This is a genomic window from Bradyrhizobium sp. 137 (assembly GCF_023074095.1).
In the GTDB taxonomy this organism is placed as follows: Bacteria; Pseudomonadota; Alphaproteobacteria; order Rhizobiales; family Xanthobacteraceae; genus Bradyrhizobium.
On sequence record NZ_JADPKU010000018.1, the window covers coordinates 1 to 57,671 of the forward strand.

Genomic DNA, 57,671 nt, shown 5'->3' on the forward strand with positions numbered 1-57,671 from the left:
CGTCGATCTCATCCTACGGCAGCGATCGCAGCGATGCCCCTACTGCAGAAGACGTATCCGTGAAAAACTGCAGCACAAACCAATTCTGCCAAAGTAGTGCTAGGGTGCGTACTCATAAAATCTGCTGCTAAGAGTAGGCGCGCGTGATGTCCGCTGTCCTCCAACAGCGGCACGAAAGCGGACGTTGTCGGACTTCCGAGAATGGCAACTCCGGACTCATGCGCTGCAGAAGAGTACCGACATTTGATCGCCTTGTGGACATTGGAAGTTATTCGGGCAACCCCGCTTTGCGAAAGCCCTCAATCATCAGCTTCGCGGTTTTTGATAGCTGGCTCCTGTCGATCCACGCCGAAATCGTGAAACCAGGATCGATCTCAAGCATGCGAGCCACCGCCTCACGGGCCTCGGCGTCGCGTCCGAGATAGGCGAAAGCGGATATGAGGCAGCGATATGGTCCTGGATAGTAGGGGTTGAGACGTAAGGCTTTCTTCGCTGCAATGATGACCTCGTCAAAGCGACGAAGCTCGATAAGGGCAAACCCTATCCCGGTCAGCGCTATGAATGCTTGCGGGTCTACCGGGCTCATTCGCATGGAGTGTTCAAAGCTCCGGATCGCTTCCTCTGGCTGCCCCGCAATCTTATAGACCCAGCCTCTGCGGTGCCATGCGTAGTATGAATTCGGGTTGAGCTTGACCGCCCGGTCGGACATCTCGATCTCGCTCTCGCAATCGCCGACAAGGAGCGCCGAAATCAAGGCAACACCCGCTAACGTGTCGGGATCACCATCGTCGAGGCTCAATGCCAGGCGCATGAGCCGAACGGCTTCCATGCGTTCGAATTGAGGATCGATGGCATAATTCCTGACCACGTTCTCCGAATGACAGGCACCTGCCAGAGCGGCGGCACCAGCAAATCCGGGATCAAGTTCCAAGGCGCGCTTGACCAGTCGGAGCCCCTCGGCCAACCCTTCGCGGGTCGATGGGACCGTTTGCTGTATGGCCCGGAGATAGAGATCATACGCGGTGAGGTCTTCCGGTCGTCGCCGCGATGCCAGTGCAAGTTCGGCTTGAAACAACTTTGGCCGAATGGCTGAGACGACGGCGAGCGTGATGTCGTCCTGCAGCGCGAAAATGTCCGTCATGTCGCGCTCGAACCTGTCCGCCCAGATGTGGGTACCTGTAGCTGCTTCAATCAACCGGCCCGTTATGCGAACTTTCCCCGAGGCCTTGCGAACCTCACCCTCCAGGACATAACGCACGCCAAGCCGGCGCCCGACGTCCTTAATGTCGACCGCCTTGCCCTTGAAGGTGAAACTTGAATTGCGCGCGATCACGAACAACCCTTTGAACCGCGAAAGCGCGGTCGTGATCTCACCAACCATCCCGTCAGCGAAGTACTCTTGCTCGGGATCGCCAGACATGTTCGCGAACGGCAGCACGGCAATGGAGGGCCTGTCGGGTACTGCAGGAGCACTCACGGGCGAATCGACCGGATCTGGGCTCGCAACATCTTGCACCTCCCGCACCTGTCCCACGAAACGGAATCCCTTGCGCGGAAGCGTCCTGATGAGGCGCTGCTCCTCGCCAGTATCGCCGATGGCAGCGCGGGCAGCATTGAGGCGGGTCGTCAGCGCGGCATCGGACACAACGCGGCCGTGCCAGATGGCGCCGATGAGATCGTCCTTGCTGACGACGCGCTCCCGGTTCCGGATCAGGTATTCGAGCAAATCGAACACCTGTGGTGTAATGGAAACGACAGTTGCTCCGCGATGCAACTCGCGCCAGTCAGTGTCGAATACGTACTCTGCAAAGAGATAGCGCAAAATGCGAATCCCGTTGGATGAAGGCTCCCATGACGGGGTAGCGTTCTGGCCTCACCGGAAATCGCGAGAATAAGCCGCCGGTACGGAAAATGTAAGCTGCCGGTTAAGCGTCCGCGCCAATCCCGCGGCACTCTCCGGTCGGTGCAAAAACACCGTCCTGGAGACGCCGCAATGACCCGACGCATGGCACTACATGGCTGGAATGGACATCCGAATCGACCCGGCATGTCACCGGCTTCATCTGGAAATATTGGGCTGCCGTTCAGGAGCGCCGCAAGGGCCAAAAACTGCGCGCCACCTTGTCCAACTTGAGCGACACGGAGCTGATGGATATCGGCACCACGCGCGGCGAGATCGACTACGTCGCCTCGCACCAAGGTATTGACCCTCGAGGCATCCGATCCGGTGAATGGCTGCGATATCTGCCAACCGGGACGGCCAGATTGGGCCTACCGACTTCCGATAGGAGTCACGTGCGCCGTATTGCTGCGCCTGAAGTCCTTTCTGATCTTCCTCAGACACCACATTGGAACTGGTCGCGGTAAGGTCCAGAAGGGGCCATTTCCGGATGTAAGCACCGCAACAACAAAGAGACGAAGCCTCTTGCTTTAACGAAACTGCGCAACGGATCCCACTGGTGGACCAGACCATCGATCTTGGATCATGCGCGGGGTTCACTAGACGGTGAACGAGGTATCACGTCATGCTGCCCGGAATGAAACAGCGGACACGAGGATGTCCATCGATGTAGTGCTTCCAGACCATGGTCCGTCCGGCAAGATTTGGTTGCTTGATGACAGCGCCGTCTGGCACGAGCACCCATTCGTCGTCGATGCGAACGCGATATTGTCCGTGATCGGACTTCCAGTTCGGTTCGGAGACCACGTAGGCGTCGGAGTCCTCACAGCACTTCCCGAATTCGCTTTGCAGACTCTCGAACCAGGGCTTCAACGGGGAATTCGCATAGCGGCCGTCATCTCGCGCAAATGTCGCGGTCGACACCAGCAGCATGAGGCAAATTTGAGCTGCCAAGCGCTTCATCGCTCTGATCGCCAGCATTTCGTCACCTCGGCCATCTCGGAAAATCAGTTTCGATTCAGCGCAGCTGGCGTAATGGGCAAGGAGCGCAGGAATACGAAGCGGGAGGTCACTGGTATTTCCGCGTCGGCGCGACCATCCTGGCCGATGAGAATGAGACCAGCTCCCCCATTTGCGACGGTCAGGATGACCTCTTCACCAGTCCACGTCCGGATCGGGTTCATCCCGATGACGAGAAACTCACCTACGGGCTGGTCCAGATATTGAAGCCTGAGCTGCGGAGCGATTTCGGCCGGTGCAAGCTCGAAGCCCAGTTGCTGCGCGAGTTCGTAGATTTGCCGCAATGGCACCGTCTCACCTCTGAAGCCCAGATCGGCCGCGGTCACTGTCAAAAGTGTTACCGCCCTTCTGGTACCGCTGAGCGTAAACGCAGGTCGGGCAAGAGCCTCCGCAGCCGAGTTACCGACGCCGCAACCAATCGCACTCAGCGCGGTCAGGAGAGAAAACGTATCCGGGAACGTCCCGATACTGATTGTTTTCCCATTCGGCAACATCCGAAACGGACGTTACTGGACCCATGCGTGTCGGGGCAACGGGCGCCGCCTTGAGCACTAACTGCCTCTGCAACACATCGCGCGCCGAGCACTGAGCGTGAGCGCGGTTCGCAGAGGCGAGAGCGCATACGACGCAGATCAAGAGCCTCGCTGCAGTGGCAGCCCAAGTCAGTGCAGCCGTCCGCTTCATGGCATCCTCCCTCGTGACGCGAAATTCGCAAGCAGTTCATACTGTTGCCGCGCACGAGGATGCGCCAAGGTCATGAGAAGCGCTTTACAGGCGCCTTCCATTCTTCTTACCGTCTGCTTACATATCAGCTCCGCTGGGGTGCGATCGTACCGCAGGAGGATGCAATTGCTTTACTCCTTTTCGGATTTCACGCTGGATACGGAGCGACGCGAGCTGCGGCAAGGAGCCGAGATAATCTCTGTCGCGCCACAGGTATTCGATCTTCTGAACTATTTGATCCGGAACAGGGAACGCGTTGTCAGTAAGGACGAGCTCATCGCCGGCGTTTGGAATGGTCGCATCGTCTCGGATGCCGCTCTGACGACGCGCATCAATGGTGCGAGGTGTGCAATCGGCGACACTGGCGAGAAACAGGACCTCATCAAGACGCTCCCGCGCAAAGGTTTCCGTTTCGTGGGTGCAGTGCAGGAAGCCGGGAGCTCCGCAATAGAGACGGTTGGCTCAGTCGAGCGAACCGGCGACACGCCGCCGCGCCTATCCATCGTCGTGCTACCCTTCACGAACCTTAGCGCTGATCGTGAGCAGGACTATTTCGTGGATGGTGTAACCGAGAGTTTGACCACAGACTTGTCGCGCATCGCCGCTTCATTTGTAATCGCACGGAACAGCGCCGTCTCATACAAGGGTAGAGCAGTCGATGTACGGCAAGTCGGCCGCGAATTGAACGTTCGTTACGTGCTCGAAGGTTCAGTGCAACGCAGCGGCAAGCGGCTTCGCATGAACGTGCAGTTGATTGATGCTATCCGCGGCCAGCATCTTTGGGCCGAGCGCTTCGAGAAGGCTGTCGTTGACCTGTTCGACATGCAGGACGAAATCGTATCCAGGCTTGCCAATACGTTGGGTAGCCGGCTCATCGAGGCTGAGGCGCAACGAGCCGAACGTACGCTGAGTCCCGATGCAATGGACTTATACTTCCAGGGCCGGGCCTGGCTGATGACGGGGTTTAGCCTTGAATGCTTAACGCGAGCGCGGAGCTTCTTCGAACGCTCTCTAGCGTGCGACCCCGGCAACGTCGAAGCAATGATTGGCCTGGCAAATGTTGATACGGCAGTTGGAGCCAGCTTTACGACGGATGATGGGCCTGCGCGGTTTGAAGTGGCCGAGGCGATGGTGAATAAGGCATTGTCGATCAGGCCGAACCACACTTCAGCCCACTTGGCTCAGGGTCGGGTCCAGATCTTTACGAACCGGGCCGCCCAAGCCATCCGTGAATTCGAGCATGCGTTGGCGCTGGATTCGAACAGGGCCAACGCTCATGCTGCCCTTGGTTTTGCCAAATTCTATATGGGGCGCGCTGCCGAGACCGAAGGCCACATATTCGAGGCTTTACGTCTCTCCCCTCGCGACGTTGAGGCCTACCAATGGGCGTGTTTTGTAGGCGTGGCCAAGCTACAGCTGGGTTCGGACGTCGAAGCGGTCAGTTGGCTACGACGAAGCACTGAGGCGAACCGCAACTTTCCTCTCGCTCATTTGGCGCTCGCCGCTGCGTTAGGCCTGACCGGCGCCCTCGATGAGGCGCGAACTGCTGCAAGAACGGGACTTGCGCTCAACTCAGGTTTCACCATCCGTCGCTTCCGCACTGCTCAACCAAGCGACAATCCGACTTTTCTTGCTGGGCTGGAGCGCGCGTGTGAAGGCTTCCGCCTCGCTGGCGTGCCGGAAGGGTGATGGACGTTTCCGGTCAAAAACCGACTTTAGCGCGTTCCTGCGCTACGTCGGCTTCGGGTCATGAACGACAAAAAGTGAGCATAATAGGTCCGCTTTCGGGTGCATAGCGACCAGTTGAGCCTGCCAGCCGAGCCATGATTCAAGCCATCCATCGGAAGGGGTCGAATCATGCGCTACGAACTCACGGACTATGAGTGGTTTGCCATTAAGCCGATGCTGCCGAATAAGTCGCGCGGCGTGCCACGAGTGAATGACCGTCGTGTCCTCAATGGCATCTTCTGGGTCTTGCGATCCGGGGCACCGTGGCGCGACCTGCCGGAAAGCTTCGGTCCGTACACGACCTGCTACAATCGGTTCGTTCGCTGGCGACGGGCGCGCGCGTGGTCCAAGCTCATTGAGCGTACTGGCTGGTGCCCATGATGCTGCCGTGCAGCGATCTGGGGCTTTGCCGCGCTTGCTTCGGACCTTGCCGGCAGCCTTCCAAGCCTAATCGGCATCGGCGCAATGGCTGCATTCATGTTTTGGGCGGGCCGCCGGTCCTTCGCAACGGCACGCGCAGCTTGAATTCTACGACGGGCGAAGTGAGTGGCGGTCGGCCCGTTGGCCTCGTGGACGCCGCACGCAGCCCATCGGGCTCCTCCCAGCGAGTCCTTCGAATTGCGGTTCGCGCTCCCTCGTAGACTATAGGGAGACCGCTGAAACCAAGAAGCCCTCGCTAGTTTGGAGGGCTTTCAACTCTATCACTTCCGCGCGCCGCTCTTCTTTGTGGACTGGCCACCTGGAGTGCTGGTGCCTGAACTGTCGGTCGTGCTGGAAGACGTGCCCGTCGTCATCCCACCCTTCGATTTAGCCGTTTTCTTGGTGGTATCGCTTGTTCCGGCCACTCCGGCCTGCGCGCCCTGCTGGCTCTGACTCGGTTGCGCCAGTGCTGCGGTTCCCATCATCGAGGCGATCATCGTACTCACTAAGAGCTTCTTTATCATTGATCTATCTCCCGTCCTGATCGCGAACAACAAGCCGGCGCGCTCCGCGTTCCTCCGGCGCGGCGGTTCTAGGCCCGAACCGATTCCTCATCGCGGATGGGGCCCATTTTGAGAGTTCATCTAACTCGCATCGCATCAATTTAAGTCAACTGGCTGCGTTGGTCGCAAAGAAGCGTTTTCTGTTCCTGAAGACCGTCTTGACCGGATTTAGCTGCCCTTAATGTCTGGCGCTTCAACCTGCCACAAACGGGAGCACGAGCATGCGTCTGTTGGTATTCGGTTTGATCGCCGTCGGCATCGCCGGTTTTGCTGCCTACGACCAGTACGACAAGAAGGCGAATTTTCAACGCGTCGATGCGCGCGTCAGCGCCGTGACCGATCAGTGCTACCTGGAGAAGGTCGAGCGCGGCATTCTCTCCAAGACGACGTCGACCTCCGATCTGCTTCGCTGTGACCAGGCCGAAATCCTGACGCGCGAACACCCGAAATGGCAGGGCTACGAAATCAAGCACAAGATCGAGGTCAAGTTCGCCTATGTGTCTCCGGTCGACGGGACCACGCATTTTTCGAGCCTGAGGATGTCCGGCTTCCCCAACGGTCAGCCTTTGAGCATGGGGGACGTCCTTCCGGTTCTGGCATCGAAGACCAAGGCGGACAAGACACGCCAAGCCTGATTGGCCGGGCCGGCGCGCGGACCATCGCAGGCACCGACGCCTAACAAAAATCTGCAAAGCCGTGTCGGATCGGCAGCCTCCCCGTCGTCCTCGTGACATGAATGGGCCATAGACGCCAAACTCGGGCCCATTAATTCACTGAGGATAACAATCATGCCCAGCACTGTCCGTCTGCACCGCGTCTTGGCCACCAGCCCGGAGAAAGTCTATCGCGCCTTCCTGGAGGCCGACGCGATGGCGAAATGGCTTCCGCCGAACGGCTTCACCTGTACCGTGCATCATTTCGAGCCCAAGGTCGGGGGCACGTTCAAGATGTCGTTCCGGAATTTCACGACGGGCAACAGCCATTCGTTTGGCGGCGAATATATCGAGCTCGTCCCGGGCGAACGCCTCCGCTACACCGACAGGTTCGACGATCCTAACCTGCCGGGTGAGATCCAGGTCACCGTGATCCTGAAGAAGGTCTCGGTCGGCACCGAAGTCGACATCACGCAGGCCGGCATCCCCGACGTCATCCCGCCGGAGGCCTGTTATCTCGGCTGGCAGGAATCGCTGCGCAACCTGGCACGGCTCGTCGAGCCCGAGATCAACCAATAGCCGGTCCGCGTTTGACGCAGCGGGGCGATCTGTTCGACCAAATCCGCAGATTTCCCCGCATCGTCATTGCGAGCCAACGGGTCCGCGCGAAAGCGCGGCCCGACGACAGGCTCCGCGAAGCAATCCAGAATCGTTCTGCCGAGGGACTCTGGATTGCTTCGCTGCGCTCGCAATGACGTAGAATGAACTCTCCGAGAGAACAACTCAGATCGAGTCTGCAGATATCTACGGAGCCCAATTGAGCTGCGGCTGCCTGCGAGGCAGATCCGATCGATTGCGAATTACGCGCCCGCCCTCGATTCAAGGCCGCCGCCGGCGGTCCATCTGTCGGGGTTGGGGCTGTGTCCGATCAGCGCGAGACCATACGCGATCGACTCGAACTGGTCGCCCGACATCAGCCGTTCGTTACCGAAACGCTCGGCGAACAGCTTTCGGACAGCCGGCACGAAGGACGTGCCGCCGGTCAAAAATACCTTCTCCACCTCGCGCCCGGTAATGCCTGCCTCGCCCAGCACCTTGTCGACGGTGGCCCCTAACCGGGCGATATCGTCGGCAATCCAAGATTCGAAATTTTTCCGTGTGATGGCCGCGCCGATGTCGACCCCGCCGCCTCCAAAACGGAAGTCCACCTCGTCCTGCGCCGACAGCGCCACCTTGGCGTCGGACACCGCGCGGTACAGCGAAAAGCCGAGGTCGAGATCGACGATGATGATGAAATCCTCGAGCAGAGCCGGCTTCAGCGCGGTGCGCGCAAGCTCGCGCAGCTCGCGCAAATCGCCGTTGCTCTTCATCATCGCGAGCTGGTGCCAGCGAGCGAGGTTGGTGTAGTGGCCGCTGGGGACCGGCAGCACCTTGTCGAACGAGCGGAAGCTGGAACCTTTGCCGAGCCGCGGCGAGACGACATGGTCGACAATGCGATAGTCGAACGTGTCGCCCGCAATGCCGATGCCGGCGTGTCCCAGCGGCTCGGCGCGAAGGCTGCCGCCTTTGCGCGAGAAACGCATCACGGAAAAGTCGCTGGTGCCGCCGCCGAAATCCGCAACCAGCACGGTGGCATCCCGCTCCAGCCGGCGGGCGAAGGAGAACGCCGCGCCCACGGGCTCATAGACGTAGCGCGCGTGGCCGGCACCTAAGCGCTCGAACGCGGCGCGATAGCGCTGCATCGCCAGCGCCTCGTCGGGATTGCCGCCGGCAAAGCGGACGGGGCGGCCGACCGTGATGTTTGCGGCCTCGAAGCCGAACCGGTCCCCGCCGTGGCGCGCCAGCGTCCGCAGGAACGCCGCCAAAATATCCTCGAACTTGTAACGCTGGCGGAACACCTGGGTGGTGTTGAAGCTGGAGCTCGCCGCAAACGTCTTGAACGACTGGAGGAAGCGATAGACGTGGCGCCCTTCGAGAAACTGCTCGATCGCCCATGGACCGCCCTCGGCCTGGGCGCCGGCTCCCGGCCGATCCTCCCAGAAGCACAGCGCCGATACGTAGACGCTGTGGCGCTGTCCGCCATGGTCGAAGCGGATGGCCTCGACCCGGCGGTCGTCCGCCGCGAGCGCGACGACCGTATTGCTGGTTCCAAAATCGATGCCGATCGAGACGGCGGGCGAGGCGCTCGACATGAACCACTCTGACGGATGATTGGATAAGGGGGCGGACCTCTAACGGCTTTGCATGGCCGTGCCAAGACCCACCGTTGCAGTGCGGCCGGAACTTGGCGTCCCATCGCTGCAAGATCACGCGCGATCCGGGATGATTTAGCCAGCTTTTCGCACCTTCGGCACTGGAACGACCCATCTGCTCCGCCGCACCAGCAATTTTATTTCCGAAACGGCTCCGTTAATTCAGCATTTATGTTGCAATGCGAAAGGTTGCGTACTGCTATGCAACCAAGACCATAGACAGTGGTATTTGGTATACATAGATTGCCCTCAAATGAGACAGCAAGGCTGACTGTTCTCAAGAAAGGGATTTCCGATGTCCAAGACTGCTTCCGTTGCTCTGGCTCCCTCCTCCTCGCTGTTCGCCCGCCTGATGGCCGCAATCGACAGCCTCCTGATGGCGAGCGCCAAGATTTCGAATCACAACGGCGACCTGCCCCGTTTCGGCCTGTAAGAAGGCCCTGCCCGCCTGCCGAACGGCGGGATGGCAGACTTCGCAGACCCTACGTTTGATCAAATGGCCTCGCATGTCGGGGCCATTTTTTCGTTTTGCGCGCGCCCTGGCTCGCGACCACAACTGCGACGATTGGTCCGCCGGTGGGACCCGCCGATCAGATTGTTTGTCTACTGGCATCTCGCATACCATCGCCCGAACGATTGAGTAACAAAGGCCTAAGAGGGGAAACAGTCACCGCAGGGCGGGGCGGCCGAGGGGCACACCTGCCGCGAGCGTTGGCGGAGCCTTAGCCGAAAGGAGCGGATGCCGCGCGTTGTCCCTACTCATAGAGTTTCTACCGGACTGCCATGGGAGATCGACCGCAAGGGTGACCCCAGGCATCTGAATCGAGATGGGCTGACGCAAGCCGACAAAGATCGGCTGCGTTGAGGATTCGACAGGGAGAGAAACAAGATGAGGCCATTCGTTCTGAATGTCGCTTTGGCGGCAATCGCGATGTCGTGCGCCAACAGCACCGCAAGCCGTGCTGCCTGGGAGCCAGTCCGTCCGGTCGAATTCATCGTGCCCGCGGGCACCGGCGGCGGCGCCGATCAGATGGCACGCACCATCCAGGGCATCGTCACCAAGCACAGTCTGATGAAGCAGCCGCTCGTCGTCATCAACAAGGCCGGCGGCGCGGGTGGCGAGGGCTTCCTCGATGTGAAGACGTCGTCGGGCAATCCGCACAAGATCATCATCACGCTGTCGAACCTGTTCACGACGCCGCTGGCAACGGGGATTCCGTTCAACTGGAAGGATTTGACCCCGGTGGCGATGTTGGCGCTCGACGAATTCGTGCTGTGGGTGAATGCCGAGAAACCGTACAACACCGTCAAGGACTACGTCGACGCCGTGAAGAAAGCCCCGAGCGGCTCATTCAAGATGGGCGGCACCGGCTCCAAGCAGGAAGACCAGATCATCACCGTCGGCATCGAGAAGGCAATCGACGCAAAATTCACCTACATCCCCTACAAGGGCGGCGGCGAAGTCGCCGTTCAGCTCGTCGGCAATCACGTCGATTCGACGGTCAACAATCCGATCGAGGCGGTCGCGCAATGGCGCGGCGGCAAGCTCCGTCCGCTCTGCGTCTTCGACGCTCAGCCGATGGCCTATGACGAGCCGATCGCCGACGGCAAGGCCTGGAAGGATATTCCGACCTGCAAGTCGCAGGGCCTGGCGATGGAATATCTCATGCTGCGCGGCATCTTCATGTCGCCCAAGGCCACGAAGGATCAGATCGAATACTACGTCGAGCTGTTCAAGAAGGTCCGCGCCACGCCGGAATGGCAGGATTTCATGAAGAGCGGCGCCTTCAACACGACGTTCCTGACCGGAGCCGAATACGCGAAGTGGGTCGAGGCCGAGGAGAAGCGCCACGAAGGCTTGATGAAGGAAGCCGGCTTCCTCGCATCGGGGAACTGACCCGCGACATCGACGGCTGAGGACGCTGGGTCGTCCTCCATCTGCCGCGACCGCGCAAGACTGCGTCCGCCTGGAGGTCCCATGACTGAACGATCCGGATCCGAATCCGGCCCCGCACACAAGACGCTGGAAATCGGCATGGCGCTGTTGATCGGCGTCTTCGGGCTGGTCGTGATCTTCGGCAGCCTGAAGGCCGGCATCAACTGGGGCGCGGAGGGCCCGCGTGCCGGCTTCTTCCCCTTCTATGTCGGCGCCGCCATCGTCGGCGCAAGCGCCATCAATCTCTGGAGCGCGCAGCGCCACGACGACGGCCGGCTGTTTGCAGAATGGGGACAGCTTCGCCAGGTCATGAGCGTCGTCGTGCCCACGGCAATCTATGTCGGCTCGATGCCGTTCATCGGCCTCTACGTCGCCTCGATGATCTTCATCGCCTGGTTCATGCGCTGGCTCGGCGGTTATCGCTGGCTCACGACCATCGCGGTGGCGATCGGCATGCCGGTCGTGACCTATCTCGTTTTCGAGCGCTGGTTCCTGGTCCCGCTTCCCAAGGGCCCGCTCGAGGAATGGCTTGGTTTGTAAGAGCTGCGCCGTCACGCAATCATTGCTGCAGGACGTATCGATATGGAAGAGTTGGCCAACCTGTTTCACGGCTTCGCGGTCGCCCTGCAGCCCTACAATATGATGCTGATGATCATCGGCATCACGCTCGGAGTCATCATCGGCGTGCTGCCGGGGCTCGGCGGCGCCAATGGCGTTGCGATCCTCCTTCCCCTGACCTTCAGCATGCCGCCGACGTCGGCGATCATCATGCTGTCCTGTATCTATTGGGGCGCATTGTTCGGCGGCGCCATCACCTCGATCCTGTTCAACATACCCGGCGAGCCCTGGTCGGTGGCGACCACCTTCGACGGTTATCCGATGGCGCAACAGGGCAAACCCGGTGAGGCCCTGACCGCCGCCTTCACCTCCTCCTTCGTGGGCGCGCTGTTTGCGGTCATCATGATCACGCTGGTCGCGCCCCTCGTCGCGGGCTTCGCGCTGCGATTCGGTCCGGCGGAGAAGTTCGCGGTGTACTTCCTCGCCTTCTGCAGCTTCGTTGGCCTCAGCAAGGAGCCGCCGTTCAAGACCATCGCGGCGATGATGATGGGCTTTGCGCTCGCGGCGGTCGGCCTCGATTCGATCACGGGCCAGTTGCGGCTGACCTTCGGCGTCACCGAACTGCTCAACGGATTCGACTTCCTGATCGCCGTGATCGGCCTGTTCGGTATCGGCGAGATCCTGCTGACCATGGAGGAAGGACTGGCTTTCCGAGGCGGCAACGCCACCATCAATCTTCGGGTCGTGCTTCAGACCTGGCGGGAATTACCCGCCTATTGGATGACCTCGCTGCGCTCCTGCCTGATCGGGTGCTGGATGGGCGTCACGCCCGCCGGCGCAACGCCGGCCTCCTTCATGAGCTACGGCATCGCCAAGCGCCTGGCGCGACGCGGCAACAATTTCGGCAAGGGCGAGATCGAGGGCGTGATCGCGCCCGAGACGGCCGCCCATGCCGCGGGCACCTCGGCGCTGCTGCCGATGCTCTCGCTCGGCGTGCCGGGCTCCCCGACCGCCGCCGTCCTGCTCGGCGGATTGTTGATCTGGGGCCTGCAGCCCGGCCCCATGCTGTTCGTCGAGCAGAAGGAATTCGTCTGGGGCCTGATCGCCTCGATGTATCTCGGCAATCTCGCCGGCCTCATCGTCGTGCTCACCTGCGTGCCGATCTTCGCCGCGATCCTCCGCGTGCCCTTCGGCATCATCGCGCCGCTCATCCTGGTGCTCTGCGCGATCGGCGCCTATTCGGTGCACAACAGCACCTTCGACGTGATGCTGATGCTGGTGTTCGGCGTGCTGGGCTACCTCCTGAAGAAGTGCAACTACCCGCTCGCACCGCTGGTGCTCGCCATCGTGCTCGGCGACAAGGCAGAGGAAGCCTTCCGCCAATCGCTGTTGGGATCGCAAGGATCGCTCGGCGTGTTCTTCTCCAACGGCCTCGTCAGCACCATCATGGCGCTCGGTCTGGTCGCCCTGTTCTGGTCCGCGATCCAGGAAGGCTACAGCCGGCTGCGGACGTCGATGGTGTGACGCGCGATCTCCGCGCGCGGCCGTGCGAAGCCCTCCAGACCTTCTGGGATAAGCAATTCCACCATTTGCAGTCACCGACCCACCGGACGGCGCTGTGTGCGAACAGCGCACAAGTGGTCGTGTGCCGAGGGCACGGGCTTTTTCACAGCGTGCTTGCGGCTCGCCGCGTTGCAGAAATCGGCCGTTGAATCAATGGTTTGAATGGCACAACCGCTAGGCCCCCCGGCACGCCGGCAGCAATTCAGCCTTTACAATCCCGCAGCCAAGGCGCATGTGAGCAAGCCCGCGATATTTCGCCGCACCCTCAGTCCCTAGCTTGAATCTTGGCATAATGAATACCAGGATGCGAGCCAGCGCATGCATAAAAAATGATCGGCGCGTTCGGGAGGGTTTTAATGACGGACATGGTGCAGTCAGCAGCGGCCCCTAGTGTCACACGTGTAAGCGATGCTTTTCGCTGGGCGCAATTGGCCATCGGCGTAGGCGCGATGGTGATGATCGCCAACTATCAATACGGCTGGACGTTCTTCGTCCCCGACATCCAGAAGACGTTCGGCTGGGATCGCGCCTCGATCCAATGGGCGTTCACCCTCTTCGTTTTGTTCGAGACCTGGCTCGTGCCGGTCGAGGGATGGTTCGTCGACAAATACGGTCCGCGCATCGTCGTGCTGGTCGGCGGCGTGCTCTGTGCCATCGGCTGGGCAATCAACGCGCAGGCCACCACGCTCAACGGCTACTATCTCGGCATGATCATCGCGGGCATCGGCGCCGGCGGCGTCTACGGCACCTGCGTCGGCAACGCGCTGAAGTGGTTTCCGGACAAGCGTGGTCTTGCTGCGGGTATCACGGCCGCAGGCTTCGGTGCAGGCTCTGCGCTGACCGTCGCGCCGATCCAGGCCATGATCAAGGACAGTGGATTTCAGACCACCTTCCTCTATTTCGGCCTCGGGCAAGGCATCATCATCTGCATCCTCGCCTTCTTCCTGCTGGCGCCGAAAGCGGGCCAGGTGCCGAACGTGGTGGCGAACGCCAATCTGCTCCAGACCCGCCGCAACTATCAACCGACCGAGGTGCTGCGTCAGCCGCTGTTCTGGCTGATGTACTTCATGTTCGTGATCGTCGGCGCTGGCGGGTTGATGGTGACGGCGAACCTGAAGCCGATCGCAGCCGACTGGAAGGTCGACAACGTGCCGGTCACGCTGATGGCGGTGACGATGACGGCGGTGACGTTCGCGGCGACGATCGACCGCGTGCTCAACGGCCTGACGCGTCCGTTCTTCGGCTGGATCTCCGACATGATCGGCCGCGAGAACACGATGTTCATCGCCTTCGGCATGGAAGGGTTCGGCATCTGGATGCTCTACCTCTGGGGCCACGATCCGATCTGGTTCGTGCTGCTCTCGGGCTTCGTGTTCTTCGCCTGGGGTGAGATCTACTCGCTGTTCCCCTCGACCTGCACCGACACGTTCGGCGCCAAGTTCGCGACCACCAATGCCGGCCTGCTCTACACCGCGAAGGGCACCGCCGCGCTGCTGGTGCCGATCGCCAACTACATGCAGCAATCGTCGGGCACCTGGGACAGCGTGTTCATCATTGCGGCCGGCGCCAACATTCTGGCTTCATTGCTGGCAATCGCGGTGCTGAAACCCTGGCGCAAGGTCGTGGTCGCGAAATCGACCGTCTGACCCGCTCCGCTACAATTCACTCAGCAGGACGCCCGGCCTCACGGCCGGGCGTTTTCGTTTGGTGCGAAGGCCCCCGCGATGCCCCCCAGAAATCACGATGGAACCTCGCGCATTCTTCAATGTGGCGCCAAGTTAGGGCTTGCAATCTGGAATATCGTATACCAATGTTCGGCCCGCGCCTGCGACGATAAGCCACAATATTTGCGACATCAGGTCATCTTGCGATCCTGCGTCGCAGCCAATCAGGCGCCTTGGGAGGTTCTTGATGATTTCCAGCCCGGATGGCGCCGTCACGGCCGCGCCACTTCGCACCGGTTTCCGTTGGCTCCAGCTCGTGATGGGCATCGTCTGCATGGCGATGATCGCCAATCTGCAATACGGCTGGACGTTGTTCGTCGATCCGATCGATGCGGCCCACCATTGGGGGCGCGCCGCGATCCAGCTCGCGTTCACCATCTTCGTCGTCACCGAGACCTGGCTGGTGCCAGTCGAAGCCTGGTTCGTCGACAAATACGGTCCACGCATTGTCGTCATGTTCGGCGGCGCGATGATCGCGCTCTCGTGGATCCTCAACTCCTACGCCGATAGCCTTACCCTGCTCTATGCCGCCGCGATCATCGGCGGCATGGGCGCGGGCGCGGTGTACGGCACCTGTGTCGGCAACGCACTGAAATGGTTTCCCGACCGCCGCGGGCTCGCAGCCGGCGCGACCGCCGCCGGCTTCGGCGCCGGCGCCGCGCTTACCGTCGTGCCAATCGCGAGCATGATCGTCTCGAGCGGTTATCAGCACGCCTTCCTCACCTTCGGCATCGGCCAGGGTCTGATCGTGTTCGTGCTCGCCTTCTTCATCCAACCGCCGCGGATCTCGATTCCGCCAAAGAAGAAGCAGCTCAATCTGCCGCAGACCAAGATCGACTTCACCCCGCCGCAGGTGCTGCGGACCCCTGTTTTCTGGGTGATGTATCTCGTCTTCGTGATGGTCGCCTCCGGCGGCCTGATGACCGCGGCGCAGATCGCCCCGATCGCGCACGACTTCAAGATCGCCGACACGCCGGTCACGCTCGCCGGCTTCCAGATGGCGGCCTTGACTTTCGCGATTTCGCTCGACCGCATCTTCGACGGTTTCGGACGTCCCTTCTTCGGCTGGGTCTCCGATACGATCGGCCGTGAGCCCACCATGTTCATCGCCTTCGGCACCGCTGCTTTGATGCTGCTGGCGCTGTCGGCCTATGGCCATGTGCCCGTCGTGTTCGTGCTCGCCACCGCGGTCTATTTCGGCGTGTTCGGCGAGATCTACTCGCTGTTCCCTGCGACCTGCGGCGACACCTTCGGCGCGAAATTCGCGACCACCAACAACGGCATGCTGTACACCGCCAAGGGCACGGCATCCCTGCTCGTCCCGCTCGCGAGCGTGATCTCGACTGCCTATGGCTGGAAGGCCGTGTTCGTGGTGGCAGTGGCGCTGAATGCGACGGCGGCGCTGATGGCGCTGTTCGTGATCAAGCCGCTGCGTCGCTCCTTCATCCTCGGCAAGGAAGCCGAGAGCATTGAGGCCGCGACCGGCAATGCCAAGACCGAGACGGCATAAGCCACCATACGGCTTAGAGGCTGGAAAAGGGCGCAGCGATGCGCCCCTTTCTTTTTGGCGCCCTACAAACGTCAGCACTACTGCCGCAAGATTTTTCGGATCAGCCAAATCCAGCGCTTGACGATTGGCATTATGTATACCACACTTCACCTGGTCATTCACCCAGGGAGGTTGCAATGCTGGTCGGAGACATTCTGCGCAAGAAGATGCCGCGCGTTGTCACGGTGCGAATGAACGAAACGGTGGGTATCGCCGCCAAGCTGATGCGCGCCAACAATATCAGCGCACTGGTTGTGAAGGACGTGGTCCGCTCGGAAGGCAATACTGCGGTCGGCATGTTCACTGAGCGCGACGTGGTGCGCGCAGTCGCCGATCACGGCGCCAATGCTATCAACGTCAAGGTCTCGCAGCTGGTCTCGGTGCAGCAGCTCGTGTCCTGCACCTCCTCGGACACGATCGAGCACGTCCGCCATTTGATGAACCGGAATCACATCCGCCATCTGCCCGTCATCGACGACTACAGCCTCGTCTCGGTCATCAGCATGCGCGACATCGCCGCTGCCGTGGACGAGGCCACCAACTCTACGCCGCAAGCAGCCTAGAGCCCTCCACACACCCCCTGCGACTGCCGGCCCCGGCTCGGACCCTTCCGAGCCGGACCGGATCTTTCGTGCCAAATTCCGGCTTTCTGCTCCTCGCGAGGACTTCATGAAAATCTGCATCTACGGCGCCGGCGCGATCGGCGGTTATCTCGGGGTTCAGCTCGCGCGCGCGGGCGCCGACGTCAGCCTGGTCGCACGCGGCGCACACCTTGCCGCGATGCGCGAGCGCGGCCTGACGCTGCTCGCGGGCGAGGAGCAGCACACCGTGCATCCGCGCTGCACCGACGATCCCGCCGAGCTCGGCGTGCAGGACTACATCATCATCACGCTGAAGGCGCATTCGATCACCGGTGTGATCGAAAAGATGCAGCCGCTGCTCGGGCCTCACACCCGCATCGTCACCGCCGTCAACGGCATCCCTTACTGGTATTTCTACAAGCACGGCGGCCAATACGAGAACTCGACGCTAGAGAGCATCGATCCCGGCGGCCGGCAGTGGCGCGAGATCGGCGCCGAGCGCGCCATCGGCTGCATCGTCTATCCCGCCACCGAGATCGAGGCGCCCGGCGTGATCCGCCACATCTACGGCAACAATTTCCCGCTCGGCGAGCCCTCCGGCGAGATCACGCCGGACGTGCAGCGCCTCTCCGATCTCTTCGTCGCGGCCGGGCTGAAGGCGCCGGTGCTCGACCGCATCCGCGACGAGATCTGGCTCAAACTGTGGGGCAATGTCTGCTTCAATCCGATCAGCGCCCTGACCCATGCAACGCTCGACGTGATCTGCACCGATCCGGCGACGCGTGCATTGTCGCGCGCGATCATGGTGGAGACGCAAGCCATCGCCGAGACGTTCGGCGTCACGTTCCGCGTCGACGTCGAGCGCCGCATCGAGGGCGCCCGCAAGGTCGGCGCGCACAAGACCTCGATGCTCCAGGATCTGGAGCGCGGCCGCCCGATGGAGATCGACCCGCTCGTCACCGTGGTGCAGGAGATGGGCCGCCTCACCGGGGTTGCCACGCCCGTGCTCGATTCGGTGCTGGCGATGGTGACCCAGCGCGCGCGCATCGCCGGCCTCTATGACGGCGTCTCGGCACCATCAGATCCGCGCGCACTGGCGGTGGCGTGATGGTGGGCGAGATGAAACGCTGGCTGCGCTTCCGCCATGGCGGCACGACCGGCTTCGGCACGCTGACGCCATCAGGCATCAGCGTGCATGAGGGCGAGATGTTCGGCCGCAACGCCAGCACCGGCAAGATGCTGGCGCTGTCGGATGTGGAGCTGCTCGCGCCCTGCGCGCCCAGCAAGATCGTCGCGCTCTGGAATAATTTCCATGCGCTCGCGGCCAAGCTCAACCAGCCCGAGCCGCCGGAGCCGCTGTATCTCCTGAAAGCCACCACCAGCATCACGACGCCTGGCGCCGTGATCCGCCGCCCGTCTTACTACGACGGCAAGACCACCTATGAGGGCGAGCTCGGCATCGTGATCGGCAGGATATGCGCCCGCGTCTCCCCTGGCGAAGCGGACAGCTTCATCTTCGGCTACACCTGCGTCAACGACATCACCGCCAACGACATCCTGACCAGCGATTCCACTTTCCCGCAATGGGCTCGCGCCAAGGGCATCGACGATTACGGCCCGTTCGGGCCCGTCATCGCCACCGGCCTTGATCCGGCCAAGCTCACGGTCCGCACTATCCTCAACGGCGCGGAGCGGCAGAACTATCCGATCTCCGACATGATCTTCAGCGCTCAGCAACTGGTGAGCAGGATCTCCCACGACATGACCCTGCTGCCCGGCGACCTCATTGCCGTCGGCACTTCGGTCGGCGTCGGCGTGATGAAGGAGCCGGTGAACACCGTGACTGTCGCGATCGACGGCATCGGCGAGCTAACGAACGAGTTTCGGCTGTAGCTGCCGGCGCGGCGCCGCAGCCCGGATGAGCGCAGCGACAGCCCAATCCTCGGCCGTCACACACCCCGAAAACATCCGTACACATCACATCTGCGTACGCCCGACATATGCCGTCAACATGTCCCGCGCGTGCCGCAACTTGGACGCATTCGGCCGCCCTTCTGTGAGGCGTGTCTGGGGGCACGGCGCCGCCGTGTTTGGACTAACCTTCTAGGGGTATGACTGTGAAGAAGATTGTATTTGCTCTCGGTGCCACGCTTGCTCTGGTCACGGCTGCGAACGCTGCGGATCTGCCGCGCCGCCAGCCCGTGCCGGCCTATCCGGCTGAGCAGGCTCCGATCGGCAAGATGCCGATCGGCAAGAGCCCGGTTGGAAAGGCCCCGATCGGCAAGGCGCCCGGCCCGGTCGCAGCGCGCTACTGACACGCAACACGAAGCTGCGTAAGCGGGCGAGAGTCGAGGGGCACAGCGTGACGTACAAATCTGGTCGATCGGGATCCTGCATCCTCGCGGGCTTCGCGCTCGCGGCCATGATCGCATGCACGATGCCCTCGGCCTCGGCCCATGAAGCGAACAAGCGCGTTGCCGATGCGAACGCGCTTGCTACGACCGACACCACATCGCGACCGGCCCCGCAAGCGACGCGGCGTCCCGTCGCGCGTGCGGAGAAAGGTCCGTACTACGTCGACTTCCGGGCGAGAACCGCCGCGAGCTGGGGCCACGCCTTCGTCTGGTACGGCAAGACCAGCGAACGCGCGGTCGAGGTCGCGGGCCTCACACCCGCCGGCGACACGCTTGCTTACGTGCTCGGCCACATCACCTTTGTGCCCTCCGAGACCGGCGCCAGCTACGGCGATCTCGATCCGGAATATCTGACCGCGAGCTATCGCGTGTACCTGAACGAGGCTGACGCCAAGCGCGTATTCGCCTACATCAAGAAATTGCAGGCGAGTTCGCCCGTGTGGAACGCCGAGACCACTAACTGCACCGGCTTCATCGGCGACATCGCCGAGTTCATGGGATTGCAAGTCCCCAACCGCTGGCAGCGCCCGGAAAACTTCGTCAACCGCCTCAAAGAAATGAACGGCGGCCGCCAGATGGTGCGGCTGTCGGCGGACTAGCTCTTCGCCCCGTCCGGCAGCGGCGACCCAATTATCCGCCCTACGGAATCCCCTCACCTGTCGCATGATCGCCCCGCCTGCACCGCACGGCGCGACAATAGACATTTCCCGGTCCGGGCGGCATCCTCCCCTCCATCAAGCGAGACCAGAGCGCCACACCGACGGGGGAAACATCATGTTGCAGACACGGTTCACTAAGCTCGTCGGCGTCGAGCACCCGATCGTCCAGGGCGGCATGCAATGGGTCGGGCGCGCCGAGCTCGTTGCCGCGGTCGCCAACGCCGGCGCGCTCGGCTTCATCACGGCGCTGACCCAACCAACGCCGGAAGACTTGACCAAGGAGATCGCGCGTTGCCGCGACCTCACCGACAAGCCCTTTGGCGTCAACCTCACCATCCTGCCCGCGATCAAGCCGCCGCCTTATGCCGAATACCGTGCCGCCATCATCGACAGCGGCATCAAGGTGGTCGAGACCGCCGGCAACAAGCCGCAGGAGCATGTCGACGAATTCAAGAAGCACGGCGTCAAGGTCGTGCACAAATGCACCAGCGTCCGTCACGCGCTCTCGGCCGAACGCATGGGCGTCGATGCCCTCTCGATCGACGGCTTCGAATGCGCCGGCCACCCGGGCGAGGACGACACTCCCGGCCTGATCCTGATTCCGGCCGCCGCGAACAAGATCAAGATTCCGATGATCGCCTCCGGCGGCTTTGCCGATGCGCGCGGCCTCGTTGCCGCGCTGGCGTTAGGCGCCGACGGCATCAACATGGGCACCCGCTTCATGGCCACCAAGGAGAGCCCGATCCACCAGCTCATCAAGGAGAAGATCGTCGCCAATGACGAGCGCGAGACCGAGCTGATCTTCCGCACCATGCGCAACACCTCGCGCGTGGCCAAGAACGCGATCTCGACCAAGGTCGTCGCCATGGAAAAGGAAGGTGCCAAGTTCGAGGACATCCGCGAACTCGTCGCCGGTGCCCGCGGCAAGATGGTCTACGCGACGGGTAATTCCGACGAGGGCATCTGGTCGGCCGGCCAGGTGCAGGGCCTGATCCATGACATCCCGAGCTGCGCCGAGCTGGTCTCCCGCATCGTGCGGGAGGCGGAAGCCATCATCCGCAGCCGGCTGGGGGGCATGATCGTTCAGCGGCAACACGAAGCGGCGGAATAATCACTGTAAGAAGCGAGTGTAAGACATGAAGGCTTACGTCTACGGTCTTGACGGCGCTACGATTTCCGACGTCGCTCAACCAAAGCCCAAGGGCACGCAGGTGCTGGTCCGCGTCCGCGCCTGTGCCCTGAACCGCGCCGATACCGGCATGCGCAAGGGTCATGCCCACGGCGCAGCCGGCGGCGTCGGCACCGTGCTCGGCATGGAATGGGCTGGCGAAGTCGCCGAGCTCGGGCCGGACGCGAAGGGCGTCAAGATCGGCGACCGCATCATGGGGTCGGGCAGTGCCGCATTTGCCGAATATACGCTGGCCGATCACGGCCGGCTGTTCCACGCGCCCTCGAACATGAATTTCGAGGAGGCGGCCACCCTCCCCGTCGCGCTCGCGACCATGCACAATGCCGTCGTCACCGTCGGCGGCGTGCAAGCGGGCCAGAGCGTGCTGATTCAGGGCGCGAGCTCCGGCGTCGGTCTGATGGCGCTGCAGATCGCCAGGCTCAAGGGCGCCAAGCTCGTAATCGGCTCGTCGACCGACGCCACTCGCCGCGGCCGGCTGAAGGAATACGGCGCCGATCTGGCCGTCGATAGCTCCGATCCGAAATGGGTCGACGAGGTCCTGAAAGCGACCGGCGGCGAAGGCGTCGATCTCATCGTCGACCAGGTCTCGGGCAAGGTCGCGAACCAGAATCTTGCCGCGACGAAGGTGAAGGGCCGCATCGTCAATGTCGGCCGGCTCGGCGGCACCCATGCCGACTTCAACTTCGACCTGCACGCCGCGCGCCGCATCGACTATGTCGGCGTCACCTTCCGCACCCGCACCATCGAGGAGGTCCGCGAGATCTTCGAGGAGGTGCGCAAGGACATCTGGGGCGCGGTCGAGTCGCGAAAACTGCAACTGCCGATCGACAAGGTGTTCACATTCGACGACATCGATCAGGCGTTCGCGCACATGGAGGCGAACAAGCATCTCGGGAAGATCGTCGTGACGGTGCCTTAACCGTCATTCCGGAGCGCTTGAAGAACCGAACCTGAAATCTCGAGATTCGGGTCTGGTCACCATCCCGGAATGACATCGCCGTCGCTCCTGCAAGTCACTTGCGACTACGGCTGTGGATCGTCGCTTGATGTTCACCCACGCCCTGCTAAATCCCCGCCATGATCTCCCAGCACAACAAGACCTCGGTCGCCGCGATCTCGATCTTCGCCAGCGGCGGCATGGCGGCGGCCAAATTCGTGGTCGGAATTGCGATCGGCTCGCTGGCGCTGATCTCCGAGGCCCTGCATTCCTCGATCGACCTGGTCGCGACCATCATCACCTGGGCGGTGGTGCGGGTGTCCGACAAGCCGGCCGACGAGGAGCACCATTATGGCCATGGCAAGCTCGAGAGCGTCTCGGCGCTGGGCGTCACCGCCCTGCTCTACGTGCTCGCCGGCGGCATCCTGGTCGAGGCCTATAGCCGGCTGCGGGAGGGAACCCCGCCGCCGACCATTTCGGCCGTGCCCTTTGTCGTGCTGGTGATCGACATCGCCGTCAATCTCTGGCGCGCCCGCGCGCTGCACCGCGCTGCGCGGGAGACCAGGAGCCAAGCGCTTGCCGCGGACGCACTGCATTTCGCCTCCGACGTGATGGGCTCATCTGCCGTGATCGTGGGTTTGATCCTCGCCGGACTCGGTTTCTGGTGGGGTGACGCGGCCGCGGCCGCCGCCGTCGCCGTGATGATCGCGGCTCTCGGCCTGCGCATGGCGGGCTCGACCGTGCAGACGCTGGTCGATCGCGCGCCGGAGGGCGCCCATGAGCAGGCCACGGCCGCGATCCGCAGCGTGCCCGGCGTGATCGACGTCGAGCGGCTGCGCGTGCGCATGGTCGGTGCAACCTATTTCATCGATACCATCGCAAAGGTGCCGCGAACCTATCCGATCGACCGCGTCGAGGACATCAAGCGCAATGCGCAAGCCGCCGTCAGCAGAGCGTTCGGCGACGCCGACCTCACCTTCACGGCTGTCCCCGTCGCGCGCAACAACGAGACCGTACGCGACCGCATCATGGTGATCGCGCGCAATTCCGGCCTCGCCATCCACCACGTCACGGTGCACGACCTCGGCGCCAAGCTGATCGTCGGCATCGACCTCGAGGTCGATGGCGAAATGCAGCTCGAGGCCGCCCACGATGTCGCCAACACGCTGGAGCGCAGCATCCAGGAGGAATTCGGCGAGGACGTCGAGGTCGACGTCCATATCGAGCCGCTGGAACCGGAACTGCCGTTCGGCGTCGACGCCCCCGCGGAGCGCGTGCAGGCCATTGCCGCCGCGTTGACCGAGCTTGCTGGCGAGGGCGAGATCCACGACATCCACAATGTGCGCGTCCGCAACACTGAGGCCGGCGAGATCGTCAACTTTCACTGCCGCGCCACTCCGTCGATGAGCGTGATCAAGGTGCACGAGCATGTCGACGCAATCGAGCGCGCATTGCGGCGCGCCTTCCCGAGCGTGAAGCGCGTGATCAGCCACGCCGAGCCCCCGCGTGCGTGACACACGTGCGAAGAGTCACACGTTCTCGTTTCGGACCCGTCGCGCACGTCACTTTACGGACAAGCGATGCGCAAACTGCGCGTTGGATAAGAATAATTTCGCGTTAAGGATTCGTTGACTCTCGACAGCCCGCGAAAACTGGATTCAAATCGGTGTGATTCGAAAGCGACGTGGGGCCGCTTTCGACACTCGTCGTAAGCAGGTTTTCAGGGGGCCGAAGGCATGGCGCGTGCAGACGCCGCGAACGCATGCGTTCAATCCGATTCGATCAAGGGATTGGCGCAATCGATCGCGAAACCTGCCTATCACCGGCTGCTGATCGCGGAGCCGGCGCTGCGCCGCGCCGTGCCGACGCTCATCATCGCCTTCCTGATCACGATCTGCCTCGGCGCGTTCGTGCAGGTCGTCGACCAGACGCGCCAGAAGCGGCTGGTGATCCGGCACGACATCTCGGCGCTCGCCGATTTGCTCGCCGAACGCATCGACCGCCTCACTTCCGTGCGACAGGAGCGGCTCAAGAACATCGAGAGCCTGCCGACGCTGCTGCCTGATCTCATTCCGTCCTGGGGCACGGCCTTGGGCCGCCACATCATTGTCGCCTCGACCGGCATCGACCGCCGCATCCTCGCCCGCGTACCGGTCGACAGCGACCCTTCCGGCAACGACCGCCTGCTCGACGCGATCACGACGGCGCAACTGCTCGCGGCGCCCCCGCGCGACGGCAACGTCGCCGACATGACGCTGCCGAACGGCAACGCCGCGATGGCGACCTCGCGCCAGATCAAGTCGCTGCCCGGCTTCGTCACGGTGATCCAGGAACGCGACGAGCCGATTTGGGGCTCGGATGCCGCGCTCTCGGTGACGCTGTCGGCGACCACCGGCTTCGTCGTCCTGATCCTGGGCTTTGCCTTTCACTGGCAGTCGACCCGCGCCCGCGAAGGCGACCTCATCAACGACGCCGTGCGCGGCCGCATCGACACCGCGCTCAATCGCGGCCGCTGCGGACTGTGGGACTGGGATCTGTCGCGCGGCCGGATCTTCTGGTCGCAGTCAATGTTCTCGATGCTCGGCCTCGACGGCCGCAACGAGCTCCTCACCTTCGGCGAGGTCAACGCGCTGGTGAAGTCCGACGATATTGATCTGTTCGAGATCGCCGATCAGCTCATCTCCGAGAAGATCGATCACATCGACCAGACCTTCCGCATGCAGCACGTCGACGGTCACTGGATCTGGCTCCGCGTCCGCTGCGAGAAGACGCGCGGGGCCACCGATTCCAGCGTGCACTTGATCGGGATCGCGGTCGACATCACCGAGCAGAAGAGCCTCGCCGAGAGAACGGTGGAAGCCGACCTTCGCCTGCGCGACGCGATCGAGACCATTCCGGAAGCCTTCGTGCTGTGGGACGCGAGCGATCGCCTCGTGCTCTGCAACTCGCACTTCCAGCGCCTGCACAAGCTGCCCGACACCGCCGTGATCCCCGGCACCTCCTACGAGACCGTGCTCGAAGTCGGCCGCATGCCGGAGGTGCGCACCCGCCATAACGAGACCGCGAGCCAGGGCCCGGGCGCGCGCACCTTCGAGGCACAACTCGACGACGGCAGCTGGCTGCACATCAGCGAGCGGCGCACCAAAGACGGCGGCTACGTCTCGGTCGGCACCGACATCACCCGCATCAAGGAGCACGAGCAGAAGCTGGTCGACAACGATTTGCGCCTGCGCGCCACCGTCATCGACCTCAAGCGCTCGCAGGCCGCGCTCGAACGCCAAGCGATCGAGCTCGCCGACCTGGCCGAAAAGTACCAGCGCGAGAAGACTCGCGCCGAGGAAGCCAACCAGACCAAGTCGAAATTCCTCGCCAATATGAGCCACGAGCTGCGCACGCCGCTCAACGCGATCATCGGCTTCTCCGAGATCATGGGCTCGGGCATGTTCGGCGACCTCGGTTCGGAGAAGTACCAGGAATACTGCCAGGACATCCTGACCAGCGGCCACTATTTGCTCGAGGTCATCAACGACATCCTCGACATGTCCAAGATCGAGGCCGGCCGCATGAAGCTCGAAATGGAAGAGCTGGACCTGTCGCGGACGCTGGCGGAATCCCTGCGCGTCGTCACTGGCCGGGCACAGGACAAGCACCTGACGCTCGATGCCGACATCGCCAAATCCATCTCCGTCGTCGCCGACCGCCGCGCCACCAAGCAGATCATCGTCAACCTGTTGTCCAACGCGGTGAAGTTCACGCCCGACGGCGGACGCGTCGTGGTGCGCAGCCGGCAGCTCGACGACCGGATCGTGCTGATGATCGCCGACACCGGCATCGGGATCGCGCCGCATTCGCTGGCGCGGCTCGGCCGCCCCTTCGAGCAGGTCGAGAGCCAGCTCACCAAGACCTATCACGGCTCGGGACTGGGCCTCGCGATCGCCCGCTCGCTGGCGCAGCTCCACGGCGGTTCGATGCGGCTGCGTTCCAAAATCGATGTCGGCACGGTGGTGCGCGTGACGCTGCCGCGCGACGCCGTCAAGGCGGCGTCCGGGATATCGGCTGCAGCGTAAAGCCCTCAAGCATGATGGAGCCCGGTTCGGTCGGCGTTCGGAATCACCTCTCCCCGACGGGGAGAGGTCCGGGTGAGGGGCCGCGGCATCCAGTGAGACCAGATCCCCTCACCCGGACCGCATCTTCGATGCGATCCGACCTCTCCCTACGGGAGAGGTGATCTGGGCTCTCGCCTCGGTTCAAGCGAAGCACATTCCGCTTTAAGATTGCAGCGTCGGTGCGACCTCGCGCGCGACATTGACCAGCGCCGCGATTAGCGGCGTCATCGGATCGCGCTGCGGGATCACGAGGCCAATGCTGTAATTGACTTCGGGGTCGGCGATCGGGATCGAACGCACCGTGTCGGACAGGCCGAGCGTCTCGGCGAGCTTGGCCGGCATCACGCTCGCCCAGCGCCCGGTCTTGACGTGCGTGAACAGCACCAGCAGCGAGTTCGAGGTCAGCGTCGGTGTCGCCTCGGCACCGACCGAGCGCAGCGCGCGATCGATGATGCGGCGGTTCTGCATGTCGGGCGTGAGCAGGCACAGCGGCACCTGCCCGACCTCGGTCCAGGTCACCGTCTCGCGATCACCGAACATCGCATCGGGGGCAGTCAGGAGCCGGTAGCTCTCGTTGTAGAGCGGAATGGTACGCACCTTGCCGATCGGCTCGTTCTCGATATAGGTCAGCCCCGCATCCACCTCGAGATTTTCCAGCAGCCCCAGCACCTCGGACGAGGTGGTGGACTGGATGCGGAAGCGCACCTCGGGATGCCTGGCGCGGAACGGCGTCGTCAGCGCGGCGACCATGCCGAGCACGGTCGGGATCGCCGCGATGCGGATCTCGCCGGAGAGCTGATGCTTCAGCCCGTTGATCTCGTCGCGCATGGCGCGGGCATCGCCCACGATCCGCCGCGCCCAGTCCAGCGCCCGCTCGCCTTCCGGCGTAAAGCCCTGGAAGCGCGACCCGCGCTGGACCAGCATCACGCCGAGGATTTCCTCGAGCTGCTTGAGCCCGGTCGACATCGTCGGCTGCGTCACGCCGCAGACCTCCGCCGCGCGTCCGAAATGCCGCTCCTTCGCCAGCGCCAGCAATAGTTCAAGCTTGTCGATCAACCGGTCGTCCCCTCGAATTCTGTCGTGGCATGCAAGCTAGCACGCTCGCCCCCTTGCAACACGCAAAAACCGCCGAGCGGAATGCCCATAATTGCATTTTCGGATCGACCGATCGCCGGTGCCAATCGATCCGAATTCGCAATCGCAGCACGGGACAGCTTTATTGATCTTCGAGCGATTCCAAATAGTTTGCGATCAGAAACGCTCAAGTTGAGAACGAAGAATGACAGCGGTTTACGAGCCTTGCTACGAGCCTTGGGACGAGACGCGCGGCGCCGAGATCATCGCCGAACACGCTCGGCAGGAAGGCGCGACGCTCGTCATCCTGCATGCTCTTCAGGAGGCGTTCGGCTATGTGCCGGAGGCCGCCATTCCGATGGTGGCTCAGGCGCTGAATCTGTCACGCGCCGAAGTGCACGGCGTATTCACGTTCTATCATGATTTCCGGCACAAGCCGGCCGGCCGCCATGTGCTGAAGCTCTGCCGCGCCGAGGCCTGCCAGGCTGCGGGCGGCGATGCGCTCGCTGCGCGCGCCGAGGCGAAGCTCGGCGTGTCGCTCGGCAGCACCACCGCCGACGATCGCGTCACGCTGGAGCCGATCTACTGCCTCGGCCTGTGCGCGACTGCGCCGTCCGCGATGCTCGACGGGCGCCTGATCGGACGGCTCGATCAGAAGCGCCTCGATGCGCTGGTTGCGGAGGCGCAGCGATGAGCATGCGTCTATACGTCTCACGTGATGCCGGCGCGGTGGCCGTCGGCGCCGACGAGGTCGCGCTGGCGCTTGAGCAAGCCGCCGCCAGGCGGGGCGTTGCAATCGACATCGTTAGGACCGGCTCGCGCGGCCTGTACTGGCTGGAGCCGCTGGTCGAGGTGGCGACACCGCAGGGCCGCATCGCGTTCGGCCCCGTCACCGAAACCGACGTGCCCTCCCTGTTCGATGCGCTCGCCAGCAACACGCCGCATTTTCTACGGCTGGGGGCGATCGACGAGCTCCCCTGGCTGAAGCGCCAGACCCGCCTCACCTTCGCCCGCTGCGGCGTGATCGATCCGCGCTCGCTCGACGACTACCGCGCCCATGGCGGCTACAGGGGCCTGGAGCGCGCGCTCTCGCTCGGCACGGATGCGATCCTGAGCGAGGTCACCGCGTCCGGCCTGCGCGGCCGTGGCGGCGCGGGGTTTCCGACCGGCATCAAATGGAAGACGGTCGCGCAGGCCAAGGCCGACCGCAAATTCATCGTCTGCAACGCCGACGAGGGCGACAGCGGCACCTTCGCCGACCGCATGATCATGGAAGGTGATCCCTTCCTGGTGATCGAAGGCATGACGATTGCTGGCCTCACCGTCGGCGCGGCCAAAGGTTACATCTACATCCGCAGCGAATATCCGCACGCGGTCGAGGCGATGAACGCTGCCATTACGGCGGCGAAGCGCAGCGGCTATCTCGACAGCTATATCGGCGGCTCGAAGCAAGCCTTCGATCTCGAGGTGCGCGTCGGCGCCGGCGCCTATGTCTGCGGCGAGGAGACCTCACTGCTGGAGAGCCTCGAAGGCCGCCGCGGCCTCGTGCGCGCCAAGCCGCCTCTGCCGGCGCATCACGGCCTGTTCGGCAAGCCGACCGTCATCAACAACGTGCTGTCGTTCGCGGCCATCCCCTTCATCCTCGCTGAGGGTGCCAAGGCCTATGCGGATTTCGGCATGGGGCGTTCGCGCGGCACGATGCCGATCCAGCTCGCCGGCAACATCCGCCATGGCGGGCTGTTCGAGACCGCGTTTGGCGTGACGCTCGGCGAGCTCGTCGACGACGTCGGCGGCGGCACGTTCACCGGCCGTCCCGTTCGCGCGGTCCAGGTCGGCGGCCCGCTTGGCGCCTATTTTCCCCGCGCCCTGTTCGACACGCCGTTCGACTATGAGGCCTTCGCCGCGCGCGACGGCCTGATCGGCCATGGCGGCATCGTCGTGTTCGACGACAGCGTCGACATGCGCAGGCAGGCGCGCTTTGCCATGGAGTTCTGCGCGGTCGAATCCTGCGGCAAGTGCACGCCGTGCCGGATCGGCTCGACCCGGGGCGTCGAGACCATCGAGAAGATCATGCGGGGCGAGCGCGTCAGCGAGAACATCACGCTCGTCGAAGACCTCTGCAACACCATGAAATTCGGCTCGCTCTGCGCGCTCGGCGGCTTCACGCCCTATCCCGTGCTCAGCGCATTGAAGCACTTCCGGGAGGATTTCCTTCCGGCGCCGACCACGCTTCAGGCCGCGGAATAGGAGAACGACCATGTCTCTGATCGAAGAAATCGACTTCGGCACGCCGGCTTCCAAATCGGAAACGATGGTGACGCTGACCATCGACGGCAAGCAGATTTCGGTGCCCGAGGGCACCTCGATCATGCGCGCGGCGATGGAAGCCGGCCATCAGATTCCAAAGCTCTGCGCCACCGACATGGTCGACGCGTTCGGCTCCTGCCGGCTCTGCCTGGTCGAGATCGAGGGGCGCGCCGGCACGCCGGCCTCCTGCACCACGCCCGCGACGAACGGCCTCGTCGTGCGGACCCAGACCGAGCGGCTGAAGCAGCTTCGCAAGGGCGTGATGGAGCTCTACATCTCCGACCATCCGCTCGACTGCCTCACCTGCGGCGCCAATGGCGATTGCGAATTGCAGGACATGGCCGGCGCCGTGGGCTTGCGCGACGTGCGCTACGGCTATGAGGGCGAGAATCATGTCTTTGCGAAGACGGATGGCTGCAGCAACGACAAATGGATGCCGAAGGACGAGTCCAACCCGTACTTCACCTACGATCCTTCCAAGTGCATCGTCTGCTCGCGTTGCGTCCGCGCCTGCGAGGAGGTGCAAGGAACCTTCGCGCTGACCATCTCCGGCCGCGGCTTCGACAGCCGTGTCTCCCCCGGCATGAACGAGAGCTTCCTCGGCTCCGAATGCGTCTCCTGCGGCGCCTGCGTCCAGGCCTGCCCGACCGCGACGCTGACGGAAAAATCCGTGATCGAGATCGGTCAGCCCGAGCACTCCGTCGTCACCACCTGCGCCTATTGCGGCGTCGGCTGCGCCTTCAAGGCCGAGATGCGCGGCGAAGAAGTGGTGCGCATGGTGCCCTACAAGGACGGCAAGGCCAATCGCGGCCATTCCTGCGTCAAGGGCCGCTTCGCCTGGGGCTACACCAACCACAAGGAACGCATCCTTAAACCCATGATCCGCGAGCGGATCGAGGATCCCTGGCGCGAGGTGTCGTGGAACGAGGCGTTCTCGTTTGCCGCCGCCAGGATGCGGAGCATTCAGAAGAAATACGGCCGCGACGCCATCGGCGGCATCACCTCGTCCCGCTGCACCAATGAAGAAACCTATCTGGTGCAGAAGCTGATCCGCGCCGGCTTCGGCAACAACAATGTCGACACCTGCGCCCGCGTCTGCCATTCGCCGACCGGCTACGGTCTCGCCACCACCTTCGGCACCTCTGCCGGCACGCAAGACTTCGACTCGGTGGAGGACACCGATGTCGTGCTCATCATCGGCGCCAATCCTGCCTCGGCGCACCCGGTATTCGCCTCGCGACTGAAGAAGCGGCTGCGCCAGGGTGCCAAGCTGATCGTGATCGATCCGCGCCGCACCGAGATGGTGGAATCGCCGCACGTGAAGGCGCTCCACTTGCCCCTGATGCCCGGCACCAACGTCGCTGTGATGACGGCGCTGGCGCATGTCATCGTCACCGAAGGGCTCGTCAACGAAGCCTTCGTGCGCGAGCGCTGCGACTGGAGCGAGTTCGAGGAATGGGCCGCCTTCGTCGCCCAGCCCAAGAACAGCCCGGAAGCCACCGCCATCCTCACCGGTGTCGATCCCAGGGCGCTGCGCGAAGCGGCCCGCATCTACGCGACCGGCGGCAACGGCGCCATCTATTACGGCCTCGGCGTCACCGAGCACAGCCAGGGCTCGACCACCGTGATCGCGATCGCCAACCTCGCGATGGCGACCGGCAATATCGGCCGTCCCGGCGTCGGCGTGAACCCGCTGCGTGGCCAGAACAACGTGCAAGGCTCTTGCGACATGGGCTCGTTCCCGCACGAGCTGCCCGGCTACCGCCATATCTCGAGCGACGCGGTGCGCGACCAGTTCGAGGCGCTGTGGAACGTCAAGCTCAACCCGGAGCCTGGCCTTCGCATTCCCAACATGTTCGATGCCGCGGTCGAAGGCACGTTCATGGGGATCTACGTGCAGGGCGAGGACATCCTCCAGTCCGATCCCAATACCTCGCACGTGGTGGCGGCGCTGTCGGCGATGGAATGCGTCATCGTCCACGATCTCTTCCTCAACGAGACGGCAAACTACGCCCACGTCTTCCTGCCCGGATCGAGCTTCCTCGAGAAGGACGGCACCTTCACAAATGCCGAGCGCCGCATCCAGCGCGTGCGCAAGGTGATGACGCCGAAGAACGGTCTTGCCGACTGGGAGGTCACCATCGGCCTCGCCAAGGCCATGGGCTTCGAGATGAACTACAGCCATCCCTCCGAGATCATGGACGAGATCGCGGCGCTGACGCCGACCTTTGCCGGCGTCTCCTACGCCAAGTTAGATGAGCTCGGCTCGGTGCAGTGGCCCTGCAACGAGAGGGCGCCGGAGGGCACGCCGGTGATGCATATCGACGGCTTCGTCCGGGGCAAGGGCAAATTCGTCGTCACCGAGTATGTCGCGACCGACGAGCGCACCGGCCCGCGCTATCCCCTGCTGCTCACGACAGGGCGCATCCTCAGCCAGTACAATGTCGGCGCTCAGACCCGGCGCACCGACAACGTGGTCTGGCACGCCGAGGATCGGCTCGAGATTCATCCGCACGATGCCGAGCAGCGCGGCGTTCGCGACGGCGACTGGGTGCGGCTGAAGAGCCGCGCCGGCGAGACCACACTACGCGCCGAGATCACCGATCGCGTCGCGCCCGGCGTCGTCTACACCACCTTCCATCATCCGGACACGCAGGCCAACGTGATCACGACCGACTATTCGGACTGGGCTACCAACTGTCCCGAATACAAGGTTACGGCGGTGCAGGTCTCGCCGTCGAACGGACCGTCCGACTGGCAGAAGGCCTATGACGCGCAGGCGCGGCAGTCCCGCCGCATCGTGCCGGCCGAGGCCGCGGAGTAATGGCATGCACGTAGCGGTCCAGGCTATCGATCGTGAAATCTGGCGCAACGGGACGGCCTCTGAAGGCGCGCGGCTGATCCCGGAGGAGACGCCGCTGGCGCTGACCTATAATGGCGGCACCTACGCCGTCATGATGGGGACGCCGCAGAACCTCGAGGACTTCGCCGTCGGCTTCACCGTGAGCGAAGGCATCGTCGGATCGGCCGACGAGATCCGATCGCTCGAAATCGTCCGCCTCGACGACGGCATCGAGCTGCGCATGTGGCTGGCGCCGAAACATGCCGCGCGCATCAACGAGCGTCGTCGCCACATCGCAGGTCCGACCGGCTGCGGCATCTGCGGCATCGAGTCCATTGCCGAGGCGGTGCGGCCGGCGGCCGTGGTGCCGCAGGGGCAGAGCTTCACGGCCGCAGAGGTCATGACGGCGATGCAGGCCATCGCGCCGCTACAATCGATCAATTTACAGACCCGGGCCGTACACGCCGCCGCGTTCTGGTCCCCTACCGGCAACATCGTCGCGCTGCGCGAGGACGTCGGCCGCCACAATGCGCTCGACAAGCTTGCCGGTGCCCTGGCACGCAGCCGCACCAATGCGCGCGGCGGCATAGTGCTGCTCACGAGCCGCGTCTCGGTGGAGATGGTGCAGAAGACAGCCGCGATCGGCGCCCCCATGATGGTTGCCGTGTCGGCGCCGACCGCGCTCGCGGTGCGCACGGCGGAAGCCGCCGGCATCACGCTGATTGCCATTGCCCGCCAAGACGGCTTCGAAGTGTTTTCGCATGGTGACCGGGTCGTCGCCCGCCATGCCAGGGAGGTTGCCGATGTCGCCTGACCGTCTGATCTACATGGCCAACCAGATCGGCACATTCTTCCAGAGTCAAGGCCACGACAGGGCCGTGCCGGGCATCGCCGAGCACATCAAGAAGTTCTGGGATCCCCGTATGAAACGCGCGATCTTCGCCCATCTCGATGCGGGCGGCGCCGACCTTGCGCCTGATGTCCGCGAGGCCCTCACCTCGCTGAAGCAGACGACGACCCTTCCAGCAGCGCCCTGAACACGCGCCGCACCTCGCTCTGCGTCTCCTTCACTCGCGCCTGCAGCGACGAGAAATCCGGCGCATCGCCGGCGCGTGCCATCACACGGAAGAGGTCGGTGCCCGCCGTCTCCGGCTTGAAGCGATCGCTGACGCAGAGCCGCAAGATCTGCGTCAGGTCGTGATAGAGCCGGGCCGCGGCACGCAATATCTCGGTTTCAGACTGCGCGAGCACGCCGAGCCTGCATGCATTTTCCAACACCTGCATGGTGCTGACGTCGAGGATCTCCGGCTTGTCGTGGGCGTGCACGAGCTGGAGATATTGCGCGATGAAATCGATGTCGACCATACCGCCGGCGGCATGTTTGAGATCCCAGCAATCGGCCTCGCCCTTCTCCTGGGCGATGGCGCGCCGCATGTCGGCAACGTCGTTGGCGGTGATGGCGGGATCGCGGCGTCGGGTCAAGACGTCGCGGATGACGCGCTCGATTCGTTCCCGGAATTCGGGCGAGGCCGACACCACGCGCGCGCGTGTCAGCGCCATGTGCTCCCAGGTCCAGGCCTCGTTCGCCTGGTAGTCCGCGAACGAAACCAGGCTCGAGGCCACGGGACCGGCGCGTCCCGACGGACGCAGCCGCATGTCGATCTCATAGAGCACGCCGTAATTGGTGCGCGTCGTGAAGGCGCTGATCAGACGCTGGGTAAAGCGGGCGAAATAGTGGGCACCTTGCAGCGATCTCGCACCATCGGAGTCCGGATTGTCGCTGTCGAAATCGTAGAGCAGGATCAGGTCGAGATCGGACGACGCCGTCATCTCGCGGCTGCCGAGCCGGCCCATCGCGATGATCGCGGTCTGCTGATCCCTAATGCGGCCATGCTGGGCGGCAAAGCGCTCGGCAACGAGGCCATGCACGGTGTGGACGATGCCCTCGGCGACGTCCGCAAAAGCGGTACTCGCCTGCTGCGCCGAGACCGTGCCGGACAGGATACGCGTACCGATCAGGAACAGGCTCTCCTGTCCGAACAGGCGCAGGCGATCGAGGAACTCTTCATAGGAGCCCGCGTCCTGCACGGTCGCAGCTAACCGTCCCGACAATTCCTGCCTGTCCGGCATGGCGCCGAAGAAGCGCGGATCGATCAGGCCGTCCATGAGCTGCGGCTGCCGCGCCAGCATCTCGCCGAGCCGGGGCGCCGCGCCTAGCACCAGCGCCACCAGTGCGACCAGATCGCGGTTCTGGCCGAGCAGCGTGATCAGCCGGCCGCCGCGCTGAAGCGCGCCGAGGAAATGATCGAACGCCACGACCGCGCGGTCCGGCTCCTCGGCATGGGCAAGACCGTCGATCAGGGCCGGCACGAATTCGACGAACGCGTTGCGCGTCGCCTCATTGCGGAACACGCGATAGTCGCCGGTGATCCAGTCGCGCACGGTCTGCGCGACGGCGGCCGGCTTCTTGAAGCCGAGCGCCGCAATGTGCTGGAGCAGGCGCGGATCGTCGGGACCGGCACTGTAGTCGAGCGCCGGCAGTTTGGCCGTCCCGGTCGGATCATCGCCCTCGAACAGTTTTTCATAGTGCCCCTGGACGATCTGGAGCTGGTGCAACAGGTCGCGCGCAAAGGCCTCCCGATCCGGGTAGCCGAAGAACCAGGCGAAGCGCTCGACCGCCTCCTTGTCCTCGGGCAGTGTATGGGTCTGCTCGTCGGCGATCATCTGGAGGCGATGCTCGACCCGGCGCAGAAATTCGTAGGCCGTGGTCAGCTCGTCGCGCGCCGCGAACGTGATCCAGTTGCTGGAGGCGAGCACGTCGAGCGCATTGAGCGTCGGCCGCACCCGCAATTCCGGATGGCGGCCGCCCGCAATCAACTGCTGCGTCTGCGCGAAGAACTCGATCTCGCGGATGCCGCCGCGCCCGACCTTGACATTATGGCCCTCGACCGCGACCTCGCTCTGACCGCGATAGGTCTGCATCTGTCGCTTCATTTCGTGCACGTCGGCAAGCGCGGCGAAGTCGAGATGCTTGCGCCAGACGAAGGGCGCGATCTCTGCCAAAAGCGCTTCACCCGCGCGGGGATCGCCGGCGCAGGCGCGCGCCTTGATCATCGCGGCGCGCTCCCAGGTGCGCCCTTCCCGCTCGTAATAGTTCAGCGCGGCATCGCGGGAGATCGCCACCTGGGTCGAGGACGGATCGGGCCGCAGCCGCAGATCGACGCGGAACACGTAACCGTCATAGGTGCGCTGCTGGAGAATGCGCGCCATGCCTTGCGTCACGCGCACGAAGAACGGCTGCGGTTCCATATCGGGCGCGAGCGTCGTCGCATCGGGATCGAAGAACACGATGAGATCGATGTCGCTTGAATAGTTCAGCTCCCCCGCGCCCATCTTGCCCATCGCGAGCACAATCAGCCCGCAGCCTTCTTCGGGCGCCTCGGGATCGGGCGGTGAGAGCTTGCCGCGTGCAGCTTCCTGCCGCAGCAAGTACTGCAGCGCCGCCTGCACCGAGAACACCGCGATATCCGTCAGCGCCGCCGTCACCCGCATCACCGGCCAGACGCCGCCGATGTCGCACAGCGCGATCAGCAGCGCCGCCTCCGCCTTCATCCGGCGAAGCAGGCGCATCACCTCGGCTTCATCCGGCGCCGCGAGCACGGCGCCCCTCGCCTCCGCCATCAGCGCCCCAAGATGCACCTCCGGATCGCATTCGAGCAACCGGATCAGGCGCGGGGGATCGGCGCGAATCAGATCGAACAGATAGGACGAGAATTGCGCGATGCCGGTCAGAATATCCCGCGCAAAGGGACGGACCAGCAGGGATTCGAGACGGGTCGATTGCACCGGCTCGAGCTCGGCCAGCCAATTTTCGAAGCGTCTTTGGTCGGTTGTGGAAGCGGCAACATAGGGAGCCTCGGCGAAGCGTGCCGCGAGGCTCTCACCATGTTTGTCCGCGTTTCCCGGCGCGGAGTGGTTCATGCCACCTTCTGTGGCACATCCGGTATTGGCGGAGCAACCCTGTCGCCGGCGCCCGCGCGCGCCGGCAGCACCAGCGTGGCAACGAGACCGGGATGGGCATCGCCTAGGCGCAACTCACCGCCATGCAATGTCGCAACGGCCGAGGCGAGGCTGAGGCCGAGGCCGGAGCCCGGCAGCGTGCGGCTGGCCTCCAGCCGCACGAATCGCTCGACGACGTGCTTGCGATCCGCTTCGGGGATCCCCGGACCACGGTCGGTGACGCTGAGCAGCACCTGGTCGCCATCGCGCCTCGCCTCGATCGTGATTTGCCTCACGTCCATGCTGACCACGGTTCCCGCGGTCTGCGCCGCCGGCTTGCCGTATTTGATCGCGTTCTCGACGAGATTGGCGAGCGCCTGGCTGATCAGTTCGCGATTGGCGTGAACCGGCGCCGGCTCGCATTTGACCTTCAGGGTCATGCCGTCATCCTCAGCCAGCGGCTCGTAGAGCTCGTGGATGCCGTTCGCGACCTCGGCAGCGTCGAAATCGTCCATGTTGCCGCGCGCCTGCCCGGATTCGGCACGCGCGATCATCAGAAGCGCGTTGAAGGTGCGGATCAGCCCGTCGGATTCCTCGATGGTGCGCTCCAGCGCTGCACGGTAGTCCGCCTCGCAGCCCGATTTCGCCAGCGCCTCTTCGGCGCGGTTGCGCAAGCGCGTCAGCGGCGTCTTGAGGTCGTGGGCGATGTTGTCGGAGACTTCCTTCAGCCCAGCCATCAGCGCCTCGATCCGCTCCAGCATGGCGTTGAGGTTTTCGGCGAGACGGTCGAGCTCGTCGCCGCTGCGCCCCACAGGCAGGCGCTCGCTGAGATCACCAGTCATGATCCGCTGCGCAGTGCCGGTCATGGCATCGATGCGCCTCAGCACGCGGCGCGCGACGAAGACGCCGCCGCCGAGGCCGAGCACCACGACGATCAGGATCGACCATTGCGCCGCCTTCGCGACGATGCCGAACAGGCGCCGCCGCTCGTCGAGATCGCGGCCGATCAGAAGCCGGAAGCCGTTCTCCAGCTCCGTGACGCGCACCAGCGCGCGATGATCGCGTTCGTCAGCATCCTCGATCCGCCGATAGGCTGTCTCGGACCAGCCGCGCGTCGCCATCACGCCGGGCGCGAGCGAGCCGACATTGCCGGCGATCGCCTGCCCAGTCGGCGTAGTCACCAGATAGAGGTTTGCGCCCGGCCGCAGCGCCCGGTACTCGATCGCGAGCACGAGGCCCCGCAGGCCGCGGCGGCCGTAGATCTCGTTGATCTCCGAGGTCTCGGAATTCACCGTCTGCGTGATCTCCTCGGTGATCAGCCGCCGCGTATTCCAGGCGAAATAGGCGAGCAGCGAAGCCGCGAACATCGCGAACAGCAGCAGATAGACCAGCGTCAGCCGGAATGCCGTGGTGCGGACGAGTTTACCGAATGCCGTCACGGATCATGTATCCGGCGCCGCGGATCGTATGCAGCAGCGGGCGCTCGAAGCCCTTGTCAATCTTGGAGCGCAGCCGCGAAATGTGCACGTCGATCACGTTGGTCTGCGGATCAAAATGATAGTCCCAGACGTTCTCGAGCAGCATGGTGCGCGTCACCACCTGGCCGGCGTGCTTCATGAGGTATTCGAGCAGGCGGAATTCGCGCGGCTGGAGCGTCAGCTCGTCCTTGCCGCGGGCGACGCGGTGGGACAGCCGGTCGAGCTCGAGATCGCCGACGCGGTAGAGCGTGTCCTCGGCGGGCCCGCCGCGGCGGCGCGACAGCACCTCAACGCGGGCGAGCAGTTCGGCGAACGAATAAGGCTTTGGCAGATAATCGTCGCCGCCGGCGCGCAGGCCCTTGATGCGGTCGTCGACCTGTCCGAGCGCGGAGAGAATCAGCACCGGCGTGGTGTTGCCCTTGTCGCGCAGCGCGCCGATCAGCGACAGGCCGTCGCGCTTGGGCAGCATGCGGTCGACCACCAGCACGTCGTAATCGCCGTTCTCGGCCATGGCGAGACCTTCCTCGCCGTCGGCGGCATGATCGGCAATGTGTCCGACTTCGCGAAACGCCTTCACGAGATAGTCGGCGGATTCGCGGTCGTCTTCGATGATGAGGAGGCGCATCGTGCGTTCGGCGGCAGTCAAGGGAGTGAACCTTCTCTAAACATGGCGCGAGCGGCAATCGCATGCAAGCCGAGCGGAACGATCTCGGATCGGGGAAAAGGCGGGCGGTGAAGCTGGGGGGACTTCACCGCCCTAGGCCTTCCGACGGAGGGGGGCGTAATTCCACCGGAAGGTAGACAGGGGAAGCAAACGTTGCGCTGCTCCCCCGAAGGGCGCCGTCGGCGGGGGCGACTGATGCCGGCGACACCCTTCATCTCGTAAGCCTCCTGAGGCCTCAGCCCTTGGCGATGGGCACGGCGACGAAGCGCGACTGCCCGCCGCTCTTCACGCGCATCAGGACGCTGTTCTTGTTATCGGTCCGCGCCGTGTTGATGGCATCGCGGACTTCGGCGGCGGTGCTGACGCTCTTGCCCCCGACTTCAAGAATCACGTCGCCTTCCTTGAAGCCGCGTTCGGCCGCGGCGCTCTTCGGATCGACTTCGGTGACCACGACGCCTTCCTTGCCGGCGCCGGCCACGGAATTGGCTGGAGCAACGGTCATGCCGAGCTTGGGCACGTCGGTGCCGCGGCTCGCACCCTTGCCACTGTCATTGTCGGTGTCGGCTTTGGCCTCGACCGTGTTCGGCAGCTGGCCGAGGGTGAGATTGACGACCTTGTCCTGGCCCTTGTGCAGCACGTTGAGCTTCACCGAGGCGCCGGGCGCCATGCCGCCGATGGTGCGAGCAAGCTCACGAGCGTCCTTGACGGGCTCGCCATTGACCGCGGTGATCACGTCGCCGGACTCGATGCCGGCCTTCGCCGCCGGACCGTTCGCCTGCGGCTCCGCGACCAGCGCGCCTTCGGCCTTCTTCATGCCGAGGCTGTCGGCGATGTCAGACGTCACCGGCTGGATCTGCACGCCGATCCAGCCGCGGCTGACCGAACCCTTGTCCTTGAGCTGGGCCACCACGCTCTTCACGGTGTTGGCGGGAATCGAGAAGGCGATGCCGACGCTACCGCCGGAGGGCGAGTAGATCGCGGTGTTGACGCCCATCACCTCCCCCTCGGTGTTAAAGGCCGGACCGCCGGAATTGCCCTTGTTCACGGGCGCGTCGATCTGGATAAAATCGTCATAGGGGCCATTGCCGATGTCGCGGCCGCTGGCCGAGACGATGCCGGCAGTCACGGTGCCGCCGAGGCCGAAGGGATTGCCGACCGCGAGCACCCAGTCGCCGATCCGCGGCTTGCCGTCGGCGAGCTTGGCGAACGGGAAATTCGAGCTGCCCTCGACCTTGATCAAGGCGAGGTCGGTGCGCTGGTCGGTGCCGATGACCTTGGCGGTATAGGTCTTGCCGTCGTCGGTGGTGACCTCGACCTTGTCGGCGCCGTCGACCACGTGATTGTTGGTCACGGCATAGCCATCGGGCGAGATGAAGAAGCCGGAGCCCTGGCCCTGAACGACGCGGCCACGGCCGCCCTTCAGGCCCGGGAAACCATCCGGACCACCGAAGCGGCGGAAGAAGCGCTCCATGGGCGAGCCCGGCTGGAACGGCGAGGAGGAATCGTCGCCGTCATCGTTGCTCGCGGTCTTCTCCTTGATGTTGACCTTCACCGAGATCACCGACGGCTTCACGCGCTCGACGATGTCGGCAAAGCCGATCGGACGCTCGACCTTCCGAACCTCTTGATTGACCTGCGCATGCGCCGGGCTGGAGAACAGGTCGGCCGGCGAGGTCGACGGGCTCAAGCCATAGACGCCCGCGCCGAGGCCGGCGATGACCGAGGCCATCAGCGCGATCTTGCGCGCGGAGAATACCGACCGGCGCGGCTGCCGGTAGGACGGGAGGTGCGAGAGGTCGGAACGGTCGGTCATGCAGAGATCTCCAGGGCCTTGAATTTCTTTTGGTGCCGGATGCCAGCACCTTACGGACCTGAACATGGGGGCTCCCGCCTTACCGCGCGCTGGCGGCAGGGTTAAACTTTCGTAATGAAGGCAGCGGCGATGCGGCAGTTTAACGCAGGCTAAAAGTTCTGGTCCTACAGGAACTTAGTCGGGTTCCGGTGAAACGCATCAGAACAGCTTTTGGCGACCTAGATTGCTCCGCAGCGGCACCCCTTAAGGCCGTTGGACTTGGGATTCTAAGCCGCGCCACGCTATTGCGACTTCGCATCGTCCGACATCAATCCCGCGAGCCGCGCCTCTTCCTCGGGCGTGAGCGGCGGTGCTGGCAGATCTGCACCGCTCCGCGCGCGGCGCCGGATTTGCAGCCATAGCGCCAGGCCGCCGCCAGCCAACAGAAGCGGCGCGAGCAGCCATAGCAGCAGGGTCTGGCGTTCGAAACGCGGCTTCAGCAGCACGAACTCGCCATAGCGCGCGACCAGGAAGTCGAGCACCTGCGAATTGCTGTCGCCGGCGGCAATCCGCTCGCGCACCAGCAGCCGCAAATCGCGCGCCAGCGGCGCGTCGGAATCGTCGATCGACTGGTTCTGGCAGACCATGCAGCGCAGCTCGCGCGACAGTTCGCGCGCACGCGCCTCCTTGACGGGATCCGACATGATCTCGTCGGGCTGCACGGCATGCGCCGCAGGCGAGGCCAGCAGCATTAGCGCGACGATCACGAACCACATCCGGCGCATCGGATCACTCCGCGGGCTGGAGCCGCTGCTTGGCCCGCGCCGGCTTCGGCGCACCGACCCGCAAGCGGCGATCGGACAGCGACAGCACGCCGCCAAACGCCATCAGCACCGGTCCCCACCAGATCAGCAGCACCATCGGCTTGTAATAGATGCGCACGGCAATGGCACCCTCGGCGGTGGCATCGCCGAGCGAGACGTAGAGCTGGCTCGCGCCGCGCGTCAGCAGGGCCGCTTCGGTGGTGGACGAGCCACGCGTTGTGAAGCTGCGCTTGGACGGCGTCATCATGCTCAGCGTCTCGCCGTCGCGGCTGACATTGAACTCGGCGATCATCTCCCGGTAGTTCGGGCCCTGACGCTGAAACAACCGATCGAGCTTCACGTCGTAGCCGGCGACATGGGCGACGTCGCTCTGCTTCATCGTCGCGATATATTCGCTGTTCCAGGTGGTCTCGCAGACGATTCCGATCAGCGCGACGCCGAGGCCGGCATGCGCCAGCGTGGTGCCCCAGGCCGAGCGCGGCAGGCCACGCGCCCGGTTCAGCACTGTGGCGAACGGCAGGCGAACCAGGCCCGTCCGCTCGACGATGTCGGTGACAGCGCCGGCGATGACGAAAACACCAAGCCCGATCGCCAGCGGCGCCAGCGCGCTGCCGCCGCGCGCCCAGGCCCAGGCGATGGCGATTGCGACGAGGCTGGCAACGCCCGCCGCGAGCAGGCGCTGCGTCACGCCGAGCAGATCGCCGCGCTTCCACGCCAGCATCGGCCCGAACGGTACAGCGAACAGCAACAGGGCAAACAGCGGCGCGAAAGTGAGGTTGTAGAAGGGCGCGCCGACCGACATCTTGAAGTCGGCCAGCATCTCCATCGCCAGCGGATAGAGCGTGCCGAATAGCACGACCGCGCAGGCGACGGTAAGCAGCAGGTTGTTCAGCACCAGCGCACCCTCGCGGGAGATCGGCGCGAACAGGCCGCCCTGCTTCAACGAGGTGGCACGGCCCGCGAACAGCGCCAGGCTGCCGCCGATGAACAGGCAGAGGATCAGCAGGATGAACACGCCGCGGGTCGGGTCAGTCGCGAAAGCATGCACCGAGGTGATGACGCCGGAGCGGACCAGGAAGGTGCCGAGCAGCGACAGCGAGAAGGTCAGGATCGACAACAGGATGGTCCAGACCTTCAGCGCGTTGCGCTTCTCCATGACCAGCGCCGAATGCAGCAGCGCGGTGCCGGCGAGCCACGGCATCAGCGAGGCGTTCTCGACCGGATCCCAGAACCACCAGCCGCCCCAGCCGAGCTCGTAATAGGCCCAGTACGAGCCCATGGCGATGCCGAGCGTGAGGAAGATCCAGGCCACCAGCGTCCACGGCCGCACCCAGCGCGCCCAAGCCGCGTCGATCCGCCCCTCCATCAGCGCCGCGATGGCGAAGGAGAACGAGATCGAGAAGCCGACATAGCCGAGATAGAGCATCGGCGGATGCACGGCGAGACCGATGTCCTGGAGCACAGGATTGAGATCGCGTCCCTCGAGCGGCGGGCTCGTGATGCGCAGGAACGGGTTCGAGGTCATCAGGATGAAGAGATAGAAGGCGCTGGCGATCCAGCCCTGGACGCTCAGCACGTGCGCGCGCAGCGACAGCGGCAGATTGTTGCCGAAAGCGGCAACCAGGCCGCCAAACAAAGCGAGGATCGATACCCACAGCAGCATCGAGCCTTCGTGATTTCCCCACACGCCGGTGATCTTGTAGAGCAGCGGCTTCATCGAGTGGGAATTCTCGTAGACATTGGCGACGGAGAAATCCGAGCTCACGTGCAGCATCACAAGTGCCATGAACGATGCCCCGACGAACAGCAGCTGCGCCAGCGCGGTGGACCGCGCCACGTTCATCAGGGCGGTGTCGTGCAGGCGTGCACCGATCAACGGCACGACGGACTGGATCAGTGCAAGCCCGAGCGCCAGCACCAGCGCGTAATGTCCGGATTCTGCGATCACCGCACGGCTCCCTGCGGATTGCCCTGCGCCGCCGTGGCCGCGGGCTTGCTGCCGCCCGAAGCCTTGGCGTCAGAGGCCTTGGCTTCAGAGGCCTTGGCGTCGTAATCGTCCTTCCAGTGGCCCTGCTTCTTCAGGGCATCGGCAACGTCCTTGGGCATGTAGGTTTCGTCGTGCTTGGCGAGCACGGTGTCGGCCTTGAACACGCCGTTGCTGTCGAGTGCGCCTTCGGCAACGACGCCCTGCCCTTCACGGAACAGGTCCGGCAGGATGCCCTTGTAGGCGACCGGCAGCTTGGCGTTGCCGTCGGCGACCTCGAAGGTCACCGCGAGATTGTCGCCGCGCTGGAGCGAGCCGGGCTGCACCAGCCCGCCGAGACGAAACCGCTTGCCGGGTTCGACGTGCTTCTCGGCGACCATGGTTGGTGTCGAGAAGAACACGATGGAGTCGCGCAATGCGTTGAGCACGAGCGCGGCGGCGAGCGCAAGCACGGCGAGCGAGCCGCCGATGATGGTCATACGTCGCTGCTTGCGCGTCATGGCGTATCCGTTCTCCGCTCGTCTGGTCCCGAAATCGTCATCCGTCGAGCCCGAGAGTCTTGAGCCCTTCGTTGAGCTGGCGCAGCCGCTCGGCATCGCCGGCAACCGCCTGGCGGGCATCGGCCGATGCCCCCACCGCCTTGCCGCGGTCGCCCATCACGAGATAGGCGCGCACCAGGCGAAGCCACCCCTCGACGTCGTCGCCGTTCTGCTTGAGGCGGGTGGCGAGGCGTTCGACCATGCCGCGCACCATCGCGTTGCGATCGCCCTCGGCCATATCCCTGGAGGCTGCGATCGTCTCGTCCGACAGCGCCGGCACCGTGCCGCCGCCGACCCGCGCCAGCGAGGACTGCACCAGGGACCGCCACGGCGCATCCGCCGGCGCCTTCGCCAGCAGCGCGCGCCAGATATTGGCCGCATCATCCTTGCGGCCGTCCTGCTCGGCGGCGAGCCCCAGGAAGTAGTTCGCCTTGGGATCATCGGCATCGAGCGCGTGCGCACGCTCGAATTCCGCTTTGGCCTCGGCGGTCACGACCCCGCCGGCGGCCGCCGAGAGCGCCTCGCCGAGATCGGACCGGCGCTCGGCGCTCTCGCCGTTGTAGGTGAGCGAGTTGCGATAGGCACGCACCGCATCGTCGAAGCGGCCGAGCCGCTCCAGCACCGGCGCGAGCACGTTCCAGCCGCGACCGTCAGTCGGATTTTTTTCCAGATGTTGCTCGACCTGCACGACGAGATTCTCGAGCGATTGCGCCACCCCGGATCCGGATCCGCGCTCGCGCTGCGCCAAGGGAAAGTCCTGAAGCCTGGGCGAGCCCAGCGGCATGTAAACCCCGATCGCAACCATCGGCAGGCCAGTCAACGCCAGCACCGCGGCCGCGCGGCGCCATTTGAGGCTCGATTTCGGCGCCATGGCAGGTTCGCTGGCAGCGGCGAGCAGCCTGCGGCTGATCTCGACGCGGGCCGCCTCGGCTTCAGGAGCGGCGATCAGTCCGGTGCCGAGATCACGCTCGATTTCGGCCAGTTGGTCCTTGTAGACCGCAATCTCGCTGCCTTGACTTTGCGCGGCTCCGCTGCGGCCGAGCGGCAGAAGCACGGCGAAAATCGCCGCGACTGTCATCAGCGCGAACACGAACCATAGCGTCATCTGGCAAGCTTCCGGCGGCGCGCGATCCGCGCCTATAGGTGGCTTTACACCACGGCCGGAGGAGGCGGCAATTGACAATTGTCAATTCGGCGCGACCGCGCCCGGTCCGAAACGATGAAACTCCAACAGCTTAGCCGATGTCGAAGTCCGCACTTTGCGCGGCATCCTCGCCGTGCCCGTTGAAGGCCTTCAGGAAATATGTTCCCGGCCTGACCGCATCCGGCAATCGGATGCGCAGCGCCCCGACTGGAACCGGAGACGCGACCCTGGTGAGCGTTTCAGACAATTGTCGGCCGCTTGCCTTCTCGACCAGCACCACCTTCGCGCCGACCATCAGTCTCTGATATTTGGCAACAACGACGCGGTTCTCGATTTCGATGGAGCTGATAACGGGTTTCATGCGCCCACAAATAGAAATTCCCCGGACTTGCATGGCGACCGTAGGGCGCGATATCGGCACCGTCAACCAGAAATTGTGATAACGAAATTATGCGCTCGGATCAGCTTGCGCGCGACGATTTGCGCTCGCCCGTCGCCGCATTCTCTGCCGCGCGACTCATCAGCGAGGCGTAATCGTCGCCGAACAGCACCTGACAGAAGCGGATCGCGGCCTGCACCTGCTGCTGCCGATAGGTGCGGACCTTGTGATCGGCGGAGCGCAGCGACTGCACCAGCTGCTCGGTCGAGCGCTCGACATATTGCTGGAGGTCGGAATAGGTGCGCAGCGTCACCTCGTTGATCGCAAGCTCACTCGCATAGTTGCGGCAGGCCGCGACGAAATCGATCAGCGCCACGGTTTCCTCGACCTCGGTGCTGTCGATTCGCGCCCCCGGCGGAATGTCCTTCTCGGCGCGTTGGCGCAGGATGCGACGAACGCGGCCGGGAACGCTGTCGATCTCGGATTGCAGCGCATTGGAGATGTCGGCGCGGATCGAGACCAGCTGCTTGCCCCAAGCGGAATCGTTGCGCAGGTCGAGCTCGGTGCGCAGGCCGCGCACGCCGTCATGCAGCGCCTTGAGATTGCCGGCGACGTTGTCGAAATTGCCGCGCTTGATGTCCATGCGCAGGACCGCGGCCACACAGGACAGATCGTGCAGGGCGATCGTGACGGCGACACCGTAGGGCGTTGCCGCGACGCGGATCTCGTCGTCCGAGGCGGCAATCTTGATAGCGAGGCGGATGATCTGCCACGGCGCGGTCATCCGCTGCACCACCATGGACAGCGCGAAGGGCAGCATCTGCGGGGTCTGGAGGACTGGAATGTTGAGCGCCGACGTCACCGAGGCGATCTGGGAATCGCCGAAGGCGCGCAGGAAGCGCGGCAACTTCTCGTTCAGGGCGGCGATGGCTTCCCGAACCTGGAGCACCGCACCGATTGAATAGAGGTCCTCGATCACGTTGGGCGGGCCGACACGGGCCAGCGCGCGCGACTTGTCGCCGCCGCCTGGCCCCGTCAGCTCGAAGATGGCGTCCGCCGCCACCGCCTGGAGCCTGGAGGCCAGCGCCTCGACCTGGCCTGCACTGTCTAGCGGTATGCGGGCCAGCGCCGCCTCGAATTCATTGACTTTGTCCGGGGCGCCGTCACGCCCGAGCCATTGCCAGATTGGATGCAGCGAGGAGCGGCGGATTTGTCCGACCCGGACCGGGGTGCCCGCCTCGACCAGGAACGGTTCCAGCACTTGGAAGAGAAGCCGCGACAGATCGTCCGTGCGCGGTGGCGGGGCTTCGTCGGCTTCGCTCTTGCGGACGATCTTGCGCAACTGCTCAAGCACGAGGGTCGCGACAGCCGTGTCCTGGCCGCGCTCCAGCGCGCGCTCGAACTCTCGCATCAGCAGTGCCTGCGACTGCGGCGGGAGCTGCGCGAGATATTCCCTCAGCCGCTCGATCGATGTCTGGCTCATGCGCCCGGGTCATGCACGGTAAAATGGCGGACATGGGATGCGTCCGGGCGCGATCTTAGGAGCTTCCCACTTAAGAAGCCGTTTAGGAAGTCGCCTCGAATGCCCCCCGGTTTTGCCGCAGAAGCATCCGCCACGGCGAAAAATCAAATGAGAACAAGAGATTATAATCCCGGGAGGACCAGTTCGGCTCGCAGGCCCCCGATCGGCGCGCCGCCGAGGGAGAGGCTGCCGCCATAAAGCGCGGCGAGGTCGGTCACGATCGACAGTCCCAGCCCCGAGCCCGGCTTGGACTCGTCGAGCCGCTGGCCGCGTCGGGAGACCTGGGCACGCTCGGCCTCCGACAGGCCGCGGCCGTCATCGTCGACGATGATCCGCAGACGCGGGCCGGCGCCGGCCAGTTGCGGCGTCTCGACCGCAACCTCGATGAAGACGCGTGAGGCTGCCCATTTGCAGGCATTGTCGACCAGATTGCCGACCATCTCATCCAGATCCTGGCGCTCGCCCCGGAACCTCGCAGACGGATCGGCCTTGGCCTCGACCACGATGCCGCGGTCGCGGTGGATCTTCTCCATCGTCCGCCGCAGCGCCTCGATCGCGGGCGCCACCTCCGTCACCGTCGCGACCACCGAGACCCGTGCCGCAATGCGCGCGCGCTCCAGATGATGGGCAACCTGGTCGCGCATCACGTCCGCCTGCTCCATCACCTTGGCCGCGAACGGATCGGCCCCGTGGGCGCCGGCCTCGTTGACGATGACGGAGAGCGGCGTCTTGATCGCATGGGCGAGATTGCCGACATGGGTGCGCGCCCGTTCAACGATTTCGCGATTGGCATCGATCAGCGCATTGGTCTCGCGCGCCAAAGGCGCGATCTCGACAGGAAATTCACCCTCGAGCCGCTCCGCCCGACCCGAGCGGATGTCGGCGATGGATTCCGAGATGCGCTTGAGCGGCGCGAGACCAAAGCGGACCTGGAACACGGTCGTCAGCAGCAGCACGATGCCAAGCGCCGTAAACGTGCCGCCGAGGTAATAGTCGAAGCTCCGCGTCTCGTCGAAAATCTCGGTGTCGTCGCCGGCGACGCTGACGAGAAATTTGCCGTCGGCGCCGAGATCGACCGGCCGCTCCACCATGCGCAGGTTCTGCCCTTCCGGCCCGTCGACATAAGCGAGCCGAATGCCGGCGGCGGTGAGCTCGGCACCCTGCTCTTCCAGTTTCGGCAGTTTCTTGTCCCAGAGCGAGCGCGAGGAGCGCACTTCCGGCTTCTCGGTGTCGGTCCGCGTGATCTGCCAGTACCAGCCGGACAGCGGCAGGTCGAACAAGGGCTCGCCCAGCGACTGGAACTGGCGGTCGGGCGGCTCGTCGGGGGTGGCGACCTCGGCGATCAGCGTGCGGAGATAGAGATTGAGACGGCGGTCGAAGGAGCGCTCGGTGGCGTTCTTGTAGACCGAGGACAGCACGACGCCGGTAACGGCCAGGATCACCACGAGCCACGCGGTCGCCGAGAGGAACAGGCGGTTCGCAAGTGAGCTAGCGGGCATCGGAACGATCCCGGGAGGCGCAGGATGGCAGGGCATCGGTCATGACCGGACCAAGGCCCTTGGCGGGCCGCCCGTCAAGCCGCTTCAAGCGCCGGGACTGGGCGGGGTCAGGAGATAGCCGAGCCCGCGAACGGTCTGGATGATGTCGACGTCGAGCTTCTTGCGGATGCGGCCGACGAAGACCTCGATTGTGTTGGAGTCGCGGTCAAAATCCTGGTCATAGAGATGCTCGACCAGCTCGGTGCGGGAGACGACGCGCCCGGAATGGTGCATCAGATAGGCCAGAAGCCGATATTCGTGCGAGGTCATCTTCACGGGATTGCCTGACACGCTGACCCGGCCCGTCCTGGTGTCGAGCGTAACGGGACCGCAGCTGAGCTCGCTCTGGGCGTGGCCGGTCGAGCGGCGCAGCAGCGCGCGGATGCGTGCCAGCACCTCCTCCAAATGGAACGGCTTGGCGACATAGTCGTCGGCGCCGGCATCGAACCCCTGCACCTTATCGCTCCAGCGGTCGCGCGCGGTGAGGATCAGGACCGGCATGGTACGGCCGTTGCGGCGCCAGGCCTCCAGCACCGAGATGCCGTCCTTCTTCGGAAGGCCGATGTCGAGCACGATGGCGTCGTAAGGCTCGTTGTCGCCGAGATAATGCCCCTCCTCCCCGTCGAAAGCGCGGTCGACGACGTAACCGGCGTCGGTCAGCGCCTTGGTAAGCTGGCGATTGAGATCGGGGTCGTCCTCAACAACGAGCAGGCGCACGCTTCTCTCCAAAGATTGGCTGCCAGAACAGGCTGCATGACCACGGCCAGAGATGAGCAATTCCGGCGTGAACCGAATATGAACGCGGGGAACCGGCCAGGTTACTTTTTGGTCATATACGACCTCTGACGCGCCGACGCGACTGCGCCCGCCACGCAACCGGGCGAGCCGGGGGCATGGCGGGCGCAAAGTGCTGCGTCACGCGGCGAATATGAAGATCCGTGGCGTTCGGATCCAGCCGGGTCAAGTCCGGAAGAACACGAACCAGACGACGGCGAGGATCAGGACGGCAAGGCCCGTCGAGATGGCAAGCAGCGCCGCCACCGAAGGCCCGGGCTCGCCCTGGCGCGCCTCGGTCGGAGTTTCCACGATCTGATGCCGCTCTCGCGTGGTTGCCATAATGCCCTCAATCTCTGGACGTCGCTTCGATAGCCGCGACCTCCTCGCAGCCGATGTCTCGAGCCAACGCGTGATTGAATATGATGTTCCGGCCTTTACGCTTCGATCCGGCAGGAGCGCAGGCCCAGCGGCCGGTTAACGCAGTTGCAAGATTCAGTAACCCGCCTTGCTATGATTCGTTGTTCCCTGATGGTATCCTAGTCGCCTGTCCCCGTTGCGTTTGGAGTAGCCCATGGCCCCCCGCGCCAATTGGAAGGGTTTTCTGCGTCTATCGCTCGTGACCTGTCCGGTCGCGCTCTATCCCGCCACTTCGGATACCGAGAAGGTCTCCTTCAACCAGATCAACCGCAAGACCGGCCACCGCATCAAGTACCTCAAGGTCGATGCGGAGACCGGTGACGAGGTGACGTCCGAGGACATCGTCAAGGGCTACAAGGTCGATACCGACACCTATATCGAGGTCACCAAGGACGAGCTCGACGAGATCGCGCTGGACTCCACGCACACGATCGAGATCGACGAGTTCGTGCCGAAGGCGGACATCGACAACCGCTACCTGATCCGTCCCTATTACCTCGTGCCCGACGGCAAGGTGGGCCATGACGCCTATGCGGTGATCCGCGAAACCATCCGCAGCATGGACAAGGTCGCGATCGGCCGCGTGGTGCTGACCAACCGCGAGCACATCATCGCGCTGGAGCCGCTCGATAGCGGGCTGATGGGCACGTTGCTGCGCTATCCCTACGAAGTGCGGAGCGAAAAAGAATATTTCGACGACATCCAGGACGTGAAGCTGACCAAGGACATGCTCGACCTTGCCAAGCACATCGTCGAGAAGAAGTCCGGCGCTTTCGAGCCCGAGCTGTTCGAGGATCACTACGAGACCGCGCTGATCGATCTCATCAACAAGAAGCGCAGCGGCATGCCGATCACGGCCAAGGCGGCACCGAAGACTGGCGGCAACGTCATCAACCTCATGGACGCGCTGAAGAAGAGTCTCGCGAGCGAGCGGGAGACAGCTCCCGCGGCGGGGGTCGCCAAGGAGACCGTCAAAGGCAAGAAGCCGAAGAAGCGCGTCGAGGGCCAGCGCGAGATGCTGCTGCCAATCGCCGGCAAGAGCGGCAAGGACGCTGCGGCGAAAACCGCGCCCAAAGAGGCTTCGAAAAGGGCCGACAAGCCGGTACGCGCGCCAGCGCGAACGAAGAAGGCCGGTTAGCGACCTCACACTTACGATCTCGCGTGATGTCCCCCCTCGCCGGTCGGCCGGACTGACATGCCCTGGTCGACGGCGTTCGACGATCCAGTTCGTGTGAGCAACAAGCGCAACTTGCTCACGCTTCAGGAGGCGGCGGACTACATCATGCAGCTGCCGGACGACGCGCAGCACGAGGCGCACTGGCAGACTGCCATCGAAACCTTGATCAATGCGGCCGAGACCGGCGGCGGCTGGGTGATGTTTGCCCGCATCGCCATGTTGCGGGCGCTGAATGCGGACGGCCGGCGCGCATGAGAGCGATGGTCGCCACCTTCGGTTGGCATGCTTGCCGACCTCTTGACGAACAGGCTCAATAATCCGCTAAGCGAGACCCTCGTTTTCCGATTTGCGGCGCTCTGCGCGTGAACCAGGATATTCCTGCGGGAGACGAAGTTGAGCACTGGGCCGCGCACACGGCGCAGTCGCAGCCGGGCACGATGGGACTTTGTCGGCCCCCTCGCCGCCGTGCTGAAACGCCGCCTGCCGGCACAACGAGGCCGTCCTAGCGGACGCTGCGGCTGCCACTGAGAGTGCGCCGAATTGCGCGCATTTGGATGGGATGAGGGAACTTTAATTTAATGAATGTCAACGTATGAAGCAGTGGCGCGCTCGCCTGGGTTTAATTGTTTTGGCGCGAAGAAAATCTATTCGATCGATTGACGAGTTCGAAAACGACGCGGCCATACATTGGATCGGATGAAGAGGAGTTGGCAATGAGTTTGCTTAGGTCTTTCCTTGCCGATGAGACTGGCGCCACGGCCATCGAATACGGCTTGATCGCCGCCGGCATTGCATTGGCCATCGTGACCGTCGTGAACAACACGGGCAGCCAGCTCCTCAACAACAAGTTCAACTCGATCAGTTCGTCGATGAAGTAACGGCCGCCGTCGCCCGAGGCGGCGGACTTCCCGGGCACTGACTTCAGCATGGCTCGCGGCGCCTTGCCGGAGCATGCCTTCCCCATCTCGTCATTCCGAGCGCAGCGACGCTTCGCAGCGCCGCGCTTTGACGGCCATGCAAGTCCTGATATCCTTCGGCACGACATGGCTCGACGAGCCATGCCGTCAATGGATGAACCAGAGCTGCTTGAAGGATGCGGATGAGAAGCGTGGCGCTCTTGGCTCTCAGTCTTATGTTGGTCGGCGTCTGCTCGGGCGACAGCGCCAGAGGACAGAGTTCGGCCGCGCCACCGGTTTCGCTTGCTCCCCCCAATACATCGCCGCCACGCGGGAGCGCAACAAACTCCAGAATTCCGCCGGCGCCATCCGGCAGAGAAGCTTCGCCCCCCGTGATCGGCGGTGCGCCGCAGGTGCCGAATCCGGCCGCCGATTACGATGGCTTCAGCATAGGCGCCGCCGACGACCATGACACCCAAAGTCAGGTGACGCCGCCCGTGAGGTCACGTGCAGCAAAGGGCTCCAGTTCCAATCTGGAGACAAATGGCCTCGCGGGGCAATCATCGATTGATCAGGACGATGAGGCGTTGAAGCGAAAGCTGACGATTTGCAAGAATTGCAAATAGGGAAGTTTCTCGGCCGTTGGCAAAAACGGCTGAGTGGCTGGCAAGATTGCAGCCCGCTTGAACACCGGGAGTGGCTCCGCGGATGCAGTTTTCCGGACTGCACGCCAGCCGGGCTACCGCAGCACACCGCATGGCTGACCTACCGCGACTACCGTCTGCTCGCGCTTTACCCTCACCCAATTTCCTGATCCTCTCTCCTCCAATCAGCCGGGCCAACCGGCCAAGCCTCAGGAGAGAGACGCCATGAAACTCGGCACCGCAATCGCGGAAATCATGCGGCGTGAGGGCATCGAGATCCTCTGCGGCTATCCGGTCAACCATCTGATCGAGCATGCGGCGAAAGCCGAGATCCGGCCCGTGATGGTGCGGCAGGAGCGCGTCGGCATCCACATGGCGGACGCGATCTCGCGGGTGTCATCGGGGCGCAGCATCGGCGCGTTCTGCATGCAGCATGGGCCGGGCGCGGAGAACGCGATGGGCGGCGTTGCGCAGTGTTTCGGCGAGTCCGTTCCCGTGCTGGTGCTGCCGATGGGCTATCCGCGCAGGCTTACGCATATCGAGCCGAACTTCAATTCCAGCGAGGCGATGAAGCCATTTGCGAAATCCTCCGAGCCGATCAACCTCGCGGCCGAGGTCGCCAACATCTTCCGCCGCGCCTTCACCAAGCTGAAGAACGGCCGCGGCGGGCCTGTGATCGTCGAGATACCGGCCGACATGTGGAACGAGGAGGTGCCGGAGCCGCTCGACTACACGCCGGTGCTGCGCACGCGCTACGGCGCCGATCCTGTTCACGTGAAGGAAGCAGCCAGCCTGCTCGTGAACGCAAAACGGCCGGTGATCTATGCCGGCCAGGGCGTGCATTACGCGCAGGCGTGGCCGCAACTGAGACGGCTGGCCGAACGGCTGGCTATCCCCGTCACCACCAGTCTTGGCGGCAAGTCGTCCTTTCCGGAAACACATCCGCTCTCGCTCGGTTCGGGCGGGCTCGCGGTGCCGCGCGCGGTCCCGAAGTTTCTGGCTGAAGCCGACGTCATCTTCGGCGTCGGCTGCTCCTTCACCGAGACCAATTTCGGCATCGCGATGCCGAAGGGCAAGACCGTCATCCACTCCACGCTCGACCCGAACCATCTCAACAAGGATGTGGAAGCCAGGATCGGCCTCGTCGGCGACGCCGGCCTCGTGCTCGATGCACTGCTGGAGGAGATCGGCAGGTCGGTTACGTCCGATCGTGATGCCTCCGTGGTCGCGGCGGAGATTGCGGCCTCACACGAGCAGTGGCTGGCGAAATGGATGCCGAAACTCACCAGCAACGATGCGCCACTCAGCCCGTATCGGGTACTCTGGGACCTGCAGCACACCGTCGACATCCACAACACCATCATCACGCATGATGCCGGCAGCCCGCGCGACCAGCTCTCGCCATTCTGGAAATCGGTCGAGCCTCTCAGCTATCTCGGCTGGGGCAAGACGACGCAGCTCGGCTATGGGCTTGGGCTCGCGATGGGCGCCAAGCTCGCGAAGCCGGACAAGCTCTGTATCAATGTCTGGGGCGATGCGGCCATTGGCTTTACGGGCATGGATTTCGAGACCGCGGTGCGCGAGCGCATCCCGATCATGTCGATCCTGCTCAACAATTTCTCGATGGCGATCGAATTGAAGGTGATGCCGGTCTCGACCGAGAAATATCGCTCGACCGACATTTCCGGTGACTACGCCGCGATGGCGCGCGCCTTCGGCGGCTATGGCGAGCGTGTGTTGAGGCCGGAGGACATCGTGCCCGCGATCAAGCGCGGGATCCAGAAAACGCGGGAAGGGATACCAGTGCTGCTGGAGTTCATCACCAGCAAGGAAACGGAGGTGTCGCGGCCGGGCACGTGAGCCCGGCCGGGCTTCAGCGGCGGGGCGTTGGCTCCGGCCGCAGAAGATGTGATAATCCGGCCCGGTGCCGCGCTTGTCGCGGCATCAAGCCGGATTAGGAATGACCGTCCCTTCCAACGAAATCGAAGAACTCGAACAGCGATTGCAGTCGGCCGCAACCGAGAATGCACGGCTGCGCGGCGAGCTTGCGGTCGCGCGGGATCGCCAGAACGCCAGCGCCGAGATCTTTCGTACCATCGCAGCCTCGCCCTCCGACGCCCGGCCGGTCTTCGCGGCGATCGCGTCCAGTTCGAAACGCCTGCTCGACGGCTTCTCCGCCACCGTACTTCAGTTCATCGGCGACGAGCTGCACCTCGTGGCGTTCACGCCGACCAGTCCGGCGGCGGACGAAGGGCTCAAGGCGTCGTTCCCGCGCAAGATCGCGGACTTCCCAACGTTTGCCCTCGTGCGCGATGGCGAGACGATCCAGTTTCCCGACAGCGAGGCTGCCGACGTCCCGGAGCTGAACCGAAGGCTGGCGCGGCTGCGCGGCTTCCGCAGCGTGCTGTTCATGCCGCTGATGAACCGGGGCGCCCCGGTCGGCATGATCAGCGTCACGCGCGCCGAGCCTGGCGCGTTCGCGCCCGATCTCGTGCAGCTGCTCCAGACCTTTGCCGACCAGGCCGTGATCGCGATCGAGAATGCACGGCTGTTCAACGAGACGCGCGAGGCGCTGGAGCGCCAGACCGCAACCGCCGACATCCTCAAGGTGATGGCCGCCTCGCCATCCGACGTGCAGCCGGTGTTCGAGGCCATCGCCGCCAATGCCAATCGCCTGATCGGCGGCTTCTCCACGGCGGTACTGCGCTACATCGACGGCGCCGCGCACCTTGCGGCATTCACCCCGACCGATCCGGCCGGGGATCGTGTGCTCCAGAATTCCTTTCCGGTGCCCTTTGCGCAGTTCCCGCCATACCCGCTCGTGGCCAATGGCGCCGCGGCGCAACTGCCCGACACCGAGCTCGAGCCGGCCGCGCGCGACATCGCGCGCGCCCGCGGCTATCGCAGCATGCTGTTCACGCCGTTGATGAGCGAGGGCGAAGCCATCGGCATCATCATCGCCACGCGCCGGGCGACCGGCCGCTTCGCCGAGCATCACGTGCGGCTGCTACAGACCTTCGCCGACCAGGCGGTGATCGCGATCAAGAATGTGAGCCTGTTCAACGCCACCAGGGAAGCGCTGGAACGTCAGACCGCGACTGCCGACATCCTCAAGGTGATCGCGGCCTCGCCTGCCGACGTGACGCCGGTGTTTCAGGCCATCTCCGACAGCGCCAAGGCGCTGATCGGCGGGCACTCCTCCACCGTCACACGCGTCGTCGACGGCATGCTGCATCTGGCAGCCTTCACCACGGACGTTGAGGCCGGCAACGCAGACTTGCTCAGCTCCTTCCCGACGCCGCTGTCGGCGTCAGGCATTCACAGCCGGGTGGCAAGAAGCGGACAATATGCCTTCCGCAGCGACATGCAGAGCGAACCCGATCTCACCGAGGCCATGAAGGAGTTGGCGCGGACGCGGGGCTATCGCAGCATCCTCGTGGTGCCGATGCTGCGCGACGGCATCGCGATCGGCACCATCGCGGTGACGCGGCGGGAGCCCGGTCATTTTCCGGAGAAGGCGATCAATCTGCTCAAGACCTTTGCCGATCAGGCCGTCATCGCGGTCGAGAACACGCGCCTGTTCAACGAGGTGCAGGACCGTACCCGCGAGCTAGCAAAATCGCTCGACGACTTACGCGCCGCGCAAGACCGGCTGATCCAGACCGAGAAGCTTGCATCGCTGGGCCAGCTCACCGCCGGCATCGCCCATGAGATCAAGAACCCGCTCAACTTCGTCAACAATTTTGCTTCTCTCTCCGCCGAGCTGACGGACGAGCTGAACGAGGTGCTTGCGCCTGTCATGCTCGCAGACGACATCCGCGCGGAGGTCGACGAGCTGACGGGGCTTCTGAAGGGCAATCTGCAAAAGGTTGTGCAGCACGGACGACGTGCCGATTCCATCGTCAAGAACATGCTGCTGCATTCGCGAGAAGGCGGCGGCGACCATGGGCTGAGCGACATCAACGCGCTGGTCGAGGAGAGCCTCAACCTCGCCTATCACGGCGCACGCGCCGAGAAGCCGGGATTCGACGTGACGCTGAAGCGCGAACTGGATCCCGCGGCCGGGCAAGCCGAAGTGTTTCCGCAGGAGATCACCCGGGTGCTGCTGAACCTGATCTCGAACGGCTTCCACGCGGTCACCAAGCGCAAGGCCGAGGGCGCAGCCGATTACGATCCGGTGGTGATCGCTGCGACGCGCGACCGCGGCGACAGCATCGAGATCCGCATCCGCGACAATGGCACCGGCATTGCGGACGAGGTCAGGGAGAAGATGTTCAATCCGTTCTTCACCACCAAGCCAGCCGGCGAAGGCACCGGCCTCGGGCTGTCGATGAGCCACGACATCGTGGTGAAGCAGCACGGCGGCACCATCGACGTCACGACGGAGCCCGGCGCATTCACGGAGTTCACGATCCTGCTGCCGCGGAAGAGCAGCTTTCCGGAGCGAAGCCGCGCCTAACTGGCTGCGATTCCCTACTCCGCCATCTCGACCGGCTGCGCGGTGGCGGGCCCGGCGAGCGGCCGCTCCTCCATCGCAATCAGGCAGAGCGCGGCGATGGTCATCAGCGCGGTGGCGGCGCCGAACACGTAACGGAAGGCGTGCCGCATCTCGTCGGCGGGGATTGCGACGCTGCCTGCGGCGTGATGCTCGCCCGCGAGCGGAACGTCGGTGCCGAGCGCGATCAGCAGGATCGCCGCGAACGCCGCGACCGTGAACGAGGACATCAGCGAGCGGAAGAAATTCATTGCGCCGGTGATGGTGCCGACTTGCGGACGCGCGACCGAGTTCTGCAGCGAGACCACGCACACCGGGAAGGTCGTGCCGAGACCGAGCGCGAACGCGGCCATCAGCGTGAGGAGGCCCCATAGCGGCAAGGTCGTGAGTGTGAGGCCAAGGCCGCACAGCGCAGCCCAGGACGTGCCGATGATGGCGACGCGCTTGTAGTGCTTGGCGCGCGCCATGGTGCGGCCGGCAATCGCCGCGCCGCAGGTCGAAACCGCCGCGAGCGGAATCAGCGCAAGCCCGGCCTCGCTGGCGGTGAGATGATAGACCTGCTCGTAATAAAGCGGCAGTTGCACGGTGAGGCCCGTGATCGCGCCGAGACCGCAACCGCCGGCCGTCAGGGCGAACGGCGCGACAGTCCCACCGAGCAGCGGCAGCGGCAGGAACGGCTCGTCCGCACGCCGCGCGTGCCAGAC

General features: G+C 64.0%; 48 protein-coding genes and 3 pseudogenes (1 of these 51 running past the window's edge). 31 read left to right on the top strand and 20 right to left on the bottom strand.

The genetic code is table 11. From position 1 onward, the window contains the following. Nucleotides 1–268: 268 nt before the first annotated feature. Entirely contained in the window at nucleotides 269–1,822 is a 1,554-nt protein-coding gene (locus IVA78_RS03210) for a winged helix-turn-helix domain-containing tetratricopeptide repeat protein (protein ID WP_247278264.1), read from the bottom strand. 299 nt (nucleotides 1,823–2,121) lie between these two features. Between IVA78_RS03210 and IVA78_RS03215 the strand changes: the two genes are divergently transcribed. Further along, nucleotides 2,122–2,367, top strand: a complete 246-nt coding sequence (locus IVA78_RS03215) for a hypothetical protein (RefSeq protein WP_247278265.1) — start codon at nucleotides 2,122–2,124, stop codon at nucleotides 2,365–2,367. A gap of 151 nt (nucleotides 2,368–2,518) precedes the next feature. Here IVA78_RS03215 and IVA78_RS03220 read toward each other — a convergent pair whose 3' ends face one another. Further along, complete coding sequence (locus tag IVA78_RS03220; protein WP_247278266.1) at nucleotides 2,519–2,881, bottom strand: hypothetical protein; 363 nt, start codon at nucleotides 2,879–2,881, stop codon at nucleotides 2,519–2,521. A gap of 26 nt (nucleotides 2,882–2,907) precedes the next feature. Then, a pseudogene (locus tag IVA78_RS03225) lies at nucleotides 2,908–3,604 on the bottom strand (hypothetical protein). A gap of 159 nt (nucleotides 3,605–3,763) precedes the next feature. On the opposite strand from IVA78_RS03225, the gene IVA78_RS03230 reads away from it, so the two are divergent. Beyond that, nucleotides 3,764–5,332, top strand: a complete 1,569-nt coding sequence (locus tag IVA78_RS03230; RefSeq protein WP_247464296.1) for a winged helix-turn-helix domain-containing protein — start codon at nucleotides 3,764–3,766, stop codon at nucleotides 5,330–5,332. A 168-nt stretch (nucleotides 5,333–5,500) separates the two neighbouring features. Next, a pseudogene (locus IVA78_RS03235) lies at nucleotides 5,501–5,731 on the top strand (transposase); the annotation flags it as partial. 341 nt (nucleotides 5,732–6,072) lie between these two features. On the opposite strand, the gene IVA78_RS03240 reads toward IVA78_RS03235, so the two are convergent. Further along, entirely contained in the window at nucleotides 6,073–6,315 is a 243-nt protein-coding gene (locus tag IVA78_RS03240) for a hypothetical protein (RefSeq protein WP_247275826.1), read from the bottom strand. A gap of 260 nt (nucleotides 6,316–6,575) precedes the next feature. Between IVA78_RS03240 and IVA78_RS03245 the strand changes: the two genes are divergently transcribed. Both IVA78_RS03245 and IVA78_RS03250 read left to right on the top strand, forming a co-directional pair. Continuing rightward, the gene (locus IVA78_RS03245; RefSeq protein WP_247275827.1) at nucleotides 6,576–6,989 is read left to right on the top strand and encodes a hypothetical protein; all 414 of its coding nucleotides are present in this window, start codon (nucleotides 6,576–6,578) and stop codon (nucleotides 6,987–6,989) included. Nucleotides 6,990–7,142: 153 nt separating this feature from the next. Continuing rightward, complete coding sequence (locus IVA78_RS03250; RefSeq protein ID WP_247275828.1) at nucleotides 7,143–7,586, top strand: SRPBCC family protein; 444 nt, start codon at nucleotides 7,143–7,145, stop codon at nucleotides 7,584–7,586. Nucleotides 7,587–7,867: 281 nt separating this feature from the next. Here IVA78_RS03250 and IVA78_RS03255 read toward each other — a convergent pair whose 3' ends face one another. After that, nucleotides 7,868–9,199: an Hsp70 family protein gene (locus tag IVA78_RS03255; protein WP_247275829.1), complete on the bottom strand. Its 1,332-nt coding sequence runs from the start codon at nucleotides 9,197–9,199 to the stop codon at nucleotides 7,868–7,870. Nucleotides 9,200–9,554: 355 nt separating this feature from the next. On the opposite strand from IVA78_RS03255, the gene IVA78_RS03260 reads away from it, so the two are divergent. From IVA78_RS03260 to IVA78_RS03330, 15 genes are all read left to right on the top strand, one after another. Next, on the top strand, nucleotides 9,555–9,692 hold the full coding sequence (locus tag IVA78_RS03260) for a hypothetical protein (RefSeq protein WP_247275830.1): 138 nt from the start codon (nucleotides 9,555–9,557) through the stop codon (nucleotides 9,690–9,692). A gap of 498 nt (nucleotides 9,693–10,190) precedes the next feature. Next, nucleotides 10,191–11,156, top strand: coding sequence for a tripartite tricarboxylate transporter substrate-binding protein (locus tag IVA78_RS03265; protein WP_247275888.1), 966 nt, complete (start codon nucleotides 10,191–10,193; stop codon nucleotides 11,154–11,156). Between the two features lie 81 nt (nucleotides 11,157–11,237). Next, on the top strand, nucleotides 11,238–11,735 hold the full coding sequence (locus tag IVA78_RS03270) for a tripartite tricarboxylate transporter TctB family protein (RefSeq protein ID WP_247275831.1): 498 nt from the start codon (nucleotides 11,238–11,240) through the stop codon (nucleotides 11,733–11,735). A 42-nt stretch (nucleotides 11,736–11,777) separates the two neighbouring features. Next, nucleotides 11,778–13,277 (top strand): tripartite tricarboxylate transporter permease, encoded by a 1,500-nt coding sequence (locus IVA78_RS03275; protein WP_247275832.1) that lies wholly within the window; start codon nucleotides 11,778–11,780, stop codon nucleotides 13,275–13,277. Between the two features lie 395 nt (nucleotides 13,278–13,672). Then, entirely contained in the window at nucleotides 13,673–14,962 is a 1,290-nt protein-coding gene (oxlT, locus tag IVA78_RS03280; protein WP_247275833.1) for an oxalate/formate MFS antiporter, read from the top strand. A gap of 265 nt (nucleotides 14,963–15,227) precedes the next feature. After that, nucleotides 15,228–16,550 carry an oxalate/formate MFS antiporter gene (gene oxlT / locus IVA78_RS03285; RefSeq protein ID WP_247275834.1) on the top strand — a complete coding sequence of 441 codons (1,323 nt, stop codon included), beginning with the start codon at nucleotides 15,228–15,230 and terminating at the stop codon, nucleotides 16,548–16,550. Between the two features lie 176 nt (nucleotides 16,551–16,726). Then, the gene (locus IVA78_RS03290) at nucleotides 16,727–17,152 is read left to right on the top strand and encodes a CBS domain-containing protein (protein WP_247464298.1); all 426 of its coding nucleotides are present in this window, start codon (nucleotides 16,727–16,729) and stop codon (nucleotides 17,150–17,152) included. Between the two features lie 106 nt (nucleotides 17,153–17,258). Continuing rightward, on the top strand, nucleotides 17,259–18,278 hold the full coding sequence (locus IVA78_RS03295; RefSeq protein ID WP_247275836.1) for a 2-dehydropantoate 2-reductase: 1,020 nt from the start codon (nucleotides 17,259–17,261) through the stop codon (nucleotides 18,276–18,278). Nucleotides 18,279–18,289: 11 nt separating this feature from the next. Next, nucleotides 18,290–19,063, top strand: a complete 774-nt coding sequence (locus IVA78_RS03300) for a fumarylacetoacetate hydrolase family protein (protein ID WP_247275837.1) — start codon at nucleotides 18,290–18,292, stop codon at nucleotides 19,061–19,063. Between the two features lie 218 nt (nucleotides 19,064–19,281). Further along, entirely contained in the window at nucleotides 19,282–19,485 is a 204-nt protein-coding gene (locus IVA78_RS03305) for a hypothetical protein (protein WP_124161485.1), read from the top strand. Nucleotides 19,486–19,532: 47 nt separating this feature from the next. Then, nucleotides 19,533–20,183, top strand: a complete 651-nt coding sequence (locus tag IVA78_RS03310; RefSeq protein ID WP_247275838.1) for a hypothetical protein — start codon at nucleotides 19,533–19,535, stop codon at nucleotides 20,181–20,183. 175 nt (nucleotides 20,184–20,358) lie between these two features. Beyond that, entirely contained in the window at nucleotides 20,359–21,354 is a 996-nt protein-coding gene (locus IVA78_RS03315; RefSeq protein WP_247415436.1) for a nitronate monooxygenase family protein, read from the top strand. Between the two features lie 25 nt (nucleotides 21,355–21,379). Further along, entirely contained in the window at nucleotides 21,380–22,351 is a 972-nt protein-coding gene (locus IVA78_RS03320) for a zinc-binding dehydrogenase (protein WP_247415438.1), read from the top strand. 158 nt (nucleotides 22,352–22,509) lie between these two features. Continuing rightward, the gene (locus IVA78_RS03325) at nucleotides 22,510–23,883 is read left to right on the top strand and encodes a cation-efflux pump (protein ID WP_247275841.1); all 1,374 of its coding nucleotides are present in this window, start codon (nucleotides 22,510–22,512) and stop codon (nucleotides 23,881–23,883) included. Between the two features lie 222 nt (nucleotides 23,884–24,105). Then, entirely contained in the window at nucleotides 24,106–26,436 is a 2,331-nt protein-coding gene (locus IVA78_RS03330) for a PAS domain-containing sensor histidine kinase (RefSeq protein WP_247464301.1), read from the top strand. A gap of 201 nt (nucleotides 26,437–26,637) precedes the next feature. Here the strand turns inward: IVA78_RS03330 and IVA78_RS03335 are convergent, their stop codons facing one another. Continuing rightward, nucleotides 26,638–27,531 (bottom strand): LysR family transcriptional regulator, encoded by an 894-nt coding sequence (locus tag IVA78_RS03335; RefSeq protein WP_247275843.1) that lies wholly within the window; start codon nucleotides 27,529–27,531, stop codon nucleotides 26,638–26,640. Nucleotides 27,532–27,754: 223 nt separating this feature from the next. Between IVA78_RS03335 and IVA78_RS03340 the strand changes: the two genes are divergently transcribed. From IVA78_RS03340 to IVA78_RS03360, 5 genes are read left to right on the top strand one after another with little or no spacing between them, the layout of a single operon-like run. Further along, nucleotides 27,755–28,243: a formate dehydrogenase subunit gamma gene (locus tag IVA78_RS03340; RefSeq protein WP_247275844.1), complete on the top strand. Its 489-nt coding sequence runs from the start codon at nucleotides 27,755–27,757 to the stop codon at nucleotides 28,241–28,243. Then, nucleotides 28,240–29,796: an NADH-quinone oxidoreductase subunit NuoF gene (locus IVA78_RS03345; protein ID WP_247275845.1), complete on the top strand. Its 1,557-nt coding sequence runs from the start codon at nucleotides 28,240–28,242 to the stop codon at nucleotides 29,794–29,796. Before IVA78_RS03340 ends, IVA78_RS03345 begins: the two co-directional genes overlap by 4 nt. Before the next feature lie 10 nt (nucleotides 29,797–29,806). Continuing rightward, a complete protein-coding gene (gene fdhF / locus IVA78_RS03350; RefSeq protein WP_247275846.1) occupies nucleotides 29,807–32,680 on the top strand; it encodes a formate dehydrogenase subunit alpha in 2,874 nt (957 codons plus the stop codon). Nucleotides 32,681–32,684: 4 nt separating this feature from the next. Beyond that, nucleotides 32,685–33,512, top strand: coding sequence for a formate dehydrogenase accessory sulfurtransferase FdhD (gene fdhD, locus IVA78_RS03355; RefSeq protein ID WP_247275847.1), 828 nt, complete (start codon nucleotides 32,685–32,687; stop codon nucleotides 33,510–33,512). Next, nucleotides 33,502–33,735 carry a formate dehydrogenase subunit delta gene (locus tag IVA78_RS03360; protein ID WP_247415445.1) on the top strand — a complete coding sequence of 78 codons (234 nt, stop codon included), beginning with the start codon at nucleotides 33,502–33,504 and terminating at the stop codon, nucleotides 33,733–33,735. Before fdhD ends, IVA78_RS03360 begins: the two co-directional genes overlap by 11 nt. Here the strand turns inward: IVA78_RS03360 and IVA78_RS03365 are convergent. The 13 genes from IVA78_RS03365 to IVA78_RS03425 form a co-directional block, all read right to left on the bottom strand. Continuing rightward, complete coding sequence (locus IVA78_RS03365) at nucleotides 33,692–36,679, bottom strand: bifunctional [glutamine synthetase] adenylyltransferase/[glutamine synthetase]-adenylyl-L-tyrosine phosphorylase (RefSeq protein ID WP_247464304.1); 2,988 nt, start codon at nucleotides 36,677–36,679, stop codon at nucleotides 33,692–33,694. The two genes, IVA78_RS03360 and IVA78_RS03365, sit on opposite strands and share 44 nt — an antisense overlap. After that, nucleotides 36,676–38,136 (bottom strand): ATP-binding protein, encoded by a 1,461-nt coding sequence (locus IVA78_RS03370; RefSeq protein WP_247275850.1) that lies wholly within the window; start codon nucleotides 38,134–38,136, stop codon nucleotides 36,676–36,678. The genes IVA78_RS03365 and IVA78_RS03370 overlap by 4 nt, the downstream gene beginning before the upstream one ends. After that, on the bottom strand, nucleotides 38,120–38,800 hold the full coding sequence (locus tag IVA78_RS03375) for a response regulator transcription factor (protein ID WP_247275851.1): 681 nt from the start codon (nucleotides 38,798–38,800) through the stop codon (nucleotides 38,120–38,122). Before IVA78_RS03375 ends, IVA78_RS03370 begins: the two co-directional genes overlap by 17 nt. A gap of 274 nt (nucleotides 38,801–39,074) precedes the next feature. Then, complete coding sequence (locus IVA78_RS03380; protein WP_247275852.1) at nucleotides 39,075–40,652, bottom strand: Do family serine endopeptidase; 1,578 nt, start codon at nucleotides 40,650–40,652, stop codon at nucleotides 39,075–39,077. Between the two features lie 281 nt (nucleotides 40,653–40,933). Continuing rightward, nucleotides 40,934–41,416 (bottom strand): cytochrome c-type biogenesis protein, encoded by a 483-nt coding sequence (locus tag IVA78_RS03385; RefSeq protein ID WP_247275853.1) that lies wholly within the window; start codon nucleotides 41,414–41,416, stop codon nucleotides 40,934–40,936. A 4-nt stretch (nucleotides 41,417–41,420) separates the two neighbouring features. Beyond that, complete coding sequence (locus IVA78_RS03390) at nucleotides 41,421–43,403, bottom strand: heme lyase CcmF/NrfE family subunit (RefSeq protein ID WP_247275854.1); 1,983 nt, start codon at nucleotides 43,401–43,403, stop codon at nucleotides 41,421–41,423. After that, the gene (ccmE, locus tag IVA78_RS03395) at nucleotides 43,400–43,939 is read right to left on the bottom strand and encodes a cytochrome c maturation protein CcmE (RefSeq protein WP_247275855.1); all 540 of its coding nucleotides are present in this window, start codon (nucleotides 43,937–43,939) and stop codon (nucleotides 43,400–43,402) included. The genes IVA78_RS03390 and ccmE overlap by 4 nt, the downstream gene beginning before the upstream one ends. A 37-nt stretch (nucleotides 43,940–43,976) precedes the next feature. After that, nucleotides 43,977–45,083 carry a c-type cytochrome biogenesis protein CcmI gene (ccmI, locus tag IVA78_RS03400; protein ID WP_247275856.1) on the bottom strand — a complete coding sequence of 369 codons (1,107 nt, stop codon included), beginning with the start codon at nucleotides 45,081–45,083 and terminating at the stop codon, nucleotides 43,977–43,979. A gap of 130 nt (nucleotides 45,084–45,213) precedes the next feature. Then, entirely contained in the window at nucleotides 45,214–45,483 is a 270-nt protein-coding gene (locus IVA78_RS03405) for a hypothetical protein (RefSeq protein WP_247275889.1), read from the bottom strand. A gap of 100 nt (nucleotides 45,484–45,583) precedes the next feature. Then, the gene (locus tag IVA78_RS03410; protein WP_247275857.1) at nucleotides 45,584–46,984 is read right to left on the bottom strand and encodes a hypothetical protein; all 1,401 of its coding nucleotides are present in this window, start codon (nucleotides 46,982–46,984) and stop codon (nucleotides 45,584–45,586) included. Nucleotides 46,985–47,145: 161 nt separating this feature from the next. Next, a complete protein-coding gene (locus tag IVA78_RS03415) occupies nucleotides 47,146–48,522 on the bottom strand; it encodes a sensor histidine kinase (protein WP_247275858.1) in 1,377 nt (458 codons plus the stop codon). Nucleotides 48,523–48,606: 84 nt separating this feature from the next. Then, the gene (locus IVA78_RS03420; protein ID WP_247275859.1) at nucleotides 48,607–49,278 is read right to left on the bottom strand and encodes a response regulator transcription factor; all 672 of its coding nucleotides are present in this window, start codon (nucleotides 49,276–49,278) and stop codon (nucleotides 48,607–48,609) included. A gap of 243 nt (nucleotides 49,279–49,521) precedes the next feature. Continuing rightward, entirely contained in the window at nucleotides 49,522–49,677 is a 156-nt protein-coding gene (locus tag IVA78_RS03425) for a hypothetical protein (protein ID WP_247275860.1), read from the bottom strand. Nucleotides 49,678–49,909: 232 nt separating this feature from the next. On the opposite strand from IVA78_RS03425, the gene IVA78_RS03430 reads away from it, so the two are divergent. The 6 genes and pseudogenes from IVA78_RS03430 (at nucleotide 49,910) to IVA78_RS03455 (ending at nucleotide 56,931) form a co-directional block, all read left to right on the top strand. Further along, nucleotides 49,910–50,893 carry a Ku protein gene (locus tag IVA78_RS03430; RefSeq protein ID WP_247275861.1) on the top strand — a complete coding sequence of 328 codons (984 nt, stop codon included), beginning with the start codon at nucleotides 49,910–49,912 and terminating at the stop codon, nucleotides 50,891–50,893. Between the two features lie 57 nt (nucleotides 50,894–50,950). Next, nucleotides 50,951–51,187, top strand: coding sequence for a hypothetical protein (locus IVA78_RS03435; protein WP_247275862.1), 237 nt, complete (start codon nucleotides 50,951–50,953; stop codon nucleotides 51,185–51,187). Nucleotides 51,188–51,645: 458 nt separating this feature from the next. After that, nucleotides 51,646–51,810 (top strand): Flp family type IVb pilin, encoded by a 165-nt coding sequence (locus tag IVA78_RS03440; protein ID WP_247275863.1) that lies wholly within the window; start codon nucleotides 51,646–51,648, stop codon nucleotides 51,808–51,810. Between the two features lie 410 nt (nucleotides 51,811–52,220). Next, nucleotides 52,221–52,454 carry a hypothetical protein gene (locus IVA78_RS34520; RefSeq protein WP_346015464.1) on the top strand — a complete coding sequence of 78 codons (234 nt, stop codon included), beginning with the start codon at nucleotides 52,221–52,223 and terminating at the stop codon, nucleotides 52,452–52,454. Nucleotides 52,455–52,688: 234 nt separating this feature from the next. Then, nucleotides 52,689–54,332: pseudogene (locus IVA78_RS03450) on the top strand (thiamine pyrophosphate-requiring protein); the annotation flags it as partial. Between the two features lie 100 nt (nucleotides 54,333–54,432). Beyond that, entirely contained in the window at nucleotides 54,433–56,931 is a 2,499-nt protein-coding gene (locus tag IVA78_RS03455; protein WP_247275866.1) for a GAF domain-containing protein, read from the top strand. A gap of 14 nt (nucleotides 56,932–56,945) precedes the next feature. Here IVA78_RS03455 and IVA78_RS03460 read toward each other — a convergent pair whose 3' ends face one another. Continuing rightward, nucleotides 56,946–57,671 carry the end of an MDR family MFS transporter gene (locus tag IVA78_RS03460; protein WP_247275867.1) on the bottom strand. Its footprint extends 858 nt past the window's final position, so the window shows 726 of its 1,584 coding nt (coding positions 859–1,584); the start codon falls outside the window, past its right edge; it ends in the stop codon at nucleotides 56,946–56,948.

What these genes read in the sequence shown, in the direction of transcription:
- IVA78_RS03325 (WP_247275841.1), top strand. Translation starts at nt 22,510, where the DNA reads ATGATCTCCCAGCACAACAAGACCTCGGTCGCCGCGATCTCGATCTTC.
- IVA78_RS03275 (WP_247275832.1), top strand. Translation starts at nt 11,778, where the DNA reads ATGGAAGAGTTGGCCAACCTGTTTCACGGCTTCGCGGTCGCCCTGCAG.
- IVA78_RS03360 (WP_247415445.1), top strand. Translation starts at nt 33,502, where the DNA reads ATGTCGCCTGACCGTCTGATCTACATGGCCAACCAGATCGGCACATTC.
- IVA78_RS03435 (WP_247275862.1), top strand. Translation starts at nt 50,951, where the DNA reads ATGCCCTGGTCGACGGCGTTCGACGATCCAGTTCGTGTGAGCAACAAG.
- IVA78_RS03365 (WP_247464304.1), bottom strand. Translation starts at nt 36,679, where the DNA reads ATGAACCACTCCGCGCCGGGAAACGCGGACAAACATGGTGAGAGCCTC.
- IVA78_RS03250 (WP_247275828.1), top strand. Translation starts at nt 7,143, where the DNA reads ATGCCCAGCACTGTCCGTCTGCACCGCGTCTTGGCCACCAGCCCGGAG.
- IVA78_RS03245 (WP_247275827.1), top strand. Translation starts at nt 6,576, where the DNA reads ATGCGTCTGTTGGTATTCGGTTTGATCGCCGTCGGCATCGCCGGTTTT.
- oxlT (WP_247275833.1), top strand. Translation starts at nt 13,673, where the DNA reads ATGACGGACATGGTGCAGTCAGCAGCGGCCCCTAGTGTCACACGTGTA.
- IVA78_RS03415 (WP_247275858.1), bottom strand. Translation starts at nt 48,522, where the DNA reads ATGCCCGCTAGCTCACTTGCGAACCGCCTGTTCCTCTCGGCGACCGCG.
- IVA78_RS03230 (WP_247464296.1), top strand. Translation starts at nt 3,764, where the DNA reads ATGCAATTGCTTTACTCCTTTTCGGATTTCACGCTGGATACGGAGCGA.
- IVA78_RS03410 (WP_247275857.1), bottom strand. Translation starts at nt 46,984, where the DNA reads ATGAGCCAGACATCGATCGAGCGGCTGAGGGAATATCTCGCGCAGCTC.
- IVA78_RS03430 (WP_247275861.1), top strand. Translation starts at nt 49,910, where the DNA reads ATGGCCCCCCGCGCCAATTGGAAGGGTTTTCTGCGTCTATCGCTCGTG.
- IVA78_RS03345 (WP_247275845.1), top strand. Translation starts at nt 28,240, where the DNA reads ATGAGCATGCGTCTATACGTCTCACGTGATGCCGGCGCGGTGGCCGTC.
- IVA78_RS03375 (WP_247275851.1), bottom strand. Translation starts at nt 38,800, where the DNA reads ATGCGCCTCCTCATCATCGAAGACGACCGCGAATCCGCCGACTATCTC.
- IVA78_RS03330 (WP_247464301.1), top strand. Translation starts at nt 24,106, where the DNA reads ATGGCGCGTGCAGACGCCGCGAACGCATGCGTTCAATCCGATTCGATC.
- oxlT (WP_247275834.1), top strand. Translation starts at nt 15,228, where the DNA reads ATGATTTCCAGCCCGGATGGCGCCGTCACGGCCGCGCCACTTCGCACC.
- IVA78_RS03385 (WP_247275853.1), bottom strand. Translation starts at nt 41,416, where the DNA reads ATGCGCCGGATGTGGTTCGTGATCGTCGCGCTAATGCTGCTGGCCTCG.
- IVA78_RS03440 (WP_247275863.1), top strand. Translation starts at nt 51,646, where the DNA reads ATGAGTTTGCTTAGGTCTTTCCTTGCCGATGAGACTGGCGCCACGGCC.
- fdhF (WP_247275846.1), top strand. Translation starts at nt 29,807, where the DNA reads ATGTCTCTGATCGAAGAAATCGACTTCGGCACGCCGGCTTCCAAATCG.
- ccmI (WP_247275856.1), bottom strand. Translation starts at nt 45,083, where the DNA reads ATGACGCTATGGTTCGTGTTCGCGCTGATGACAGTCGCGGCGATTTTC.
- IVA78_RS03425 (WP_247275860.1), bottom strand. Translation starts at nt 49,677, where the DNA reads ATGGCAACCACGCGAGAGCGGCATCAGATCGTGGAAACTCCGACCGAG.
- IVA78_RS03300 (WP_247275837.1), top strand. Translation starts at nt 18,290, where the DNA reads ATGAAACGCTGGCTGCGCTTCCGCCATGGCGGCACGACCGGCTTCGGC.
- IVA78_RS03290 (WP_247464298.1), top strand. Translation starts at nt 16,727, where the DNA reads ATGCTGGTCGGAGACATTCTGCGCAAGAAGATGCCGCGCGTTGTCACG.
- IVA78_RS03220 (WP_247278266.1), bottom strand. Translation starts at nt 2,881, where the DNA reads ATGCTGGCGATCAGAGCGATGAAGCGCTTGGCAGCTCAAATTTGCCTC.
- IVA78_RS03265 (WP_247275888.1), top strand. Translation starts at nt 10,191, where the DNA reads ATGTCGTGCGCCAACAGCACCGCAAGCCGTGCTGCCTGGGAGCCAGTC.
- IVA78_RS03295 (WP_247275836.1), top strand. Translation starts at nt 17,259, where the DNA reads ATGAAAATCTGCATCTACGGCGCCGGCGCGATCGGCGGTTATCTCGGG.
- IVA78_RS03255 (WP_247275829.1), bottom strand. Translation starts at nt 9,199, where the DNA reads ATGTCGAGCGCCTCGCCCGCCGTCTCGATCGGCATCGATTTTGGAACC.
- IVA78_RS03455 (WP_247275866.1), top strand. Translation starts at nt 54,433, where the DNA reads ATGACCGTCCCTTCCAACGAAATCGAAGAACTCGAACAGCGATTGCAG.
- IVA78_RS03240 (WP_247275826.1), bottom strand. Translation starts at nt 6,315, where the DNA reads ATGATAAAGAAGCTCTTAGTGAGTACGATGATCGCCTCGATGATGGGA.
- IVA78_RS03380 (WP_247275852.1), bottom strand. Translation starts at nt 40,652, where the DNA reads ATGACCGACCGTTCCGACCTCTCGCACCTCCCGTCCTACCGGCAGCCG.
- IVA78_RS03340 (WP_247275844.1), top strand. Translation starts at nt 27,755, where the DNA reads ATGACAGCGGTTTACGAGCCTTGCTACGAGCCTTGGGACGAGACGCGC.
- IVA78_RS03315 (WP_247415436.1), top strand. Translation starts at nt 20,359, where the DNA reads ATGTTGCAGACACGGTTCACTAAGCTCGTCGGCGTCGAGCACCCGATC.
- IVA78_RS03320 (WP_247415438.1), top strand. Translation starts at nt 21,380, where the DNA reads ATGAAGGCTTACGTCTACGGTCTTGACGGCGCTACGATTTCCGACGTC.
- ccmE (WP_247275855.1), bottom strand. Translation starts at nt 43,939, where the DNA reads ATGACGCGCAAGCAGCGACGTATGACCATCATCGGCGGCTCGCTCGCC.
- IVA78_RS03260 (WP_247275830.1), top strand. Translation starts at nt 9,555, where the DNA reads ATGTCCAAGACTGCTTCCGTTGCTCTGGCTCCCTCCTCCTCGCTGTTC.
- IVA78_RS03405 (WP_247275889.1), bottom strand. Translation starts at nt 45,483, where the DNA reads ATGAAACCCGTTATCAGCTCCATCGAAATCGAGAACCGCGTCGTTGTT.
- IVA78_RS03305 (WP_124161485.1), top strand. Translation starts at nt 19,282, where the DNA reads ATGACTGTGAAGAAGATTGTATTTGCTCTCGGTGCCACGCTTGCTCTG.
- IVA78_RS03270 (WP_247275831.1), top strand. Translation starts at nt 11,238, where the DNA reads ATGACTGAACGATCCGGATCCGAATCCGGCCCCGCACACAAGACGCTG.
- fdhD (WP_247275847.1), top strand. Translation starts at nt 32,685, where the DNA reads ATGCACGTAGCGGTCCAGGCTATCGATCGTGAAATCTGGCGCAACGGG.